A 43289-nucleotide genomic window follows, 5' to 3' on the forward strand; every position below is an offset into this window, starting at 1 on the left:
GCGGTGACCAGCCCGCAGCCTCCGTCGGTGTCGGGCGTCCCGTGCAGGAAGCGCGCCAGCAGTCAGGGTGCGGCCTGCTGCAGGCCGTCCCAGGGGTGCACCTTGGACACGGTGTCCGCGAGCCTGCCGATGCCCTCGTCGATCGACACGGCCGGATCCTCCACCAGGCCGTCGGTGTAGAGGGCGAGCAGGGAGCCCGGGGGTGCGCCGAACGTGTGCACGTCGAACGGCTCCCGCAGCGCGAACTCGGCACCCAGGCCGGGGTGAGGGCGGACCGCGAGCGGGCGCGCGTGCCCGTCCGGGGAGACCAGGACCGGGGGGAGGTGGCCGGCGCTGGACAGCGCCAGGTGGTGGCTGACCGGGTCGTAGAGAGCGATGCAGCAGGTCGACCCGAGGGCGCTGTAGCCGGCCGCCAGCCCGGACTCCCTGTCGTCCAGCAGCGTCACGGTCTCGTCCAGGTGCTCCAGCACCTCGTCCGGCGCCAGCCCCGCGGACAGCAGTGCGCGGGCCTCCATGCTCAGCTGACCCATGGTTGCCGCGGCTCCCAGGCCGTGCCCGACGACGTCACCGACCACCAGCGCGGTACGGCCGTCCGGCAGCGGAAAGCTGTTCACCCAGTCGCCGCCGACGCCCGCGCTGTCGGGGGTGGCGGGCTGGTAGATGCTGGCGATCTCGATGGTGTCGCCGCCGGTCCGGGGCAGCAGCCGGCTCTGCAACGCCAGCACCTGCGTGTGCTCGCGCTGGTGCTGACGGGCCAGGTCGACGTGATGGGCGGTTCTGGCCACCAGTTCCTGCAGGTCGAGCAGCTCGCTGTCGCGGAAGGGGCGGTCCGCCCGCCGCCAGACCTCCGCCACGCCCAGCACGACGGGTGGCGCGCCGTCCAGGACCAGCGGTATGCACGCCACACCCGCCGACCGGTCACCGGGCACCAGGGCACGTATCACTCGCGGACTGCCGAGCACCCGCTCGACCGCCTCCCGGTCGGGTAGGACGATGGCCTGCGGCGCATCGGCCCGCCGTACCGCGCGCGCCAGCAGACGACTCGCGTCGCTGGGAAGATCGTCGCCCGGAGTCACGTAACCCTCGGGCCACGCCCGGTCCGGCACCAGGGCCGCCCGCCGCAGCCGGATGCGCCCCTGCCCCTTCTCGGTGACTCCCTCACCCGTCCACACGGCGAAATCGAGGTCGATGGCGGCCACGTCTCCCCAGGCCAGCAGGGACTCCGCCAGCGACTGCGCGGTCTCGCCGATGTCCAGCGAGGTGCCGATCGCGGTCTCGGCGGCGTACAGGTGCAGCCTCCTGGCCATGGCGATCACGGAGACGGTCAGGCCCTCCTGAGGCACCGCGGCGGGCAGGATGCTCATCGAGACCACCAGCTCCGACCCGTCGCCGCGCCGCAGGCGCTGGATCCGGGCTACGTGCGCCTCACCGGTCTCCAGGACCTGCCGCAACCACCGTGTGACCGTCGGTACGTCCCCGGGAGGCAGGAGATCGACGAAGGGACTCCCGGCCGCGGCGTCCAGCCCCGCGAACACGGGGGCTTCCAGATTGCAGCGGGTGATTCTCAGGCCCCTGTCCAGGTTGACCACGCCGAGAATCTGATCCTGACGGCCGGCTGCCGGGTTGTCGGGTACGCGCTGGTGGGTGGTGCCGTTCCCCTGCGCGTCGGCAGGACCGGCGGCCGCTGCCGCTCCGCCGCGGGGGATGTAGCGACCCAGGGCGCTGCTGACCATGCCGAACGGCGAAGAGGACGAGGGGGTGGGTGTGGAGTCCATGCGGCCCTCTCGGCAGTCCCCGGCGAAGCGCCGAGGCCGTACTCGGACCCGTGCGACGGGGCCCCGAGATCCCTGACCGCACACCTCATTGAATAACACCGGGCGTCGCTTCGCCCACACCAGCGGATCGCGCGGTGAACACGGACCGTGAGGAATGCCGCGGCACCGACGCGGCCCCCGCGCCGCCCCCGGCGCGTCCGCCGAACGCCCTGGTCCCCCCGGCCGACGAGCCGTCGCCGATGGAGCGATGAGATCCGTCCGAGGCGGAGGCCCTGGACAAGGCCATGATCCGGTCGGGACCCCGGGTCTGCGTCTTGAACAGGAGGCACGAGCTGTCGGTGGTGTGGCGGAGCACGCCCCAGGGCGGGCCGCCTTTCATCTCAGGTGCCGGGGCGTGCGCGAGAACACTCGGAGGCTACTCCCCGTAGTCGCCGTATCCGAGCAGCGGAGCATTGAGAGTCATCTCATTTGGTAAGTCTGCGGTAGCGGATGAGGGGGTGCAGGCGATGCTGTGAAGACCAGGAAGTGCTCGGCTTCGCGCTCGTAGCGGCGGCGCAGTCGACAGTATCCGGCGAGCCAGGACATCGGGCCTTCCATGGTCCAGCGGTGACCGCCCAGGCGGGTTGAGGACTCGATGCCCTTGCGGGCGATGCGATGCCTGATGCCCCACTCGCGTAACCAACCGGTCCGCTCGGTGATCATGCGGATCTTCGAGCCGTACTTGCCCCGGTCGACAGGATTCGGACCGGTCAGTTCCCCCTTCGCAGGGCCCGCATGTTCACCGAGTCGATCGCGCAGCGGGACCAGTCCAGCTCACCGCGGGAGCCGAGCTCGTCGAGGACCAGGCGGTGGAGCTTGGGCCACACCCTGGCATTCGTCCACTCGGCGAAGCGCCGGTGAGCCGTCGCTCCCGACGGCCCGAACGACGCGGACGGCAACTGCTGCCACGTGCAGCCCGACGTGGCCACGAACACGATTGCGGCCAGCACCTCCCGGTCACCGTGCCGGCGCCGGCCGCCGCCCTGAGGCCGGGTCGGCGCCTCCGGCACCACGCGCTGGAACAGGTCCCACAACTCGTCCGGCACCAGCCGCTCAACGATTCCCACGCAGGCAGGCTACCGAAGTAGCCAAATGAGATGAGGTCTCAGCCGACACACCGCGCCGTACGTATGCGCCCCGTTGGTCCATCGAGACCCGCCACCTTGCAGTCCTCCGCCGCCTGACAGAACCGAACTTGACGACCCCTTGACTCCGCTGTTGCCAGCAGATGAAACTTCCGCGTGTCGAAAATGGGATCCCATTATTCGGAATCTCGCTCTGCTCGGAAGGACGCGCATGGAAGCTCCACCGGTAGGAACGAAGACGGACGCGAGCCCGCGGCACCGTCAGTTGGAAGACACGCTCGACCGGATCGGCGTCACAGGAGCGCACCGGCAGATCGGTGCAATGGTGCTGCTCGGCGTGTTCTTCGACGCGCTGGAACAGAACGCGGTCGGCCTGGTGGGGCCCGTACTGCAGGAGTCGTGGGGGACCTCGGCCGCCGAGCTCGGGTTCTTGAACACCATCACCTTCACCGCCGCGGCCCTCGGCCGGCTGACCACCGGCATCATCGGCGACAAGCTGGGCCGCCGGGCCATGCTCACGGTGAACCTGCTGCTGTTCTCGCTCGGTGCGCTGATCTGCGCCTTCGCCCCCGTCTACGGGGTGGTGGCGATCGGCCGGTTCATCGTCGGCTTCGGTCTCGGCGGTGAGATCGCCATAGCGGTGACGATGATGTCCGAGTTCTTCGCAGCCCGGCACCGCGGCACCGCCGTCGGGATCATCAACGTCACGGCCGGCGGACTCGGCAACATGCTCGCCCCCGCATTCGGTGTCCTGGTCTTCACCATGTTCTCCGGACCCGACCGCTGGCGCTGGCTGTTCGGGCTTCTCGCGGTGCCCGCGCTGCTGGTGCTCTTCTACCGCCGGTTCGTACCCGAGACGCCTCGCTACCTGCTGTCGCGAGGCAAGGTCGACGAGGCCAACCTCGTCCTCAACCGCCTCGCCTCCGGCAAGCTCCGCGGCGAATTCGGAGTGCCGAAGCAGTTCATCACCGCGGTCGACAGCGGCGAACGGATCGTCCCTGAACGCAACCGGCTGCGTGACGTCTTCGCCGGAGTGCTGAGGCGGCGCACCCTCTCCCTCGGCGTCGCCGTCTGCATGTCGTACGGCGCGCAGATCTCGATCCTGTCCCTGATGCCCACCATCCTGGTGGCCCAGGGCCACAGCATCACCAAGTCGCTGGTCTTCACTCTGGTCATGCAGTCCGGTTCGCTGGTCGGGGCCCTTGTCGCCTCCACCGCGGCGCGGTACGTACGGCGCAAGGTCGTCCTCACCGTGGCCGCCGCACTGGGATGCGCAGCGGCGTTCTCCTTCGGCTTCCTGGCCACCGACGTCGCGCTGATCCTCATTCTCGGCGCGGCCGTCAACTGTTGCATCATCACGCTGAACACCACGATCTGGATCTTCGCTCCCGAGCAGTTCCCCACCCGCGTACGGGCGTTCGGTACGTCGATCATCCTGGCCCTCGGCTCGCTCGCCGGCGGACTGACACCCCTGCTCGCCGGTGCCGCTTTCGACTCCTACGGCATGGCCGGCATGTTCACCCTGCTCGGCATACTCTTCGTGGGCCTCGCCATCGCCGTACAGATTCCGCCGGAGACGTTCGGGAAGTCCATGGAGGAAGTCCCGGCCAAGACATCCGCCCGCCCCGAACACGGCGACACCGCAGGCAGCGAGGCGGACACTACGCCGACGGGCGCAGCGGACGGCACCTCGGAGAGCGGCAAGTGAGCGTCATAGCCCTGATCAATCCCAACACCTCTGAGCCCACCACCCAGATGATGGCGAGGATCGCCCGACGCACGCTGCGCCCGGAGGACGGGTTCGAGGTTCGTGGCATCACCGTGGCCGAGGGACCCTCGATGCTGGTCAAGGAGAACTTGCTGCGGGCCTCAGGGCCGCACGTGGTTGCCGCCGTAAGACGGTTGCTCGCAGGTCCGGACGGGGAGCAGATCGCCGCCCTGGTGGTCGGTGCGTTCGGCGATCCGGGAATCGAACAGTTGCGCGCGGAGGCCGCAGTTCCTGTCGTAGGGATCGCTGAGGCGGCCATGGCGGAGGCGGCAGCGGGCGGACGCCGCTTCGGGATCGCCACGACAACTCCCGGTCTCGTCCGCGCCATCGCGGCACGTGTCGACCAGCTCGGCCACTTCGCCCAGCACACCGGCATACGGCTGACCGCCGGCGACCCACACGAGTTGGCGGCCACCCCCGAGCTGATGCGAGAACGCCTGGCCGAAGCGGTCGAGGCATGCATCACCGACGATGGCGCCCAAGCAGTGATCATCGGCGGCGGACCACTGGGCGAGGCAGCCGAGGCACTGCAGGGCCGCTTCCCGGTGCCGGTCATCGGACCGATCCCGGCGGCGTGCAGAAAGGTACAGCGAGCGCTGGCCCGCACCCCCATCGGCAGCGTCAACGAAACAGCCGAACACCCTGCCTGACGCGGTGCGAGCAGAGGGCTGACAAGCCGAGCCGTAGAGCCCTCCCGACTGTCGACCGACCCGGTGCGCCCTTACCGACCAGGAGCTTCGGACACTCATCCACCGTCCTCGTAGGGTTCTGTCACCCAAGGCGCCAGGTGACAGAACCCTACGATTGGCACGATCCACCCGGCAGAGGACATGGTCGCCAACAACTCGTGGAAGCCGGCCGGCCACGGTCAGACACCGCACCGCGGCTTCCGGCCGGTACCCTCCTACCTCGCGGCCTCCAGGACCCCCCTACCGGAAGCCGCCGCCTCCTTGACGGCAGCCTTCGCCGCGGCCGTTTTCGCGGCCGCGCCCTTCTTCCGCCCCCGCGGTCCGGTGCCGAAAGTGGCCAACCGCGCGGCCGCCGGCGCTGCGGCCCAGGTGCACCCGCCCCATCCCGCCGTGCCCGGCCCGGCCGAGCAGCCGGTAGGGCTCCACGCCCGCCGGTTCCTCCGCCTCCGGCGGCAGCCCTCCCCCGTGGCCGCGCTCCAGGCGAGCCCGGAGGGTCAGATGACGCCCTGGGCCAGCATCGCGTCGGCCACCCGCTCGAAGCCGGCGATGTTCGCACCGGTCACGTAGTCGCCGGGGGCGCCGTAGCGCTCGGCGGTCTCGTGGCAGGTGGCGTGGATGTCGCTCATGATCTGGGCGAGTTCGCCCTCGACCCGCTCGGCCGTCCAGGACGTCCGGGCGTGGTTCTGCGCCATCTCCAGCGCACTGACCGCGACGCCGCCCGCGTTGGCCGCCTTGCCGGGGCCGAACGCGACGCCCGCCCGCTGGAACAGGTGGACGGCCTCGGGGGTCGTCGGCATGTTGGCGCCCTCGGAGACGACCTTCACGCCGTTGCGGATCAGGGCCGCGGCGTCGTTCTCGTCCAGCTCGTTCTGGGTGGCGGACGGCAGCGCGATGTCGGCCGGCACCTCCCAGACCCGTCCGTTCGGCACGAAGCGCGCCGAGGAGCCCCGGCGCTCGGCGTAGGCGTCGACGCGGCCGCGCTCGACCTCCTTGATCTGCTTGAGCAGCTCCAGGTCGACGCCCTTCTCGTCGACGACGTAGCCCGACGAGTCCGAGCAGGTCACGGCGTTGGCGCCGAGGGCGGTCAGCTTCTCGATGGTGTAGATCGCGACGTTGCCGGAGCCGGAGACGACGGCCGTCTGCCCCTCCAGGTCCTCGCCGCGCTCGCGCAGCATGGCCCCGGCGAACAGCACGTTGCCGTATCCGGTCGCCTCAGGGCGGATGAGCGAGCCGCCCCAGCCGGTGCCCTTGCCGGTGAGGACGCCGGCCTCCCAGCGGTTGGTGATGCGGCGGTACTGGCCGAACAGGTAGCCGATCTCACGGCCGCCGACGCCGATGTCGCCGGCGGGGACGTCGGTGTGCTCACCGATGTGCCGGTACAGCTCGGTCATGAAGGACTGGCAGAACCGCATGACCTCGGCGTCGCTGCGACCGTGCGGGTCGAAGTCGCTGCCGCCCTTGCCACCGCCGATGCCGAGGCCGGTCAGCGCGTTCTTGAAGATCTGCTCGAAGCCGAGGAACTTGATGACGCCCAGGTTCACCGAGGGGTGGAAGCGCAGGCCGCCCTTGTACGGGCCGAGCGCGCTGTTGAACTCCACGCGGAAACCGCGGTTGACGTGCACGCGGCCGTGGTCGTCCTGCCACGGCACGCGGAAGACGACCTGCCGCTCGGGCTCGCACAGGCGCTCCACGAGTCCCGCCTGCGCGTACTCGGGGCGGGCCGCGAGCACCGGCGCGAGGGTCTCCAGGACCTCGTGGGCGGCCTGATGGAACTCGGGCTGCGCGGGATTGCGGTGTTCGATCTCGGCGAGGAGGTCGTTCAGGAGGGTCTGCGTCTCGGATCGAGTCGTCACAGAAGGCCTTTCTGGCGCGGCTGTCACCGGATCCGCTACGGGTGCGGCTCGCTCGGGTCCGGTCCACTGATGGGTGCTACGGCGCCATTGCCGCACACGGGACACGCTAAGTGTTACGCGCATGTAAACCTGCAGCCAGAGTCCGGGGCTCCGACTGCTCACGATGTGAGACCGCGGAGAGACCGTCGAGTGACCGCCGGGAGACGGGCGGGAGACGGTGGGAGACCGGCGGACGGGGCCCGGATCCGATCATCTGGAGGTCATCACTTCCCGCGCGGGCAGGGCAGGCGTGCTGGGCGGCGGCACCCCGATCGGCAGGAGTCCGACGGTGGCCGGCAGGGCGGCGACGCCGTGTTCAACGACACTCAAGATAACGACACTCAAGATGCCGATATCGGGGGCGAGTTGACGACATACTGTGTGCGGACGGTTTCGGACGCATGCCAGTGAGCGACGGCCGTCGGTTGGCGGACACCTTGCCGATGAGTGCATGCGAAGGTCCTCCCGGTCTCTCGCGGCCGAGTCGCCCGGGAGGGCCGTCGGACGCGGTCAGGGTCGGGGCCAGGTTGCAGGCGGGTGAGTTCGAGTGCCCGAATCGCGGGAGTGTGCTCGCGCCGCGGGGCTGGGTGCGGCAGCGGGTGCGCGTCCTCGGGGGTGGGGCGGATGCCAGCAGGAAGGAATGCCGATCATGATCCTCCCGAAGGTCAGGGACCCTCGCTTCGTGACGATCCGCCGCGGTGGGACCCTCACTGATTCGGATCACCATCTCCTCGCCCTTTGGGCGGCGGCTTGCGCGGAGCACGTCCTTGACCTCTTCGAGTCGGCTCGGCCTGAGGACCCGCGGCCGCGCCAGGCGATCGAGCATGCCCGCGCCTGGGTGCGTGGCGAGGTCAAGATGATGCAGGCCCGCGCGGCGGGCGGCCATGCAATGGGTGCGGCTCGAGACCTGCGTGGCGCGGCACGGCATGCCGCTTACGCCGCCGGCCAGGCCGCGGTCGTCGCACACGTCGCCGCGCACGAGCTCGGTGCGGCCGCCTATGCGATCAAGGCCGCACGCGCTGCCGCGCCAGAAGACGAGAGTGAGGCCGCAGGGCGACTCGAGTGCCAGTGGCAGCGTGACCAGCTCCCGGAGGCGATTCGCGAGCTCGTACTCGACGACCAGCGATTGCGGAACGACATCTGCTGGTCGGTGTTCGACTGCTGAGCGCGCGTCGGGCGCCGGAACCGTCCACACGAAGCTGATCGCCGTCACCGCTCGGTCTCCGAGCCATCCCGGACGCGGGCGGTTGCCGATCACCGGCACCTTGCCGAAGAAAACGGCGCCTCACCGGCGACGCCCAGCCGGAAAACCACCCGACGGGGCGTCGCCGTCGGAATTCGCCGGCATCGTGAACACCGCATTCGTCGGCTTTTTCAACGCGCGCAACAGACGCCGTACCCGGCGGATATCCGGGCGGCGGATCCTCCGCGCGTTCCACGCCGCTTTGCGCGTTCGTCGAGCTCCATCACCCCCGGGGCGCGCATCATCGAAGGGACGGGAGACCATCGACGAGGAGTGGCGATGAGGTTGTCGTTCCTTGAACCCCTCTACGCGGAGCCGGGCCCGTTCGCCTCCGTGTACCTGGACACCTCCCGAAACGTCGAGCACCCCGAGCGGGCGATCGCGCGGCGCTGGGGGCGGCTGCGCGAGAGCCTGTCCCGTCAGGGCTCGGAGCGGGCACTGCTGAACGTACTGGAGGAGGTGGTCGGCGCCGACACAGAGGTGCCGGGGGTGCACGGTCAGGCCATCTTCGCCGCCCACGGCACGCTCGTCCTGGACGGGGAACTACCCAGGCCGCCCGAGCACGACTCCGCGCGCTACAGCACCCTGCCGGACGCGATGCCCCTGGTCACCCAGCACCTGCCGGAGATCCCCTACCTGGCCGTAGTCGTCCACTACGGCGGCCTTCCGACCGCCGAGACCCATGGCTGGGTGACTCTGGAGGCGGAGACCGGCACCTGGCCCGCGTCCACGGTCACCCCGGGTGAGCGGCTGCACCACAGGGTCGCGGTGGCGACCTGGCACAGCGCCTCCCTCCGCCTGGGTCACCTGCTGGACGAACGGGCGCGGCGCGCCCATGCCGACGCCGTCGTGGTGGGCGGGGACGAGTGGGCGTGCAACGTACTGATCCGCCGCCTGCCGCACACCCTGCGGGACAAGGTCGTACGCGTGGGCGGCCGGACCCCCACCGACACCGGACGCGCCCTGTTGGAGCCGCAGCTCGACGGCGTCTTCCGCGGCCGCATGGCCGCGCACGACCGGGAACTCGTGGACACCTTCATCGGCCGGCGTGCTCTGGACGGACCCATGACGGACGGACTGACCGCCACCGTCGCCGCCCTCCAGCGTGGCCAGGTCGCGGCGCTGCTGCTGAACCGACCGCCAGGGTCTTCGCTGCGGCTCTGGGCGGGCTCCCAGCCCACTCAGCTCGCCCTGACCGAGGCGGAGCTGATGTCCTTCGGTGTGCGGGCCCCGCGCGAGGAACGCGCCGACGAGGCCCTCGTCCGGGCCCTCGTCGGCACAGGTGCCGAGCTGGTCGTCGTGCCGGAGAGCGAGCTGAGGCTGCACGAGGGCGTGGGCGCCCTGCTGCGGTACACCGACCCGGGGACCCCGTCCTGACGCCGACGCGCGGCGCCTCCCGGATCACGGGCGGCCCCTTGCGCCCGACCGCCCCGCATCGCGCCGCGCGCGGGACATGCCGACACTGGGCTGGAGCGGGAGCGCGGCGCGATGAGCGGCGGATGGGGCACCTGGACAGGAGCGGGAGCGGCGTGGAGGAAACGGACGTTTCGATCACCCCGCCCAGGACCTGGGCGGTATGCGTGCCGGCGGTCGCCGACCCGCTGCGGTACTCGATGGAGCAGACGACGGTCCGCCGTACGGCGCCGACACTGCTCAACCCCGACCGGACCAAGAGCTTCGACTGCCCGGGCTGCGCCTGGCCGCAACCGGACCCCGCTCACCGGCACCGCGACGAGTACTGCGAGAACGACGGCAAGCACGATCACCCCGCGCGGCTTCCGGAACGCACCACGTCCGGGACTGCCTGCGCCACCGCCACGGCCCCGCGGTCCGATGGCCCGTGAAGGGACCCCCGAGGATCTGGTCCGCGCGGCCCGCGCCGTGGGCGTGACCGACGCCCGTCTCCTGGAGGCCGTACGGAGCATCCCGCGGGCGGAATTCGTCCCCGCCGACGAGGTGGCATCCGCGTACCGGGACACACCCGTTCCGCTCCCCCACGGGCAGGTGACCACCCAGCCCTCGCTGGTCGCCATGATGGTCTCCGCTCTCGGCCTCACCGGAGACGAACAGGTCCTGGAGGTCGGGACCGGATACGGCTGGCAGACCGCGCTGCTGGCCCGCTTGGCCGCGTACGTCGTCAGCGTCGAGCGCTGGCCCGACCTGGTCGACGAGGCCCGCCTGCGGCTGGCCGGGCAGGGCGTCGGCAATGCCGAGGTCGTACTCGGCGACGGCACCCTCGGGATGCCGACCCGTGCCCCGTACGACGCCGTCATGGTCTGCGCGGCCTTCCCGCGAGTGCCTGAGCCGCTCGTGGATCAGCTCCGCACCGGTGGGCGGCTGGTCCAGCCGATCGGGCAGGGCGGGCAGGAGCGTGTCGAGCTGTACGAGCGGCGGGCCCACGACCTGGTGCACCGCAGGACGGTCACCGCGGCCCGGTTCGTCCGGCTGTACGGCGCCCATGGCTATGACCAGCGGTGACACGCTCATCGCTGATAGGTCCCGACCAGGGTGCCGGAGGCCAGCTCCCTGCCCTTCAGGGCACGGTGCACGTCCTCGGCGCCCGGATGGCCGTGCAGCGGCAGCGGCTCGGACAGGGCGTACAGGCGGAAGAAGTAGCGGTGCGGCCCGTGCCCCGGTGGAGGCATCGGCCCTCCCCAGCCCACGCGGCCGAAACCGTTGGGCCACGGCAGGCCTCCCTGGGGCTTCTGGCCCTCCGCCGCCCCGGTGGTCCCCGGATCGATGCCGGTCACCAGCCAGTGCAGGAAGGTCGTCCCCGGCGCGTCCGGGTCCTCGCACAGGAGCACCAGCTCCGTGGCCTCGTGGGGCACCCCCGACCAGGTCAGGGGCGGTGAGATGTTCTCGCCCTCCCCGCTGTAGCGACGGGGGATCACCGTTTTGTCGTCGAACGCGGTGCTGCTGAGTTCAATTCCGCTCATGCGCGCCGCCATACCCGCAACGGCGGCACCGGCACCGGTCCCCACCCCAAAACCCCCACTCGGCCGAACCAACCCGGGCCGCCTCCGGAGGCGGGGGTGAAGATGGCAGTGTGCCGACAAGGATCCTGCTCGAGGGCCGCCCTGGCGCGGGCAAGACGACCGCCCTGCGTCGGCTCGCCGCGCTGCTGCCCACCCACGCGGCCACCGGCTTCACCACGGAGGAGATCCGGCAATCCGGCGCCCGCGTCGGTTTCGCCCTGGAGACCCTGGCAGGCCGACGGGCAGTGCTCGCCCATGTCGACCTGCCCGGTCCGCCACGGGTGGGGAAATACGGCGTAGACCTGAGCGTCATGGAACGACTGGCGCTTCCGTCGCTTCGGCCGGCGGCAACCGAGGAGGCAACAGGGCGGCTGGTGCTCATCGACGAGCTGGGGCGGATGGAACTGACGTGCACGGCGTTCCGGCACGCGGTCGCCGCGCTGTTCGTCGCAGAGGTCGATGTCGTCGCCACGGTCCACACGCACCGCGATCCGTTGACCGACGCCCTCAAGCGGCGCGCCGACATCGAGGTCGTCCAGCTCACTCCGGCGAACAGGGACGTCCTGCCGGGGGAGCTCGCGGTCCGGCTGCAGCAGCCCCGGACGCACGGAAGGCCTCCCTCTCACGGATGAGAGACCGGCCTGCGACCTGCTGAAAGCGGAGTCGGGACGACAGGATGCGAAGTCGCCCGGTCGGTGCGACCGGCGGCGCCCACTACCAAGGGTCAGTGCCTGCCCCCACCGAGTACGCGGCCGGCATCGCCTTCACCACCCGGTTCGGCGCCCGCCCCTCCCCTGCCGTCAGCTCCTGGTGCGAGTTCGACCTCCGGCATCCGCCGGAGCGCATAAGGAATCCACGTGCGCTCGGCGGGCGGCTCAACCGCGCTGAGCGCGGATGAGGTCGCGGTACCACGCGAAAGACGCCTTCGGGGTGCGGACCTGGGTGTCGTGGTCGACGTGGACGAGACCGAAGCGCTGGTGGAAGCCCTCGGCCCATTCGAAGTTGTCCATCAGGGTCCAGGTGAAGTAGCCGCGCACGTCCACACCGTGGGCCACGGCGGCGTCGACGGCCTGAAGGTGGGTGTCCAGGTAGTCGATGCGGTCGAGGTCGAGGACCGTGCCGTCCGCGTCGACGACGTCCTCGACCGAGCAGCCGTTCTCCGTGATGTAAACCGGCGGGAGTGCCGGGTATCGCTCCTTGAGGCCGACGAGCAGTTCCCGTAGCCCGTCGGGGACGACGGGCCAGTCGAAGGCCGTGCGGCGGTAGCCCTCGATGGGGGCCTCTTCGAACGGCAGCCCCTCGGACGCCGGCGCCTGGATCCGGGTCGGGTTGTAGTAATTGATGCCGAGCGCGTCCAGGGGGGCCGAGATCAGTTCGAGATCGCCGTCCCGGACGGAGCCGCCGAGAGTGGCGTCCGCGCCGAAGGCCGACAGGTCGGGGTAGGTGCCCGTGAGGATCGGGTCGTTGAACAGGCCGTTGTGCAGGTTGTCGTAGGCTCGCGCGGCGGCGTGGTCGGCGGGAGAGTCCGAGGCGGGCCAGACCGGGGTGCAGTTGTTGGCGATCATCACCTGGAGGCCGCGTGCCCGCAGCTCCCTCAGCGCCAGGCCATGGCCGAGCAGTTGATGGTGGGCGACCGGCAGGCAGTCCAGGAACAGGGTTCGGCCCGGCGCGTGGGTGCCGAGGCCGTATCCCCAGACCATGTGGACGAACGGCTCGTTGAGGGTGATCCACTTCTGGACGCGATCACCCAGCCTGTCGGCCATGACGGCGGCGTACGCGGCGAAGAGGTGCGCGGTGTCGCGGTTCAGCCAGCCGCCGCCGTCCTCGAGGCCCTGTGGGAGGTCCCAGTGGAACAGGGTCGGGACAGGTTCGATGCCGCGTGCGAGCAGACCGTCGACCAGCCGGTCGTAGAAGTCCAGACCCTTGAGGTTGACCTCACCCTTGCCGGTCGGCCGGATCCGGGGCCAGGCGATGGAGAAGCGGTAGCCGGTGAGGCCCGCCTCGGCCATCAGCGCGAGGTCCTCCTCGTACCGGTGGTAGTGGTCGCAGGCCACGTCACCGGTGTGCCCGTCGCGGATCGTGCCGGGGCGGGCGGTGAAGGTGTCCCATACCGACGGTCCTCGACCGTCCTCCCTGGTGGCGCCCTCGATCTGATACGACGCCGTCGAGGCGCCCCAGATGAAGTCCGCGGGCAGATGGTCCAGTGTCACGTCTGACCTCCTAGAACATGAGCAGAACTCACGTTAGCCTGCTCGATGGGATGATGGAAGCGTGAATCAAGACCGCACCGCAGGGACGCTGCGCCGGCTGCCAGTCCAGAAGCGCAGCGCTGAACGCTTCGAACGGCTGCTGGACGCCTGCGCCGAACTCCTGGACGAGGTCGGCTATGCCGCGCTGACCACCAAAGAGGTGGCACGCAGGGCCGGGGTGCCCATCGGCACCCTTTACCAGTTCTTCTCCGACAGGGAGGGGCTGATCGGCGCGCTCGCCGCCCGCAATCTGGAGGCATTCCTGGAGCGGGTCGCGGCCCGGTTGGAGCGCGAGGCGCCCGACGGCATCTCGGGCATCGTGGAGGTGACCGTCGACGAGTTCGTCGCCATGCGCCGGACGATCACCGGTTTCGGCGTGGTCGACTTCGGCGCGGCGGGACAGGACCACACCCTGGAGCCGGCCCTGGACAACAACACCGCGGTCGCCGGAAGGCTGCGCTCACTGACCGCCTCCCTGACCGGTGTCCAGGACGACGCCGAACTCGACATCGCTGTGCGGGTGGCCCTGGAATGCGCCGACAGCGTGCTGAAACTGGCCTTCCGTACCGATCCGCAGGGCGATCCCCAGCTGATCGCCGAGTGCAAGCAGGTCCTCAACAGCTACCTGAACGGCCGACTCCGGTGACTGGCAACCAGTTTGTGATCGAGGCGTGCTTCGCGGCCGACAGCCCGAACGACTGGGGCCGCTCGGGGACGTCGTCGGCGTCCAGCTGGAAGGCGTAAGAGGTGCCGGGATTACGCAGAAGCCAGAGGCGGGCTTCGGGGTGGTGAGTGATCACGCAATCCCCACATCCGAGTTGGGCTCACGTTCTGCTCATACGTCAGGGACGCGAGCGCGCCGGACAGGTCAGCCGGGGCCGGCCGGATCAGGAGAGCCGATCCGGCCTGCCCCGGCCCTGGACACCTCCGCGCCGGTGCCTCAATCGGCGTAGACGCCGACCTCGCGCAGTGAGTAGCCCCACTGGGTGCCGCGCTCCAGCCCCTTGATCCGTACGTAGCGCGCCCGGGTTCCGGCGAAACGCGCCGTGTCCAGGCCGCCGTCACCGGAGGCCGTGGACCACACCGTCTTCCAGTTCGTGCCGTCGTCCGACAACTCGACGCGGTACGACTTCGCGTACGCCCTCTCCCAGTCGAGGGTGACGCGCTTGACCGGCTTCGCGGATCCGAGATCGATGCGCAGCCACTGGTCGTTGTTCCACTCGCTGGCCCAGCGGGTGCCGTTGTCGCCGTCCACGGCCTTGCCGGGCGCGAAGCTGACGAACGGGTTCCACCATTCCGATGAGGACGCCGAGGCGGTGGCGCCCGAGGCCAGGTTCGCCCCGGACCTGTGCTTCTCGGTGTTACTCCAGGTCCGGAGGTAGGACTCGGCGCCCGAGAAGAGGTCGTCCACGACCCCCTGGCCGCCGACGATCCGGATGTCCTCGATCCAGTCCGGGACCATGCCGTAGTGCGCCGCGCCGTCGGTGTTGAAGTCCCATGTGCGTTCGCCGGCGGTCTGCTTGTCGATCACCGAGCCGCCGTCCGTGCTGCGGAAGGGGTACTTCACCGGGTTCGGGGTGTCCCCGCCCCGTGGGGCCGGCCAGCCGCCGACGCCGTTCATGTCGGTGCCGTAGCCGTAGCCGACCTTGTACTTCGCGCGCAGCGCGTCCGTGCGCCTGGCCTCCGCACTGAACGCCTCGGAGCCGCTCATGTACTGGGCGGCGAACCCGCCGAGCTTGTAGAGCCGTTCGGTCCATCCCAGGTCCATCCAGCTGTGCGAGGAGATGACGCCCGGGTACGACTCGGACTCGAGGATGTCGAAGGCCTGGTCCGCGGCCTTGACGCTCATGTGGTCGATCTCCAGCATCATGTGGCGTTTCATCATGCCGCGAACGGCGTACGCACCCAGGTCGGTCAGCCCGCGGGTGTTGCACTGCGCGCCCGAGGCGTACGAGGGGACGGCCACGCCCTTCGGGAGTTGCTTCTCCGCCTGCGGCGCCGCCGCGTTGCCGATGGGGTTGTCGTGCTGCGGACCGCGGCACGTCTCCGTCTTCCAGAACGTGCCGGTCGACAGGAACTGGCCCACGTTGATGGCCGTACCGAGGGCGCCGGAGTCGTAGCGCACCCCGCACAGGGCGTTGTCGAACTTGTGGCACAGGAACATGCTGCTGACGCCCAGTTCCCGCAGCTCGTCCAGGCCCCGGTCGATGTCCCCCTTGCTGCACTGCGCGATGTCGAGGATCTGCTTGCAGCCGAACGGCTCCGAGGTCTCGACGCCCAGGACGACGGCCAACTTGCCCTGCTCGATGACCTCTCGGGCCTGCGCGCTGTCCGTGACGATCCGGAACCAGCCCTTGCCCGGGCCGCCGTACATCTTGTCGATGAAGGCCTGCATGTCGTACGTCTTCTTCGCCTCGAGACGAATGGCGGTCATCTCGTCGCAGCTGCGGTCCTTGAAGAAGTAGACCGAGCAGATCACGCCGTTGGTGACCAGGTCGTTGACCAGCACCCGCTGGCCGCCGCGCCATGCCCGCTCGATCCAGGCGTAGTAGTTCTGCTGGTGGGTCAGCGAGTCGTGGGCGGGCCAGTCCTTGAAGGTGGGCCAGCCGACCGGGTCGTGCTTGCCGTCGCCCTTGGTGACGAAGTCGAAGATGGCGAGCGAGCCGTCGGGGTAGTGCTCGGGGCAGTCCTTGAGCGCGTCGGCGACGCCCTGTTCCGAGAACGGCTTGCCGCAGATAAGCCGGCCGCCGAAGCCCTCGTTGGACATGATGTGGTCGTGGGCGTCGACGAAGCCCCTTACGCGCCCCTGGGAGTCGGTGCCCTTGAAGGGCTCGCCCGTGACGTTGATCTGCGAGTCGGGTGCGGGCCTCGCGGAGGGATCCCACCAGTTGGACTCCGCCGCGGAGCTGGGCATCGGACCGAGCACCAGGGCCATCACGGTGAGAAGCAGTGACGCCACCATGAGGGATCTGAGTCTGCGGCGCTGAGGTTGAGCCATGGTCATCGCATGGATCCTTAAATGTGAGCTGGGCTCATGTTTTGCTCATACGTTAGAGACGCGAGCTCGCAACGCCAACCCCCTGACGGGGGCTATCGAAGATCGCTTCACCGGGGGCCTTCATGCCCGAGAGGCGCGGGCGACGAACGCGCCGGAAAGTCAACCGGGGCGCCCCGTCGGGCCAGGGTGATCAGCCTCTGGGCCAAGGAGCTCGTCGAACCTCTCAACCCGGTACTTGCTGTGAAGACCATCGAGTGACGCATCCGCGGGCGTTGGGCATGTCGACCTTCGCGGAAGGGTAGCCACTGGTACCTCGAACGCACCGCGACGGAACGGGGGGCCATGCAACTTCCAGACAGCCTTCGCCTCATTGACGGGCGGCTGATCTTCCCCGACTCAGTGTGTGTCCTTCACGTGAGCGATGCAGGCGAGATGCTGCTGGTTCGCCAAGACCGTGCTACGCACGACCGCTACACCCTGGAACTACCCGGAGGGAAGGTGGAGGAGGGAGAGTCGCTCGCTGAGGCCGCCTTACGTGAGCTGTTCGAGGAGTCCGGATGCGTTGCCGACGACGCTGAGGAGCTCCTCACCCTCGACATGGACTTCTCGGTATCCGTACACCGGACACATCTCGTACGAGTACACAAGGTCGTTATGAACGCCCGTCATACCGCAGAGTTCGGTCTGGTGTGGATGCCGGTCGAGGAGGCGATCGGCCAGGTGCTGGAAGGAAATCTCACACATGCGCCCACCGTGGCGGGAATCCTGCTCTTGGCGAGAGAAGGCCGGGCGGAGCGGTGAGCGTGCTGATGAACGGGGTGCCGTCTGTTACATCAGAGGTTGTCGGCGGCTTACTCCTGGTCGCGGGTACCGCCACCGCACATCGCATGGCCGGAGCGTGGAAGACACGGGCAGAGCGAAGGATTTGGCGGCCCATCCTGAAGAACGGCCGCCCTCTGAGACTGGTACTGACCTGTCGGGAAGGGCCGCTTCCTCGTAGCACACACCGTGCGAGCATCAACGAGGTCATGGTCCTGCTGGAGTTCACTCCGACCTTCGAGAACATCGGCATCGAATACAAGATCACGGACTCGCTGGAAGCCCCGGCCTCAGACCTTTCCTCGGCGAATTTGCTCATATTGGGTGGCCCCGCGGTCAACGACGTCTCCCGGCGGACCTTCGACGCCATCCAAGATACTTTGCCTGTCGGCATCAGCTTGGACGAGGTCGCCATCACCATCGCCAACCGCAGATACGCGCCCGAGTACGACGTTGGCCAGAAGGTCGTCAAGGACTACGGCTTGGTAGTGCGATGCCAGAACCCATTCGACCCCTCGCACAAGACCGCAGCCTTCGTCGTGATGGGCTGCCACGGCTTCGGCACGGCTGGCTCAGCGAAACTACTGAAAGACCCAAGTCTGGCAGCTCAGTTGGCGGCGGAAGTAGACCAGCGCGACTTCGTAGCCATAGCTGAAATCCGGGTCCACGGGTACGAGTACGAAACCCGGATCATTGAGTCCTTCCTCTTTCCGCGCCGCTAAAACAGTGACGGGACAGGTAGTCGGGTCTGCCGCAGTTTGGGTGACAGGTTCGATCATGTGGCCTGGAGGGCCGGTCTGGTCATGACGGTCTCGAATTCGACGGGGGTCAGTCGGCCGAGCGAGTGCGTCGATGGAGTAGCCGGCGATCCTCTTGCTGAAGACGTCCCTGATCGCGCAGAGATATAACTTCCCCTCGCCGGTGGCGTGTTCGGTGATGTCGGCGAGCCACAGGCGGTTCGGGCCACCGCGGAGAAGTCACGGCGGACCAGGCCGTCGTGCACCGGCGGGCCGGCCTTCTTGATCCTGCCGTGACTCTTCCCGAACACGCTCCACCAGCGGTTGTCCCCGCAGATCCGCCACGCGGTCCGGTCGGCCATGACCGGCCCCGCGCCGCGTGCTTCATCGGCCAGGAAGCGTAGCCGAACTCCGGATCCTCAAACTGGTAGTGACACCCCTCTGAGCTGGTGCCCCCGGCAGGGTTCGAACCTGCGACACCCGCTTGAGGAGTCGGATCGAGACCTTGCCGGGTCCTTGCCGGGTGGTGCCTGGCGCTGCCGCGCGGTGCTGTTTCCCCTGGTCGGAACCGCACGGAGAGCCACTTGATCCGGCTCATGCCGCTCCGTATCGGGCTGTTCGCTCACGCCTCGCCCGCATGCGCCACGGCTGAAGCGTATGCGCCACAGCTGAACTCAAGGCCCGCTCACTGGACTTCCAGAGTCAGCCGGACCGGCCCCCTCGCGACCCAGCCACGCCCCCAGTCGACGTCGAGAACCTCCCAGTCAGGAATCTCGTCCAGGATCCGGTTGAGCCATATCGTCATTTCAAGGCGGGCGAGATTGATGCCCAGGCAGTGGTGCATACCGAAGCCGAAGCCGAGATGCGAGCGCTGCCTGCGGTTGACATCCAAGACGTCGGGGTCCTGCCAGCGCGCCGGATCCCGGTTGGCCGCGCCCTGCAGTACGAGAACCGTCGCCCCGTCCGGGATCCGTACCCCTGAGATCAGCCCCTTCCCGTCCCGGGCCACCCGCCAGCCCACGTGGATCACGGACATCCAGCGGTGGATCTCCTCAAGGGCGCGCGGAACGAGGTCGCGGTTTTCGAGCAAGAGGCGCCGTTGATCAGGGAATCGCGCCAGCGCGTACAGCGTCGTCGCCATGAGTTTGGCGGTCGTCTCATTGCCCGCGAACACCAACTGTGCGACCGAGGCGGTCATGTCCTGGGCGGTCAGCTCCTCGGACACAGGCGAATCGAGCATCTGGCTGATGAGGTCGGCGGGGCAGCCCGACCGGTGTCCCGCGGACATCACGCCGGCCAGGTACTCGTTGAGAGAGGCGGTGGCCTTCAGGCCCAGGCGCAGGTTCTCCACACCCTGCGGACTGGCGTCCGTCGCTCCCTCGGCGGCCTTGACCATGCCGTCGCTCCAGTCGCTGAACTGGGCGTGATCGGCTGTCGGAATGCCGAGCATGCGGGCGATCACCAGAGTGGGCACCGGCCGGGTCATCTCCGCTACCGCGTCGACCCGCTCGCCCGAACGCAGCCGCTCGACCACCGGAGCCAGCTTCGCGTCGACCACCTCGGTGATCATGCCGCTCTGTGGTGTGATACCGCGCCGCGTGAAGGTATCGGCCCAGATGCCGCGCGCCTGATCGTGTCGATCCACGTCCATGCTCATGATCGTCTCGCCGCCGAACATGGAGCGGAAGAATTCCGGCGGGGAGTAGAAAGCATGCGGGTCCGAAAATGCCGTCATGCATTCTTTGTAGTGCGAGACGATATATTGCTGGAGGTCCTCGTGGTAGATGACGGGACCTAATTCCTGCAGTTCATGCAGGGCTGGGTAGGGATCGTCGATGAAATCTTGCTCCTGAAAATCAAGTCGAGTCGCAGGCAATTCGGAATCTCGTACTGTCATAGACGCCGCCCATGTCACCGTCACCGCTTTTCGGATGGAATGTCGGAAGGGTATCGTGCTTGCTCGAGATCACCGATGCCTGGCAGTGGGTTTATGCATGAGAGGGCAACAGGTGTGACCCAAGGGGCCGCATCGCCCCCGTTATCGACGGACCTTCATCCATGGTCGGTGTTCAATGAGGTCGTCTCGGCAACGTGATGGTTGCGGTGCGTGACCGAGCGCGGGTGTCGGAGCGGTGACCTGACGTCAGATATGCGTGAAGCCCCTGGTGGGAACGGGTCTGCGAAGATCAAGTCCCGGCCGAGAGGCTTCACGTGCCGTCGAGTGTCACCTCCACCCGCTGTCCTCGATGTCCGCAGGGGGACCGCCGAGCATCTCGCGACGCTGCTGCGCGACCGCCGCAGGTGGCTCGGCACCCGCAAGGGCCCGCGCCCTGGGCGTCTTCAAGCAGGCTGGGCTGGTGCTGCGCTCGTTCGTCGACGGCACCCGGCTCGTCCAACTCGCCCGGGACAACGGCATCGCGGCCCCGACCGCCTACCGCCACCTGCACGAGGGCCTGACCTCCGCGCGCACAGCATGTGTGCGTCGAGCCGATCTGCCGGGTCCTCACCGACCACGACTGCAAGATCGCCCCGTCCACCTACTACGCCCACCACAAACGCCAGGCCGCACCCGCGGCCCGGGCCAGGCGGTGGGAGTGGACTTTGACATGTGGATCTCCGTAGTGATCGGAGACCCAGGTGTCGACGATGATCGTCAGTTTTAGATCTTCCGGGTCATCGGACTCGCCGATATCGGTGCCGCAGTCCCGCTGATTCTCTGACGGCATTCCGGTGCACCGTGCCACACGGTTTCCGTCGAAACGGCAATCCAAAAGAGCGGCGCTTACGTAACCAAACTGCAGCCGCACCCAGGGGTACGTCCCTGGTCGGCTGGTCCCCGTGCAGCGGGGACCTTGGATGCGAGACGTGCTCGTCGAACGCGCGGGGCGACGCCCACGACCCGCTCCCTCGTGGCCGCGGTCATCCGTTCAGTGCCGCCAAGACAGCATCGGCCCGGCCGCACGCGCCGACGCGGCATAAGGAAGAGTGCGTTCGTCATGCGAGTAAAAGGCGCTAGGCGTCTCGTCGCGACGTCAGCCTCCATTCTGACGGCTGGCGGCGCCGCGACCGGCGCGGCCGGCACGGCTGCAGCATCCCCTGCTGTGCACACCCATGTGATCACCAGCCGGTGCTTCGGCGACGACCGGCGCTGCTTCGACCACGACGGGTTCCGCTTCGACCACGGATTCGACCACCACGGGTTCCGCTTCGGTCACCGATTCGACCACGATCGCTTCGACCACCGATTCGACGGCGGACCCGTCGTGATCATCTTGCGCCTGTAGTGGTCGCCGCTGGTGCCCAAGGGGCACGCTCATTGCGGGCGCGGCCCCGAATCCCCCTCGTTGCGCGCCGGAGTGGCGTCGGCGTGAGGTTCTGCAACTCCCACTCCCTGTGGAGGTCGGGGTGAAAGTTGTCGTTGATCTTTCCCGATGTGAAGGCTATGCGCAGTGCGCGTTCCTGGCCCCGGAGGCGTTCCGGATGCACGGTGAGAAAGCGCTGATGTACGACCCGAACCCCGACGACGCCCGGCGCGACCAGGTGCTGCGCGCCGCGGCGGCCTGCCCGGTCCAGGCGATTCTGGTCGACCGGCTGGAGGCGCGGCGCGCACCGGTAGGGGCGTCGCCGTCATGACCAGTGCCGAGAATCTGCTGGCGTTCAAGCGCGATGGGCGCATCGTGGTCGTCGGGGCGTCCCTGGCGGGACTGCGGGCCGCGGAGGCGTTGCGTGACGAGGGTTTCACCGGATCGCTGACCATGATCGGCGACGAGTTGGGCGAGCCCTACGACCGGCCTCCCCTGTCCAAGCAAGCACTGACCGGGTGGGTGCCGGCTGAAGGCACCGCTTTGCCCCGCCGTCGTGGCATCGATGCGGAGTGGTTGCTGGGCGTGCCCGCCGCCGGACTGGACCTCGCGACGAACCGCGTGCGACTCGCCGACGGACGCGAGGTTCCCTTCGACCGGGTGCTGATCTCCACCGGGGTTCGGGCCCGGCCGTGGTTCGTCGAGTCCGAGGGGGCCCTGGACGGGGTGTTCGTCGTGCGTACGCGCGAGCATGCCGAGAGCCTGCAGCGAGCCCTCGCCGCCGGACCCTCCCGCGTTCTGATCATCGGCGCGGGATTCACCGGCTCCGAGATCGCCTCCATCTGCCGTGAACGGGACATCCCGGTGACCGTCGCCGAACTCGGGGCTGCGCCGCTGGCCGGGGCGCTAGGTGCCGTGATCGGTGACGTCGCGGCGGACATGCAGCGCGCTCACGGTGTCGACCTGCGTTGCGGCGTCAAGGTCACCCGGCTGGAGGGCGACGCGCAGGGACGGTTTCGCCGTGCTCACTTCGACGACGGCAGCACGATCGACGCCGACGTGGCGGTGGTGGCACTCGGGAGCATCCGCAACACCGAGTGGCTGCGGGAGTCGGGACTGGCGGCGGGCGTGTGGGGAATCACCTGCGACACGGGCTGCCGCGCCCTCGACATCAATGGCCGCGTCACCGACGACGTCTTCGCCGCGGGAGACGTGGCACGCTGCCCGAACCCGATCTACGAGTACCGGCTCATCTCGCTGGAGCACTGGGCCAACGCCGTGGAGCAGGCCGAGGTCGCGGCGCACAACATGGTCAGCGCCCAGGCGGACCGCTGGCCCCACCTGTCCATCCCGCTGTTCTGGTCGATCCAGTTCGGCGTCAACATCAAGTCCGTCGGCGTGCCGACCTTCGCCGACGAGGTGGTCGTCACCCAGGGATCGCTGGACGACTACCGTTTCGTCACCGCATACGGCTATCGGGGCCGCGTCACGGCTGCCGTGAGCTTCAACAACGCGAAGTGGCTGGACCACTATCGACGGTTGATCGAGACGGCCGCATCTTTCCCGCCCCCCTGCCCCACGCCGGATCAGCCGGCCGACATGAAACCGGTGCCCGTCGACTTCCCGGGCCCCGCCCTGCTCGTTCAGGGCGCCACCGTGGTCCTCACAGACCATGACCCGGGTGAGCGCCGCGTCACGGCCGTGCACCAGCATCGGCATGAGGAAGGTCAGACGACCACGGCCAAGACGGCCGGCACGCTGCAACGGATCTTCGACTACTCGGCTCGGGCCGACCCGTACCCGCTGTATGCCGAGTTGCGCGAGACGCCGGTGGCTCGGCAGGAGGACGGCAGCTATGTCATCAGTACCTATCGTGAGATCACGGAGATACTGAATGACCCGCATCTGAGCTCCGACGTGCGCAATCTGTCGCGTCCGATGCCCTCGGTCGAGGGAGGGGCCACGTCGTCGTTCATCCACATGGACCCGCCCGAGCACGATCGCCTGCGGCGTATGGCGATGCGTCACTTCGGCCCCCCGCACACCCCTGGGCTGGTGACCGGGCTTGAGGGCTTCCTGACCGCCACCGTCGGCAGCCTGATCGACGATTTGGTGGGCAAGGAGCAGATCGACGTCGTCGACGATTTCGCCTTCCCGTTCCCCGTGACGGTGATCTGCCACCTGCTCGGCGTGCCACGCGAGGACGAGCCGAGGTTCCACCTCTGGGTGAACGACATCATGAACTCGATCGACTACGACCCCAAGACCGACCCGAAGGAGAAACTGGACAAGGGCGTACAGGCCCGCAAGGATCTGCGCCAGTGCCTCGGCAGGCTGGTGGAACAGCGCCACGGTCGGCCGGGCGACGATCTGTTGGGCCGGCTGGCCAACGATGACGGGCCCGACGGGCGGATGACCGACGACGAAATTGTCGCCACCGCCAAACTTCTGCTCATCGCCAGCCACGAGACCACCGTCAACCTCATCACCAACGGCATGCTGACGCTGCTGCGCCACCCGCAGGTGCTGCAGCGACTGCGCGACGAACCGGACCTCGTCGTGCCGCTGGTCGAGGAACTGCTGCGCTACGAGCCCCCCGTGCACATCGTTCCCTGGCGGGCCGCGTACAGCGAGATCACCGTCGACGACACCGTCATCCCCAAGGGCTCGCGGATCATGCTCATGTTGGCCTCGGGCAGCCGCGATCCGAAGCGCTTCCACGATCCCGACCGCTTCGACCCGGATCGGCGTGACAACCAGCACCTCGGGTTCGGCAGCGGCATCCACCTGTGCTTCGGCGGCCCGCTGGCCCGGCGGGAGACCCAGATCGCGCTGGGCGAGCTGGTACGCCGGCTCGACCGCCCCAGGCTGGTCGCCGACCCGCCGCCGTACCGGCCCAGCCCCGTGCTTCGCGGGCCGATCCATCTGGACATCGAGCAGGGCGCCGGTTGACGCGGCAACCGAGGCAGTCGCGGAGGCCGAGCCCGACGACGCGGAGCATCCCGGTCCGGAGTCAGCGTTGGGTGTCAGCGGAACAGTTCCGGCACAGGGCAGGTCTCCAAGGACTCGTCTGGCCGGTCGGCCCACTTCCACCAGACGTGCCCATCGGCGCACCTCCGCAAAGACCGGCATGCCCGTTGGCCGTCGTCCTCACGTCGCCAGATCACGAGGCCACCAGACTTCATGGGTTGGCTGCACATGGGACAGGTCGCGGCACTGTTGGTCATGTGGGACCCGTAACACCCATCGCGCCGAGCACGAGGCACACCGTACCGAAGAGGAGGAAACAGCCCATGGCGATCATGACGGCCCCAAGCCTGACGACGCCGGCACTCCTGCCTTCTTGTGCCACCAGTGAGCCTGAGATCTTTTGTCCGAGGTCCAAGGGCCCTGGCAGTCGCCCGTTCCGCCTGAGCATCCGTCCGAAGCTGATGAGCACTACGCCGAAGATCAGGGTAAAAAAGCTCGTTTGGAGCTGGTAGCCCGGGTCGTAGGCGTGCGAAGCCGCGATGATCAATGAAGCCCCCCAAGGTGCCGGGCAGAGCCTCTGCCCGGCGGAAAGAAACACCCCATCTTGCCCGACCGCCAGGCCTGGACGGAAACCCGTATTGAAGTTCCCCCCAGTATCAGGCTGTCCAGTTCAGCGGGGGAACTTCACTTCCCGCATCCGTCGTAGGGGCGAACACGCACGGTACGGAGATTTGGCGGCCACACCCAGGACGATCTCGCTCAGCCCAGGAAGCTCAATCGAACCTGACGGTTGACATTGGAGATGTTGGTGTCCACCAGGCACACGGACTGCCAAGTCCCCAGCTCCAGACGGCCGCCGATCACCGGGAGGGTCGCGTGGGGTGGGACGAGGGCGGGGAGGACGTGGTCGCGGCCGTGGCCGGGGCTGCCGTGCCGGTGCTGCCAGCGGTCGTCGGCGGGAAGCAGGGTGTGCAGGGCGGCCAGGAGGTCGTCGTCGCTGCCGGCACCGGTCTCGATGACAGCGATGCCACAGGTCGCGTGGGGGACGAAGACGTTGAGCAGACCGTCACGGCCGACCGCTGCCTCGCTCAGGAAGTCCTCGCAGTCGCGGGTGAGGTCGACCACCCGCTCCCGGGTTCCGGTGGCGATGTGCAGCATTCGCGTGGTGAAGGCATCTGACATGCCCCCATCCTGGCCCATGCACCAGGTTTCGGCCGCCTTCGCGGAAGGCCGCCGTGCTGATGGTGAGCGGGCGCCGACGACGCGGGACGAGTGACGCCCCGCACGGCCGGAACGGCATCCGGCACGGGAAGATCGGCGCCCGGCCCGCTGTTGGTGGAAGCGTGAACGATATTCGCGAGGTCGAGGTAGTGGTGATAGGCGCCGGACAGGCTGGACTGTCCAGCGCCTATCACCTGCGCCGCTCCGGTTTCGAGCCGGACCGCGACTTCGTGGTCCTGGACCACTCCCCTGGCCCGGGCGGCGCCTGGCAGTTCCGCTGGCCGTCGCTGACCTACGGCAAGGTGCACGGCATGCACGCGCTGCCCGGCATGGAGCTGACGGACGCCGACCCGGAGCGGCCGTCGTCGGAAGTGATCTCCGAGTACTTCGACCGGTACGAGCGCACCTTCGATCTGCGAGTACGGCGGCCCGTCGACGTGACGGCCGTACGGTCCACGGGTGAGGGTGGTGATCTCCGGACCGGGCGGCTGCTCGTGGAGACCTCGGCCGGCACCTGGTCGACCCGGGCCCTGATCAACGCGACCGGCACCTGGGACCGGCCCTTCTGGCCGCGCTACACCGGCCAGGAGACCTTCCGGGGACGGCAACTGCACACCGCGCAGTACAACGGGCCGGAGGAGTTGGCCGGGCAGCGGGTCGTGGTCGTGGGGGGCGGGGCGTCCGGTACGCAGCACCTGCTGGAGATCGCCCCGTACGCGGCCGCCACCACCTGGGTCACGCGGCGGCCTCCCGTCTTCCGTGAGGGGCCGTTCAACGAGGATGTCGGCCGGGCGGCTGTGGCATTGGTGGAGGAGCGGGTCCGGCAGGGGCTGCCGCCGAGAAGTGTGGTCTCCGTCACCGACCTGCCCCTCAACGACGCCGTCCGGCAGGGGCTGGCGGACGGCGTCCTCGACCGGCAGCCGATGTTCGACCGGATCACACCGGACGGGGTGGAGTGGAACACCGGCAAGCGCGTGGACGCCGACGTCATCCTGTGGGCGACCGGGTTCCGGGCCGCCCTCGACCATCTCAGGCCGCTGCGGCTGCGTGAGCCCGGCGGTGGGATCCGGGTCGAGGGGACCCGCGCGGTCGCCGACCCGCGGATCCACCTGGTCGGCTACGGCCCGTCCGCCAGCACCGTCGGCGCCAACCGCGCCGGGCGCGCGGCCGTACGGGACATCAAGCGACTGCTGGCGGCCGAGGAGCCGGTCGCCGCGTGACGTCCCTTCGCCTCATCGGGCCGACCGGGTATCAGCGCGGCGGCCGCGCACCGGGTGATGTACGACCGCCACGTACCCGGTGACTACTGCGAGGCGCTCGGCTGCGGGCTCTGGCTCGGAGACGAACTCGGAGACGCACTCGGAGCCGAACTCGGAGTCGTCGTCCGCGGCTGCGCCTTGGCGGCCTGGTAGGCGTTGAAGTCGGCCACGTTGCGCTGGTGCTGTGCGTAGTCGGAGGTGAAACGGGTGTCGCCCGGCTTGACCGTGACGAAGTACAGCCAGTCGCCCGGTGGCGGGTTCAGCACGGCGTGCATCGCTTCCTCGCCCGGGTTGTCGATCGGGGTGGGTGGCAGGCCCATGCGCTGGTAGGAGTTGTAGGGGCTGTTGATCTGGGTGTCGTCTGTGCTGGTGCTCAGCGTGCTGCGGTTCAGCGCGTAGTTGATGGTGGAGTCCATCTGCAGCGGCATTCCACGCTCCAGCCGGTTGAGGACGACCCGGGCCACCTTCCCCATGTCCACCTTCGTTCCGGCCTCGGCCTGGACGATGCTCGCGATGGTGACGGCCTGGTACACGTTCATCGAGCTGCGCTGGGCCCCGGCCGCGACCGGCGCGCCGTTGAACCTCTGGTTGGCGGTGTCGACCATGAGCCGCAGCAGCGAGTCCGGTGTGACGTCCTTCGCCAGAGGATAGGTGGCCGGGAAGAGGTAGCCCTCCGGATTGCCCTCGGCGTCGTTCGGCAGCTTCAGACCTGCTTTCCCTGCGGACTTGCGGGTGCTGCCCGGGGGCAGCTTGAGGGCCTTGTCGACGGCGTCGTAGATCTGGCTGGCACGCCAGCCCTCGGGGATGACCAGCCTGGCAGGCTTCGTCGCCTCGTGGCCGCGCATGATCAGCAGCGGCACCGCCACGGCGGTGCCGGCCAGGGTGGCGCCTGTCACGACGAGGATGAGCTTGCCTCGGCGCGTCAATCGCATCGTGCTCCGTCGCGGAGTGTTCATCTGCATGCGGGCACGGTAATACGCGCATGGCCATAAATCCGACATATCATCAGCTTGTCGTTTTTTGGGCCTCGAGCCGGCCCGTCACCCTGGGTCGCGCTTCCGCCCCCTCGTTCCGATGTGTACACCGGTCCAGTCGCCACCGGTCAGGCGTCAGCTCGCCGGTTCCAGGTGTGCGTCGCGCCGCACCAAGGCCGCGTACCGGCCGTCCCGCTCCAGCAGTTCCTCGTGCGTGCCACGCTCGGCCACGCGGCCGGAGTCGAGGACGACTATCTGGTCGGCGTCCCGGACGGTCGACAGGCGGTGGGCGATGGTGACGGTCGTCCGGTTGGCCGACAGGGCGTCGATGGCGTCCTGAACGGCCGCCTCGGTACGGGTGTCCAGGGCGCTGGTCGCCTCGTCGAGGATGAGGACGGGCGGGTCGCGCAGGATGGTGCGGGCTATGGCCAGACGCTGCTTCTCCCCGCCGGAGAAGCGGTGGCCGCGTTCACCGACGACCGTGTCGTAGCCGTCGGGCAGCGCGGCTATGTGGTCGTGGATCTGCGCGGCGCGGGCCGCCGCGTACAACTCTTCGTCGGTGGCGTCGGGCTTGGCGAAGCGGAGGTTGTCGGCGACAGAGGCGTGGAAGAGGTACGTCTCCTGCGAGACCACGCCGACCGCACGGGCGAGGGTGTCGAAGTCGAGGTCGCGGACGTCCACGCCGTCCAGGGTGACGCGGCCGCCGGTGACGTCGTACAGCCGGGGCACCAGATAGCCGAGTGTGGACTTGCCGGCGCCGGTCGGGCCCACGACGGCGAGGCTGCTGCCGGCGGGCACGGTGAGGTCGATGCCGTCGAGGACCGGACCGCCCTTGTCGTCATAGCGGAACTCGACGCCCTCGAAACGGACCTCGCCCTTGATCGCGTCGAGGTGGACGGGCTCCTCGCGTTCGGTGATGTCCACGGGCAGGTCCAGGTACTCGAAGATGCGCTGGAAGAGCGCGAGGGAGGTCTGGATCTGGACGCCGGTCGCGAGCAGGCTCACGGCGGGGCGGAACAGGCCTTGCTGGAGCGAGACGAAGGCGACGATCGTGCCGAGCGAGACCTGGGGGCCGCCGAGCTGGAGGGCCAGGCCGGCGGTCCAGTAGATGACGGCGGGCATCGCGGCCATGACGATCGTGATGACGGCCATGCGCCAGCGGCCGGCCATGTTCGACCTGACCTCGAGGTCGACCAGGCGCTCGGACTCCTCGGCGAAGCCCGCGGTGAGCGAGTCGGCACGGCCCATGGTGCGGCCGAGCAGGATCCCGCTGACGGACAGCGACTCGGTGACGGTGGCGGCCATGGCGGCCATCTGCTTCTGGCGCTGGGTGGTGATCTTCCTGCGTTCGTTGCCGACCCGGCGGCTGATCCACACGAACACCGGGAGCAGGAGCAGCGAGACGATCGTGAGCCGCCAGTCCAGGGCGATCATGGCGACGATCGTGGCGACGACGCTGGTGACGTTGGAGACCAGGGAGGTCGCGGTGGAGGTGACGGTGGCCTGCATGCCGCCGATGTCGTTGGCGATGCGGGACTGCACCTCACCGGTGCGGGTGCGGGTGAAGAAGGCGAGCGACATGCGCTGCAGGCGGCCGTAGACGGCGGTGCGCAGGTCGTGCATGACGCGCTGGCCGACGGTGGTCGAGATCAGCGTCTGCAGCACGCCGAAGACGCTGGCCAGGACCGCACTGAGGATCATGCCGAAAGCGAGAAGGCTCAGCAGGCCGGTGCGGCCCTGCGGGATCGCGACGTCGAGGGTCTCCTTGAGCAGGAACGGTGTGGCCACCGAGACCAGCGAGGAGGCGCCGACCAGCAGGCCGACGATCGTGAGCCGTGCGCGGTAGGGACGGAAGAGCTTGAGGATGCGGCGCACCTGCCGGGGCTGTTCCGCGGCGCCGGCGGATGGGGTCCAGGAGATTTCACGGTCGGGGTGCATGGGCTCCCTACGGGGTGCGGACGCCGGCCCAGGGTTCGACCGACGATGCCTGACGGATCTTAGCTCATTGTTACCTATACTCACAATGAACTGCATCCTGATATTGTTCCCGCATGAGCACCCCCGATCCCGACGGCCTGCTCGCCGAGCAGTTGCTGCGGCTCACCCGCCGGGTGCACCGCATCCAGAAACGCCATCTGGAGCGGCGCGACCTGGGCGTCACCCCGGCCCAGTCCCGGCTGTTGCGCACCCTCGCCCACTACGGCTCGCCCCCGCGCATGGCCGATCTCGCCGAGCGCCTGGAGGTGGTGCCGCGCGCGGTGACGACCCTGGTCGACGGGCTGGAGGCGGGCGGCAAGGTACGCCGGGTGCCGGACCCGACCAACCGCAGGGTGACCCGGATCGAGCTGACCGACGAGGGCAGGGCGGCCCTGCGTGAGCTGCGCGGTGCGCGCCGGTCGGCCGCCGAGGAGATCCTCGCGCCGCTGACGGAGAAGGAGCGGCAGGTGCTCGGCGTGCTGCTGGACACGCTGATCGACGGAGAGCCGGGCAAGGGCTGCTGAACGGCAGCGGCCCCGCTCCGGGACAGGAGCAGGGCCGCGGGTCGGAGGGGGACAGTCCGCCGAGCGGGCCTCAGCAGCGGGAGCGGTCCTCCGTCAGCACCCCCTGCGCCGTCGCCAGGGAGCGGTCGTAACAACCGTCCGAGCCGTAGAGGCGGTAGCGCTCGCCGGACGTGCCGACCGCGTGCCGCTGGTCGCGCGGAACGTTGATCGTGTAGGTCGCGTCGCCGCTGTAGGTGTCGTCGAGCCGCGACCAACTGGTGCGCCGGCCGTCCCGCGTCTCCACGACCCTCGCCCGGTCGCCGAGGGTCAGTTCCGTGCGCAGCCGGTCGTCCGTACCGACGGTCGTGGCGCCGTTCATCGTGTAGGTCCGCTGGGTGCGGGTCGTCCGCACAGGGCCGTCCGGGCCGGTGCTGGTCACGGTTTCATCGTCCTTCCAAGTCGCGTCGAGCCCGTCCGTGTTCTCGCCGTCGGTCCAGCGGTGCGCCGAGGTGTTCGCGAGCGTACGGGTGACGGTGGTCGTCACGCGGCCGTGCGACGTGTCCAGGTACCCGGAGACCGTGAGCCGGTGTCCGGCCCGGGTGTCCACACGGTTTTCCGTGCCGGGCGTGTACGTCGAGGAGTTGGAGGCGCCGGACGGCTCGGCCGCCGTGAGCGCGCCGGTGACGTGGGCGCGGTGCGCGTCCTGCCAGACCAGCACGTTCACCGGGGCACTCCAGCCGGCCTGGCCCGCGGGCACGCCGGCCACGGAGACCTCGACCCGGTGCGGCCGGCCGTCGTTGAGGAGCCCGGCGAACGGCGTGAGGTCGTACTCGATGGGCCGGACGTCGAAAGCACGCGGGGCCGGGACGACGTACCAGAGGAACGGGTTGGACCAGCCCCCGGTCCACACGTTCGGGAACGGCGCGGCGATGCCGGCCAGTTGGCCGTCGACCTTGATCTGCACCTCGCGGTATGGGCCGTGGTCGGCCTTGCAGGAGTACGACGCCGGGTCGGCCACGGTGAGGTACCAGAACTCCTCGCAGCCCCCGCCGGATCCGGTGGCGTACACCTCCGCGACGATGCGTTCGCTGTTGTGCGGGGTGGTGAGGGTCGCGCCGTCGGGACTGTCGGCGAGCGTGAGCACGCGGTCCGGGGCGGGACTCTCGGGACGTCCCGTGTAGAAGGTGAGCGTCACCTTGACGTCGATCACACCGGTGTAGGTGGAGTCGACGACGTTGCCGATGAGCATCTCGACGTCCTGCGAACTGCGGAAGGTGTCGCTGTAGTGGGTGACGTCCTTCTCCACGTGCCACTCGATGCCGTCCGGCGAGGGCTCGGGGGTGGAGGTGCGCAGGATCTCGACCCCGCCGACGTGCAGATAGCCGAGCCGGTCGTACTGACGCCCCTTCACGTTGCCGTCGAGACGCAGGACGACCTTGCTCCAGCGGTCCCCGCAGCCCTGGGGCGGCGTGTAGGCGCCCCGGTAGGGGGTGAAGTCGCGGAACTGGGCCTCGGCGAGGGTGACCTGGCAGGACCTGCCGTGCGGACGATCGACGGGCGGGGCCGCGGTCACCGGATCGTGCCAGTCGCTTCCGAACTCGGCCGGCACGTCGGTGGCCTGGGTGTCCGCCCGGGTGCCGGCCTGGGCGGCGGCGACTCCGGTGCCGAAGAACGTACTCGCCAGGAGGGTCGCTCCGGCGAGCATGGACATGACTATCCGTCTTCTCATGGGCGGTGTTCTACGGGGAGACGGGGCGCAGTACAAGGACGCCTCCCGCGGATCGGCCGTCCGCCGCGCCGAAGCACAGGTCAGGCTCAGGCCAGACGCAGGCCGGGCACGCCGGCCAGGCGCGCAGGTCAGGCGCGCAACTCCGCCATGTCCCCCATGACCGCCACGGGATGCCGGGCGGGGTCGAGGGTGCGCAGCAGGTACCTCATGGCCTTCTTGGAGACGCTGATGCAGGCCGAGGTGCCGCTGCCGTGGTCGAGATGCAGCCAGATGCCGCCGCCCTTCTCCACGCCCTCGGGGCGCGTGGTGTCGTGCGGCGGTGTGCCCTTGACGCGGTTGTAGTCGATGGCGATGACGTAGTCGAAGTCATGCTGATGGTCCGCGTCCCATGCGGCGGGTGGCGCATAGGCGCCCTCGTCGTGGTCGTACGGCAGCCGCGTGCCCGGGTCGGGAAGGACACCCCCCGCGTCGGAGAGGCTGAATACGCCGACCGGGCTGCGTTTGTCGTCCATCCGGTGGTCGGTCGTCCAGCCCTTGCGGCCGTTGTGAGCGTGCCAACTGTGCACCTGACGCCACTCGGCGCCATGCCGCGTGTACAGCACGAGCACGGAGCGGGCCGAGTTCCTGCCGAGGCCGTAGACGGCCACGACCTGGCTCGATTCGGCCGGAATCCGCCCGTACAGGCGGTCACCGACGCCCGGGATGCGGGTCGGGTCGGAGGGCGGGCGCCCGGACGCGTCGGAGCTGTGTGCGGTCCGGCCCTCAGGGGCCGGCTCGCCACCGGCGTGCGCCGCGCCCGGCTCGGCGGCGGCACCGCACGCGGACAACGCTGACAGAAGGGTCCCGAGGGCCGCCACCGCGACCGTCGCACGCCGCATCCCGTTGATCTTCACCCGCCCATGGTTGCATCACGTTCGGGCTGATGGAGACCTGTTTCGGACACTCGGGGCAGCGACTGGGGGCCGCTCGTGGCCGTCCCCCACACGAGTGCCGGGCATAGCGACGCCGGGCGACTGTATCCGGCACGAACACGGCGGATCTCGCCCGCCGTCGGGAAAAACCGTTTGAAATTCGCCGCGCTGCGACGCGACCCTTTCACGGCTTGCCACCGCCTCCCCGGCCACGCCGCACTCCGCTCGCCGCTCTCTCCGTCTCCCCTCCCTGACACGAGCCACTGGGACGTCATGCAGATTCAAGACCTTCCGTACTCCGACCCGGGCCAACCTGACGCTCGTTCGGGTCCTCGCTTTCTGTGGTGGCTCTGGCGCAACCAAGCGGGCGGCCAGCTCAAGGCGCTGGCCTGGGGCGCACTGCACTTCGTCGCCGTCTCGGCGCTGCCCTTCTGCGTCGGGTTCGCCGTCCAGGCGGTCATCGACCGCTCCGGTACCCGACTGGCCCTGACCGGCGTTCTGTTGTTGCTGTGCGGCGCGTGCATCGCCGTGGGCGACACCTTTCTGCACCGGGCCGCCGTCACCAACTGGATCACGGCCGCCGCCCGGGTCCAGCAGCTGCTGGCACGCAAAGCGGCCCTGCTGGGCTCGGCGCTGACCCGGCGGGTGGCGGCCGGCGAAGTGGTGGCCGTCTCCACCGGTGACGTGGAGAAGATCGGCTGGTTCGTCGAGGCTGTCTCCCGGTTCACCGCGGCCGCGTTGACCGTCGTCGTGGTCTGTGTCGGCCTGCTCGTCTACCAACCCGCCCTGGGTGTGATCGTCGCCGTCGGTCTGCCGGTCGTGGGCCTCGCCGTGCTGCCGCTGCTGCCCCGGGCCACGCGCCGCGCCGACGCCCAGCGCGAGAAGGCGGGCCGGGCCACCGAGCTGGCCTCGGACACCGTCGCCGGGCTGCGGGTGCTGCGCGGCATCGGCGGCGAGGAGCTGTTCCTCGACCGCTACCGCCGGGCCTCGCAGGAGGTACGGCACGCGGCCGTACGCAGCGCGCGGATGTGGTCGTTGATCTCCGCCATCCAGGTACTGCTGCCCGGACTGCTGCTGATCGTCGTCGTCTGGCACGGCATCCACCTGGCCCGCCAGGGCCGGATCACCGTCGGCGAACTCGTCACCGTCTACAGCGCGGTCATGATCCTCAACTACCCGCTGCGCCACTTCGAGGAGATCGCCATGGCGTACTCCTTCTCGCGTCCGTCGGCGAAGCGTGCCGCGCGCGTGCTGTCGCTCCAGCGGGCCACGGACGCCGGCGGATCCCGCGCGGCCGAGGTCCTGGGCGGCGACCTGTACGACCCCGGCACCGGACTGCTCGCGCCCACCCACCGCTTCACCGCCGTGGTGTGCGGCGACCCGGACGCGGCAGGCCGGCTCGCGGGGCGCCTGGGCGGACATCCCGCCGAACCGGGCCCCGCGGTGCTGCTCGGCGGCGTACCGCTCGACGACGTCCCCCTCGACAACGCCCGCACCGCCGTCCTCGTCCAGGACAAGGACCCGGTGCTGCTCTCCGGCACCCTGCGCGAACTGCTCGACGTGCCCGCCTCCGGTGCCGTACAGGCCGAGGACGCGCTCGCCGCCGCACAGTGCGGGGACGTGCTGGATGCCCTGGCACAGGGATCCCTGGACGCGGCCGACCCCATGGACGCCCGCATCACCGAGCGCGGGCGCTCCCTGTCGGGCGGCCAGCGCCAGCGACTCGCCCTGGCCCGGTCCCTCGTCACGGACCCGGAGGTGCTGGTGCTGGACGAGCCGACCTCCGCGGTCGACTCGCACACCGAGGCACGGATCGCGGACGGGCTGCGGCGGCTGCGATCGGGGCGGACGACGGTGGTGTTCACCTCCTCCCCGCTGCTGCTGGACCGCGCCGACACGGTCGCCCTGGTCCACGAGGGCAAGGTCGTGGCGGTCGGCGTGCACCGCGAGCTGATCGAGACCGAGCCCCGGTACCGGGCCGTGGTGACGCGGGAGACCGAGGACGAACAGTCCCTCGGCGACGGGAGCGCCCTGTTGCGCCCGCTCGGACCGCTGGAAGAACTGGAAGAGATCGAGGAGAGCGCATGATCGGCGTTGCGCCACCGGCGTACGACCCGGCGGCCCCGACGACCGCCACCACCCTGCCTGTCGGCGCGGCCGCGACCGTGCGCGCCTACGTCACCGAGCTGTTCCGCCGGCACCGCCGGGCCTTCCTGCTGCTCATCGGCGTCAACACCGTCGCTGTCGTCGCCTCCATGGTCGGCCCGTACCTGCTCGGCGGACTCGTCGAGCGCGTGTCGGACCGGGCGCGCGACCTGCACCTGGGCCTGACGGCCGGCCTGTTCCTGCTCGCGCTGGTCGTCCAGGCCGCGTTCGTCCGGGAAGTGCGGCTGCGGGGCGCCATGCTCGGCGAGCGCATGCTTGCCGACCTGCGCGAGGACTTCCTGATCCGTTCCGTGGGACTGCCCCCGGGCGTGCTGGAGCGGGCGGGCACGGGCGATCTCCTGTCCCGCATCACCACCGACATCGACCGCCTGGCCAACGCCATGCGGGAGGCCGTCCCACAGCTGGCGATCGGTGTCGTGTGGGCGCTGCTGCTGCTCGGCGGGCTCGTCGTGACGGCCCCGCCGCTGGCTGCCGCCGTCCTGCTCGCGGTCCCGGTGCTCGTGATCGGGTGCCGCTGGTACTTCAAGCGGGCCCCTTCCGGCTACCGCTCCGAGGCCGCCGGTTACGCGGCCGTCGCCGCCGCGCTCGCCGAGACCGTGGACGCGGGCCACACCATCGAGGCGCACCGCCTCGGCGCTCGTCGCGTCGAACTGTCCGAGCTGCGGATCAAGCAGTGGACCGCCTGGGAGCGCTACACCCTCTGGCTGCGCTCGGTGCTCTTCCCTGTGATCAACGCGGTCCACGTCATCGTGCTCGGCTCGGCCCTCATGGTCGGCGGTTTCCTCGTCCTTCGGGGCTGGATCGGGGTCGGCCAGCTGACCACGGGCGCGCTCATCGCCCAGATGCTGGTCGACCCGGTGAACCTGATCCTGCGCTGGTACGACGAGGTGCAGGTCGCCCAGGTGTCGCTGGCCCGACTGGTCGGCGTGCGGGACATCGAGCCGGACGCCGGGGACGCCGCGCTGGCTCCGCGGGGCCGGGACGTGCATGCCGACCAGGTGCACTTCGGCTACCGCGAGGGTGTCGACGTGCTGCGGGAGGTGTCCCTGGAGGTCGCTCCGGGCACCCGGCTGGCCCTGGTCGGCCCCTCCGGCGCGGGCAAGTCCACGCTGGGCAGGCTGCTCGCCGGCATCTACGCACCCCGGGACGGCCGCGTCACCCTCGGCGGCGCCGAGCTGTCCCGGATGCCCGCCGAACGCGTCCGCTCGCATGTCGCCCTCGTCAACCAGGAGCACCACGTCTTCGTCGGCTCGCTGCGGGACAACCTCCTGCTGGCCCGGACCGACGCGCAGGACGCCGAGCTGTGGGCGGCGCTCGGCGCGGTCGACGCGGACGGCTGGGCACGGGCGCTGGACGACGGCCTGGACACCGAGGTCGGCTCCGGCGGACTGGCGCTGACCCCGGCGCAGGCCCAGCAGATCGCGCTGGCGAGGCTGGTGCTGGCCGACCCGCACACGCTGGTCCTGGACGAGGCGACCTCGCTGCTCGACCCCCGCGCGGCACGCCACCTGGAACGCTCCCTGGCGCGCGTCCTCGACGGCCGCACCGTGGTCGCCATCGCCCACCGTCTCCACACCGCCCACGACGCCGACGTGATCGCCGTCGTGGAGAACGGCCGCATCAGCGAGCTGGGCAGCCATGAGGCCCTCGTGGCGGCGGACGGGGCGTACGCGGCGCTGTGGCGGTCGTGGCACGGGTGAGGGGTGGTTTCGTATCAGGGGTAAGGGGTGCGGATGCCGGGCGGGCGTGCGGTGCCGTGACGGCGCGAGGGAGCCGTTGCGCCCTGGTCCGGCCGAGACGTGTGTCGTGGCACGGGCGGCGGCTTGCCGATGGAGGCCGAGGGCCATGGTGAACCCGGGAGGGCGTGGGGCAGGGCCGGGCGACCGTGCCGCCCCGGGCCGCGGCGAAGCCGTTCGGCCCCAGGCCGGGCGCCGTGCCGTTGCGCGGTCCCGAACAGGGGTGGAAGGCTGGATAGCGGCACCGGTGCGGGCAACGCCCGGGAACCTTCCGGTTCGCGGCGTGCACACTCCGTGCCCGGCGTGCCGACGGGCCGCCGCCCCTCACGGTGGCACGCGGCCGTGCTCACCACCTGGAGGTTCCCGTGAAAAGCGCCGACGGATGGGGGGATGACGTCTACCAGCCCGACGCCTCCGAGATCCGGGAGGACTCGGGCGTGCTCGACGTCGAGGACACGCTGGACTTCGACGGCGTCGAAGACCCCCTCGACCGGGGCTGGTCCCCTCCCGAGCGTCCCTGGGCGGTGGAGCACGACGGCGTGACCGCTTCGGAGCGCCGGGCCGGGGAGACTCTGGACCAACGGCTCGCCGAGGAGCTGCCCGATGCCACCGTGGTCGACGGTGACGGCATCGGCGACTGCTCCGGCACCGACGGGGAACTCCTGGACAACGAGGTCGGCAACATGCGTTCCGGCCGCCTGGTCGCCCCCGACGAAGGGGCTCACGAGGACGAGGAGAGCGCCCTCGTCGCCACAGACGTCGGTATCGACGGCGCCGCCGCCTCCGCCGAGGAGGCCGCGATGCACATCGTCGACGAGGACTCCCTTTCCGGCTGATCCGGACGCCCCCTGCCCCACCGCCCCGCGCGAGGAGCCGCCATGCAGCAGGACAAGCACCCCGACTACCGCCCCGTTGTCTTCCGTGACCGCGCAGCCGGATACGCGTTCCTCACCCGGTCCACCGCGAGCAGCGAGCAGACGATCGAGTGGGACGACGGTGAGACCTACCCGGTGATCGACGTGGAGATCTCCTCCGAGAGTCATCCCTTCTTCACGGGCAAGGCCCGCACGGTGGACACCGAGGGCCGCATCGCCCGGTTCGAGCGCCGGTACGGCGGGGTGGAGTCGGACGAGGCGACCTGAGCGGGAGTGGTACGTCAGATCACGTTGAGGGCCGCGGCACAGCCCACTCCCCCGAGCAGCATGAACACCGGCATCAGCACCTTCAGCTCGACCCAGCTTCCCGCCCGGAACCGTATCGCCTTCGGCGGGCCGATCGGGTACCAGCGCTTGCGGCCCACCGGGATGGGCCACAGGATCGGGCAGCCGGAGACGGTCAGCGCGTCCCCGATGTCGTGCACGAGCGCGCCCAGCACGATCGGCAGCCCCAGCCACAGGTACTCCTGACCGGGCTGGGTGAAGAGCCAGTCGGAGCCGTTGCCCGGCTTGTCGAGGATTCCCGCGAGGATCCACGCACTGGTCGCCGCGAGCAGCCAGACCAGGACATCGCTGCTGGAACCCCGGGCCGCCCGCCACAGCAGACCTTCGATCGCCAGCACCATGTGCACGAACAGGATCGCCAGCACGGCCCAGCGGCCCCCCGCGATCGCCGCCGCCGAGCAGCCCGCGCCGAGCAGGACCGCCCAGAGCCAGGTGTGCGTCAGCGTGCGGTGGCCGCCGTTGCGGCGCGGGTCGCCCTTCTTCCTGGTCGCCTTGTAGACGGCGTAGGACAGTTTGTCGACGATCTCGCAGATCGCGGCGGAGATCGGCCCGAAGGAGCGCGAGATGGTCGCCGCCTTGTGGTCGAGGTCCGGTGCGAGTGCGGCACCGGCACAGAGCAGCGCGCCGACGAGGAGAACGGGCCAGGGCATCGCGTGACCGGTCGCGGCGGCGGCCGCTCCGACCCCGAGCCAGGCCGCGGCCCCCGACAGTGAGTGTGCTGGTCCCATCATGGCCGCTTCCCGCCCCATTCCTCGTGTGCCGCTGTCCAGTTGACCCGGTGCGCTGACGCGCCGTCGGCGACACAGCGTAGCGGCCGTGATCTTCGCACCCACAGCCGATTCCCGTCTCGGGGAGAAGGCCAGGCAAGATGGGTGCGTGACCCTCATCGATCAGCTGCCGCCGACCGCCGACCCCGACGCCCTGTACGAAGCCTTCGAGTCGTGGGCCCAGGAGCGCGGCCTCACCCTCTATCCGCACCAGGAGGAGGCGCTGATCGAGGTGGTCTCCGGGGCGAACGTGATCGTCTCGACGCCCACCGGATCCGGCAAGAGCATGATCGCCGCGGGCGCTCACTTCGCCGCGCTGGCGCGGGACGAGGTCACCTTCTACACGGCCCCGATCAAGGCGCTGGTCTCGGAGAAGTTCTTCGAGCTGTGCAAGATCTTCGGTACCGAGAACGTCGGCATGCTCACCGGCGACGCCTCGGTGAACGCTGACGCGCCCGTGATCTGCTGCACCGCCGAGGTCCTCGCTTCCATCGCCTTGCGTGACGGCAAGGACGCGGACGTCGGCCAGGTCGTGATGGACGAGTTCCACTTCTACGCGGAAGGCGACCGCGGCTGGGCCTGGCAGATCCCGCTGCTGGAGCTCCCCCAGGCGCAGTTCATCCTGATGTCGGCCACTTTGGGCGATGTGTCCTTCTTCGAGAAGGACCTCGCGCGCCGCACCGGCCGTCCCACGTCCGTGGTCCGCTCGGCGACCCGTCCGGTGCCGCTCTCCTACGAGTACAAGCTGACCCCGCTCACCGAGACACTCACCGATCTGCTGGAGACCAGGCAGGCCCCGGTGTACATCGTGCACTTCACTCAGGCGCAGGCCGTGGAGCGGGCGCAGGCACTGATGAGCATCAACATGTGCTCGCGCGAGGAGAAGGAGCAGATCGCCGACCTGATCGGCAACTTCCGCTTCACCACCAAGTTCGGCCGTAACCTGTCCCGTTACGTCCGCCACGGCATCGGCGTCCACCACGCCGGCATGCTGCCCAAGTACCGGCGCCTGGTGGAGAAGCTCGCCCAGGCTGGCCTGCTGAAGGTCATCTGCGGCACCGACACGCTCGGCGTGGGCGTGAACGTGCCCATTCGCACGGTGCTGTTCACGGCCCTGACCAAGTACGACGGCAGCCGGGTGCGGACGCTGCGGGCGCGCGAGTTCCACCAGATCGCGGGCCGGGCCGGCCGGGCGGGCTTCGACACGGCTGGGCTCGTCGTCGCGCAGGCGCCCGAGCACGTCATCGAGAACGAGAAGGCCCTCGCGAAAGCCGGCGACGACCCGAAGAAGCGCCGCAAGGTAGTACGCAAGAAGGCGCCGGAAGGCTTCGTCGGCTGGACGGAGAACACCTTCGAGAAGCTGATCGCCTCCGACCCCGAGCCCCTGACGTCGCGCTTCCGGGTGACGCACACGATGCTGCTGTCGGTGATCGCCCGGCCCGGCAACGCGTTCGAGGCGATGCGTCATCTCCTCGAGGACAACCACGAGCCGCGCAAGCAGCAGCTCCGGCACATCCGGCGCGCGATCGCGATCTACCGCTCGCTGCTGGACGGCGGGATCGTCGAGAAGCTCGACCGGCCGGACGCCGAGGGCCGCATCGTCCGACTCACGGTCGACCTGCAGCAGGACTTCGCGCTCAACCAGCCGCTGTCCACGTTCGCACTGGCCTCGTTCGAACTCCTCGACCCCGAGTCGCCCTCCTACGCCCTCGACATGGTGTCCGTGGTCGAGTCCACGCTGGATGACCCGCGGCAGATCCTCGTCGCCCAGCAGAACAAGGCGCGCGGCGAGGCCGTGGCCGCGATGAAGGCGGACGGTGTCGAGTACGAGGAGCGCATGGAGCGCCTCCAGGACATCTCGTACCCCAAACCGCTGGAGAAGCTCCTTTTCCACGCGTACAACACCTACCGCAAGAGCCACCCGTGGGTCGGCGACCACCCGCTCTCGCCGAAGTCCGTCATCCGCGACATGTACGAACGGGCGATGTCCTTCACCGAGTTGGTGTCCTTCTACGAGTTGGCCCGCACCGAGGGCATCGTGCTGCGTTACCTCGCCAGCGCCTACAAGACTCTCGACCACACCATCCCGGACGATCTGAAGTCCGAGGATCTGCAGGATCTGATCGAGTGGCTCGGCGAGATGGTGCGCCAGGTGGACTCCAGCCTGCTGGACGAATGGGAGCAGCTGGCCAACCCGGAGGAGATGACCGCCGAGGAGGCCCAGGAGAAGGCCGACGAGGTCAAGCCGGTCACCGCCAACGCGCGCGCCTTCCGTGTCCTCGTCCGCAACGCCCTGTTCCGCCGCGTGGAACTCGCCGCCCTGGACCAGGTCGAGGAACTCGGCGACATGGACGGCGACTCCGGCTGGGATGCCGATGCGTGGGGCGAGGCGATGGACAAGTACTGGGACGAGTACGACGACCTCGGCACCGGCCCCGACGCCCGCGGTCCCAAGCTGCTGGTGATCAAGGAGGAGCCGGAGAACGGCCTCTGGCGCGTCCGCCAGATCTTCGACGACCCGAACGACGATCACGACTGGGGCATCAGCGCGGAGATCGACCTGGCGGCCTCCGACGCCGAGGGCCGTGCCGTGGTCCGCGTCACCGATGTCGGCCAGCTGTGAACCGTCCGCGACCAGTTGCGAGCCAAGGAGAAACCCACCGATGACGAACCCGGCCGACACACTGGTCGACCTGCTCGACCTGGAGCAGATAGAGGTCAACATCTTTCGCGGCCGAAGCCCACAGGAGTCCCTGCAGCGGGTCTTCGGCGGCCAGGTGGCGGGCCAGGCGCTGGTGGCCGCCGGGCGCACCACGGACGGCGGTCGGCCGGTGCACTCGCTGCACGCGTACTTCCTGCGCCCGGGCCGGCCGGGCCTGCCGATCGTGTACCAGGTGGAGCGGGTTCGCGACGGACGCTCGTTCACGACGCGCCGCGTCACGGCGGTGCAGCAGGGCCGCACGATCTTCAATCTGACCGCCTCCTTTCACAAGCCTGAGGAAGGACCGTTCGAGCACCAGCTGCCGCCGGTCCGTGAGGTGCCGCACCCGGAGTCGCTGCCGACGGTCTCCGAGGAGATCCGCAAGCATCTGGGCGCGCTGCCCGAGCAGTTGGAGCTGATGGCGCGCCGTCAGCCCTTCGACATCCGCTATGTCGACCGGCTGCGCTGGAACCCCGAGGAGATCCAGGGCGCCGAGCCACGCAGCGCCGTGTGGATGCGCGCGGTCGGACCGCTCGGCGACGACCCGCTCGTGCACACCTGCGCCCTGACCTACGCGAGCGACATGACCCTGCTCGACGCGGTGCGCATCCCGATCGAACCCCTTTGGGGCCCGCGGAACTTCGACATGGCGTCCCTTGACCACGCCATGTGGTTCCACCGGCCGTTTCGCGCGGACGAATGGTTCCTGTACGACCAGGAGTCCCCGATCGCGGTGGGGGGCCGCGGCCTCGCCAGGGGCCGCATCTACAACCTCGAAGGGCAACTGATCGTGTCCGTGGTACAGGAGGGGCTGTTCCGCAAGCTGGGCTGACCTGCGGTTTCACCGATCGTCGGCCGGTCCGCGTCGCGTCGTGCGACGCTCCGCGGGCCGGTCGTTTCGACGTTCTTACCGAGAATGAAGCAGGGGTCATGGCCCGAGGCGCACCCACCACGTCTCATCGCGTTTCGTTGCACCCCACAGCGATTGTGCCAAGAGTGTGCCAGCGAAGACGTATGGTCTAGTCCACTTCGCCTGACGCCCCGCCTTCCCGATCTTCACTGAGGGCATCGATGATGCGCTGCACCATCCGCTCCCGCTGGCCGTGGATGCACTTGTAGTACGTGTCCATCAGGATCGCCACGCTGTGGCCCGCCGTCTCGGCCACCTCAGCGGCGGGGACACCAGAGTTCAGCCACAGCGAGACCGCGGCATGACGCAGGTCGTACGGCCTCCTTGCAAGGAGGGAGTCCACGAGATGTGGCGGGAAGGCGATGCGCCGCGCCTTGTGCCAGACGTCGAGGTACCGAGTGGAGTCCAACCGGCCTCCACTCGGGCTGCGGAAAAGCCGACCGTCCTCCGCCGTCCCGAACTCGTCGACGTACGCCCGCAGTATCTGCACCAGTTCAGGGGAGACCGGTACCTGAACCGTTCCGGGTTCGGTAGAGATCTCAGATGTTGGTTGTGACCTGGGGTTTCGTGGTTGCGAGATAGTGGTTGTTCTCGTATTCGACGGGCGGGAGGTGGCCTATCTCACCGTGGAGTCGTCGGTGGTTGTACCAGTCGACGTACTCGGCGGTGGCGAG

Annotated in this window: 33 protein-coding genes and 6 pseudogenes; 23 read left to right on the forward strand and 16 right to left on the reverse strand. The window is 69.3% G+C overall.

Annotated features, from left to right (window positions below; translation table 11 throughout):
* Positions 1-68 precede the first annotated feature (68 nt).
* Both ACWD5D_RS41745 and ACWD5D_RS41750 read right to left on the reverse strand, forming a co-directional pair.
* Positions 69-1775 (reverse strand): annotated as a pseudogene (locus ACWD5D_RS41745) (SpoIIE family protein phosphatase); the annotation flags it as partial.
* A 464-nt stretch (positions 1776-2239) separates the two neighbouring features.
* Positions 2240-2881, reverse strand: a pseudogene (locus ACWD5D_RS41750) (transposase).
* Between the two features lie 229 nt (positions 2882-3110).
* On the opposite strand from ACWD5D_RS41750, the gene ACWD5D_RS41755 reads away from it, so the two are divergent.
* Entirely contained in the window at positions 3111-4607 is a 1497-nt protein-coding gene (locus ACWD5D_RS41755) for an MFS transporter (protein WP_451377986.1), read from the forward strand.
* Positions 4604-5317: an aspartate/glutamate racemase family protein gene (locus ACWD5D_RS41760; protein ID WP_451377987.1), complete on the forward strand. Its 714-nt coding sequence runs from the start codon at positions 4604-4606 to the stop codon at positions 5315-5317. Before ACWD5D_RS41755 ends, ACWD5D_RS41760 begins: the two co-directional genes overlap by 4 nt.
* Positions 5318-5850: 533 nt before the next feature.
* On the opposite strand, the gene gdhA is transcribed toward ACWD5D_RS41760, so the two are convergent.
* A complete protein-coding gene (gene gdhA / locus ACWD5D_RS41765; protein ID WP_451377988.1) occupies positions 5851-7209 on the reverse strand; it encodes an NADP-specific glutamate dehydrogenase in 1359 nt (452 codons plus the stop codon).
* 688 nt (positions 7210-7897) lie between these two features.
* Here gdhA and ACWD5D_RS41770 point away from each other — a divergent pair.
* The 4 genes from ACWD5D_RS41770 (at position 7898) to ACWD5D_RS41785 (ending at position 10969) form a co-directional block, all read left to right on the forward strand.
* Positions 7898-8413, forward strand: coding sequence for a putative immunity protein (locus ACWD5D_RS41770; protein WP_451377989.1), 516 nt, complete (start codon positions 7898-7900; stop codon positions 8411-8413).
* A 357-nt stretch (positions 8414-8770) separates the two neighbouring features.
* On the forward strand, positions 8771-9868 hold the full coding sequence (locus tag ACWD5D_RS41775) for a baeRF2 domain-containing protein (RefSeq protein WP_451377990.1): 1098 nt from the start codon (positions 8771-8773) through the stop codon (positions 9866-9868).
* Positions 9869-10020: 152 nt separating this feature from the next.
* Entirely contained in the window at positions 10021-10335 is a 315-nt protein-coding gene (locus ACWD5D_RS41780; protein ID WP_451377991.1) for a hypothetical protein, read from the forward strand.
* Positions 10325-10969 (forward strand): protein-L-isoaspartate(D-aspartate) O-methyltransferase, encoded by a 645-nt coding sequence (locus ACWD5D_RS41785; RefSeq protein WP_451377992.1) that lies wholly within the window; start codon positions 10325-10327, stop codon positions 10967-10969. Before ACWD5D_RS41780 ends, ACWD5D_RS41785 begins: the two co-directional genes overlap by 11 nt.
* 5 nt (positions 10970-10974) lie before the next feature.
* Here ACWD5D_RS41785 and ACWD5D_RS41790 read toward each other — a convergent pair whose 3' ends face one another.
* On the reverse strand, positions 10975-11427 hold the full coding sequence (locus ACWD5D_RS41790) for a YbhB/YbcL family Raf kinase inhibitor-like protein (protein WP_451377993.1): 453 nt from the start codon (positions 11425-11427) through the stop codon (positions 10975-10977).
* Positions 11428-11537: 110 nt separating this feature from the next.
* Here ACWD5D_RS41790 and ACWD5D_RS41795 point away from each other — a divergent pair, with 110 nt between their 5' ends.
* The gene (locus ACWD5D_RS41795; RefSeq protein ID WP_451377994.1) at positions 11538-12098 is read left to right on the forward strand and encodes a nucleoside-triphosphatase; all 561 of its coding nucleotides are present in this window, start codon (positions 11538-11540) and stop codon (positions 12096-12098) included.
* Between the two features lie 243 nt (positions 12099-12341).
* On the opposite strand, the gene ACWD5D_RS41800 is transcribed toward ACWD5D_RS41795, so the two are convergent.
* Complete coding sequence (locus tag ACWD5D_RS41800; RefSeq protein WP_451377995.1) at positions 12342-13676, reverse strand: GH1 family beta-glucosidase; 1335 nt, start codon at positions 13674-13676, stop codon at positions 12342-12344.
* Positions 13677-13737: 61 nt separating this feature from the next.
* On the opposite strand from ACWD5D_RS41800, the gene ACWD5D_RS41805 reads away from it, so the two are divergent.
* Positions 13738-14361, forward strand: a complete 624-nt coding sequence (locus ACWD5D_RS41805; protein WP_451377996.1) for a TetR family transcriptional regulator — start codon at positions 13738-13740, stop codon at positions 14359-14361.
* Between the two features lie 294 nt (positions 14362-14655).
* On the opposite strand, the gene ACWD5D_RS41810 is transcribed toward ACWD5D_RS41805, so the two are convergent.
* Complete coding sequence (locus tag ACWD5D_RS41810) at positions 14656-16719, reverse strand: discoidin domain-containing protein (RefSeq protein WP_451377997.1); 2064 nt, start codon at positions 16717-16719, stop codon at positions 14656-14658.
* Positions 16720-17055: 336 nt separating this feature from the next.
* On the opposite strand from ACWD5D_RS41810, the gene ACWD5D_RS41815 reads away from it, so the two are divergent.
* Positions 17056-17514, forward strand: a complete 459-nt coding sequence (locus ACWD5D_RS41815) for an NUDIX hydrolase (protein ID WP_451377998.1) — start codon at positions 17056-17058, stop codon at positions 17512-17514.
* A gap of 227 nt (positions 17515-17741) precedes the next feature.
* A complete protein-coding gene (locus ACWD5D_RS41820) occupies positions 17742-18254 on the forward strand; it encodes a Nif11-like leader peptide family natural product precursor (protein ID WP_451378018.1) in 513 nt (170 codons plus the stop codon).
* Between the two features lie 123 nt (positions 18255-18377).
* Here the strand turns inward: ACWD5D_RS41820 and ACWD5D_RS41825 are convergent.
* Both ACWD5D_RS41825 and ACWD5D_RS41830 read right to left on the reverse strand, forming a co-directional pair.
* Positions 18378-18550 (reverse strand): annotated as a pseudogene (locus tag ACWD5D_RS41825) (IS3 family transposase); the annotation flags it as partial.
* Between the two features lie 404 nt (positions 18551-18954).
* Positions 18955-20166 carry a cytochrome P450 gene (locus ACWD5D_RS41830; protein ID WP_451377999.1) on the reverse strand — a complete coding sequence of 404 codons (1212 nt, stop codon included), beginning with the start codon at positions 20164-20166 and terminating at the stop codon, positions 18955-18957.
* Positions 20167-20480: 314 nt separating this feature from the next.
* Between ACWD5D_RS41830 and ACWD5D_RS41835 the strand changes: the two are divergent.
* From ACWD5D_RS41835 to ACWD5D_RS41855, 5 genes and pseudogenes are all read left to right on the forward strand, one after another.
* Positions 20481-20725 (forward strand): annotated as a pseudogene (locus tag ACWD5D_RS41835) (IS5/IS1182 family transposase); the annotation flags it as partial.
* A gap of 645 nt (positions 20726-21370) precedes the next feature.
* Positions 21371-21553 (forward strand): hypothetical protein, encoded by a 183-nt coding sequence (locus tag ACWD5D_RS41840; protein ID WP_451378000.1) that lies wholly within the window; start codon positions 21371-21373, stop codon positions 21551-21553.
* A gap of 121 nt (positions 21554-21674) precedes the next feature.
* A complete protein-coding gene (locus tag ACWD5D_RS41845; protein WP_451378016.1) occupies positions 21675-21902 on the forward strand; it encodes a ferredoxin in 228 nt (75 codons plus the stop codon).
* Positions 21899-23275: pseudogene (locus ACWD5D_RS41850) on the forward strand (NAD(P)/FAD-dependent oxidoreductase); the annotation flags it as partial. The gene ACWD5D_RS41845 and the pseudogene ACWD5D_RS41850, both read left to right, overlap by 4 nt.
* Before the next feature lie 165 nt (positions 23276-23440).
* Positions 23441-24523, forward strand: a pseudogene (locus ACWD5D_RS41855) (cytochrome P450); the annotation flags it as partial.
* Positions 24524-25300: 777 nt separating this feature from the next.
* On the opposite strand, the gene ACWD5D_RS41860 reads toward ACWD5D_RS41855, so the two are convergent.
* On the reverse strand, positions 25301-25723 hold the full coding sequence (locus ACWD5D_RS41860) for a secondary thiamine-phosphate synthase enzyme YjbQ (RefSeq protein ID WP_451378001.1): 423 nt from the start codon (positions 25721-25723) through the stop codon (positions 25301-25303).
* A 161-nt stretch (positions 25724-25884) separates the two neighbouring features.
* On the opposite strand from ACWD5D_RS41860, the gene ACWD5D_RS41865 reads away from it, so the two are divergent.
* Positions 25885-26982, forward strand: a complete 1098-nt coding sequence (locus tag ACWD5D_RS41865) for an NAD(P)-binding domain-containing protein (RefSeq protein ID WP_451378002.1) — start codon at positions 25885-25887, stop codon at positions 26980-26982.
* An 83-nt stretch (positions 26983-27065) separates the two neighbouring features.
* Here ACWD5D_RS41865 and mltG read toward each other — a convergent pair whose 3' ends face one another.
* Positions 27066-27983: an endolytic transglycosylase MltG gene (gene mltG, locus ACWD5D_RS41870; RefSeq protein WP_451378003.1), complete on the reverse strand. Its 918-nt coding sequence runs from the start codon at positions 27981-27983 to the stop codon at positions 27066-27068.
* 147 nt (positions 27984-28130) lie between these two features.
* Entirely contained in the window at positions 28131-29933 is a 1803-nt protein-coding gene (locus ACWD5D_RS41875) for an ABC transporter ATP-binding protein (protein WP_451378004.1), read from the reverse strand.
* A 113-nt stretch (positions 29934-30046) separates the two neighbouring features.
* Between ACWD5D_RS41875 and ACWD5D_RS41880 the strand changes: the two genes are divergently transcribed.
* Positions 30047-30496, forward strand: a complete 450-nt coding sequence (locus tag ACWD5D_RS41880) for a MarR family winged helix-turn-helix transcriptional regulator (RefSeq protein WP_451378005.1) — start codon at positions 30047-30049, stop codon at positions 30494-30496.
* A gap of 70 nt (positions 30497-30566) precedes the next feature.
* Here the strand turns inward: ACWD5D_RS41880 and ACWD5D_RS41885 are convergent, their stop codons facing one another.
* Complete coding sequence (locus tag ACWD5D_RS41885) at positions 30567-32204, reverse strand: peptide-N4-asparagine amidase (protein ID WP_451378006.1); 1638 nt, start codon at positions 32202-32204, stop codon at positions 30567-30569.
* Positions 32205-32332: 128 nt separating this feature from the next.
* Positions 32333-33097, reverse strand: a complete 765-nt coding sequence (locus ACWD5D_RS41890) for a hypothetical protein (protein WP_451378007.1) — start codon at positions 33095-33097, stop codon at positions 32333-32335.
* Between the two features lie 291 nt (positions 33098-33388).
* On the opposite strand from ACWD5D_RS41890, the gene ACWD5D_RS41895 reads away from it, so the two are divergent.
* The 4 genes from ACWD5D_RS41895 to ACWD5D_RS41910 all read left to right on the forward strand — a co-directional run bounded on the left by ACWD5D_RS41895 (position 33389) and on the right by ACWD5D_RS41910 (position 38159).
* The gene (locus tag ACWD5D_RS41895; protein WP_451378008.1) at positions 33389-35203 is read left to right on the forward strand and encodes an ABC transporter ATP-binding protein; all 1815 of its coding nucleotides are present in this window, start codon (positions 33389-33391) and stop codon (positions 35201-35203) included.
* On the forward strand, positions 35200-36981 hold the full coding sequence (locus ACWD5D_RS41900) for an ABC transporter ATP-binding protein (RefSeq protein ID WP_451378009.1): 1782 nt from the start codon (positions 35200-35202) through the stop codon (positions 36979-36981). The genes ACWD5D_RS41895 and ACWD5D_RS41900 overlap by 4 nt, the downstream gene beginning before the upstream one ends.
* Before the next feature lie 401 nt (positions 36982-37382).
* Entirely contained in the window at positions 37383-37853 is a 471-nt protein-coding gene (locus ACWD5D_RS41905; protein ID WP_451378010.1) for a DUF5709 domain-containing protein, read from the forward strand.
* A gap of 42 nt (positions 37854-37895) precedes the next feature.
* Positions 37896-38159 (forward strand): type B 50S ribosomal protein L31, encoded by a 264-nt coding sequence (locus ACWD5D_RS41910; RefSeq protein ID WP_451378011.1) that lies wholly within the window; start codon positions 37896-37898, stop codon positions 38157-38159.
* Positions 38160-38173: 14 nt separating this feature from the next.
* On the opposite strand, the gene ACWD5D_RS41915 is transcribed toward ACWD5D_RS41910, so the two are convergent.
* Complete coding sequence (locus tag ACWD5D_RS41915) at positions 38174-38968, reverse strand: metal-dependent hydrolase (RefSeq protein ID WP_451378012.1); 795 nt, start codon at positions 38966-38968, stop codon at positions 38174-38176.
* A gap of 145 nt (positions 38969-39113) precedes the next feature.
* Between ACWD5D_RS41915 and ACWD5D_RS41920 the strand changes: the two genes are divergently transcribed.
* Positions 39114-41627: a DEAD/DEAH box helicase gene (locus ACWD5D_RS41920; protein WP_451378013.1), complete on the forward strand. Its 2514-nt coding sequence runs from the start codon at positions 39114-39116 to the stop codon at positions 41625-41627.
* 40 nt (positions 41628-41667) lie between these two features.
* On the forward strand, positions 41668-42537 hold the full coding sequence (locus ACWD5D_RS41925) for an acyl-CoA thioesterase (protein ID WP_451378014.1): 870 nt from the start codon (positions 41668-41670) through the stop codon (positions 42535-42537).
* 187 nt (positions 42538-42724) lie between these two features.
* Here ACWD5D_RS41925 and ACWD5D_RS41930 read toward each other — a convergent pair whose 3' ends face one another.
* Both ACWD5D_RS41930 and ACWD5D_RS41935 read right to left on the reverse strand, forming a co-directional pair.
* Positions 42725-43024, reverse strand: coding sequence for a hypothetical protein (locus ACWD5D_RS41930; RefSeq protein WP_451378015.1), 300 nt, complete (start codon positions 43022-43024; stop codon positions 42725-42727).
* Between the two features lie 130 nt (positions 43025-43154).
* Positions 43155-43289 (reverse strand): IS3 family transposase (locus tag ACWD5D_RS41935; protein WP_451378017.1); only part of this gene is annotated, 135 nt, incomplete at its 5' end.

This window comes from Streptomyces sp. NPDC002520 (assembly GCF_053595235.1).

Bases quoted from the DNA above. Each gene is read 5' to 3' on its own strand.
- ACWD5D_RS41880 (WP_451378005.1), top strand. From the start codon at position 30,047: ATGAGCACCCCCGATCCCGACGGCCTGCTCGCCGAGCAGTTGCTGCGG.
- ACWD5D_RS41830 (WP_451377999.1), bottom strand. From the start codon at position 20,166: ATGACAGTACGAGATTCCGAATTGCCTGCGACTCGACTTGATTTTCAG.
- ACWD5D_RS41885 (WP_451378006.1), bottom strand. From the start codon at position 32,204: ATGAGAAGACGGATAGTCATGTCCATGCTCGCCGGAGCGACCCTCCTG.
- ACWD5D_RS41815 (WP_451377998.1), top strand. From the start codon at position 17,056: ATGCAACTTCCAGACAGCCTTCGCCTCATTGACGGGCGGCTGATCTTC.
- mltG (WP_451378003.1), bottom strand. From the start codon at position 27,983: ATGCAGATGAACACTCCGCGACGGAGCACGATGCGATTGACGCGCCGA.
- ACWD5D_RS41785 (WP_451377992.1), top strand. From the start codon at position 10,325: ATGGCCCGTGAAGGGACCCCCGAGGATCTGGTCCGCGCGGCCCGCGCC.
- ACWD5D_RS41755 (WP_451377986.1), top strand. From the start codon at position 3,111: ATGGAAGCTCCACCGGTAGGAACGAAGACGGACGCGAGCCCGCGGCAC.
- ACWD5D_RS41820 (WP_451378018.1), top strand. From the start codon at position 17,742: ATGGTCCTGCTGGAGTTCACTCCGACCTTCGAGAACATCGGCATCGAA.
- ACWD5D_RS41790 (WP_451377993.1), bottom strand. From the start codon at position 11,427: ATGAGCGGAATTGAACTCAGCAGCACCGCGTTCGACGACAAAACGGTG.
- ACWD5D_RS41910 (WP_451378011.1), top strand. From the start codon at position 37,896: ATGCAGCAGGACAAGCACCCCGACTACCGCCCCGTTGTCTTCCGTGAC.
- ACWD5D_RS41810 (WP_451377997.1), bottom strand. From the start codon at position 16,719: ATGACCATGGCTCAACCTCAGCGCCGCAGACTCAGATCCCTCATGGTG.
- ACWD5D_RS41895 (WP_451378008.1), top strand. From the start codon at position 33,389: ATGCAGATTCAAGACCTTCCGTACTCCGACCCGGGCCAACCTGACGCT.
- ACWD5D_RS41900 (WP_451378009.1), top strand. From the start codon at position 35,200: ATGATCGGCGTTGCGCCACCGGCGTACGACCCGGCGGCCCCGACGACC.
- ACWD5D_RS41775 (WP_451377990.1), top strand. From the start codon at position 8,771: ATGAGGTTGTCGTTCCTTGAACCCCTCTACGCGGAGCCGGGCCCGTTC.
- ACWD5D_RS41860 (WP_451378001.1), bottom strand. From the start codon at position 25,723: ATGTCAGATGCCTTCACCACGCGAATGCTGCACATCGCCACCGGAACC.
- ACWD5D_RS41875 (WP_451378004.1), bottom strand. From the start codon at position 29,933: ATGCACCCCGACCGTGAAATCTCCTGGACCCCATCCGCCGGCGCCGCG.
- ACWD5D_RS41915 (WP_451378012.1), bottom strand. From the start codon at position 38,968: ATGATGGGACCAGCACACTCACTGTCGGGGGCCGCGGCCTGGCTCGGG.
- ACWD5D_RS41770 (WP_451377989.1), top strand. From the start codon at position 7,898: ATGATCCTCCCGAAGGTCAGGGACCCTCGCTTCGTGACGATCCGCCGC.
- ACWD5D_RS41925 (WP_451378014.1), top strand. From the start codon at position 41,668: ATGACGAACCCGGCCGACACACTGGTCGACCTGCTCGACCTGGAGCAG.